The sequence below is a fragment of the Aeromonas sp. LsrichE-8G genome (assembly GCF_022869435.1).
Lineage (GTDB): Bacteria > Pseudomonadota > Gammaproteobacteria > Enterobacterales > Aeromonadaceae > Aeromonas > Aeromonas caviae.
On record NZ_JALIHH010000070.1, the window covers coordinates 1 to 40,874 of the forward strand.

38 protein-coding genes and 1 other RNA gene are annotated in these 40,874 nt (G+C 61.4%); 20 read left to right on the top strand and 19 right to left on the bottom strand.

Annotation, left to right across the window (positions count from 1 at the left end):
• The 8 genes from MUW49_RS12615 to MUW49_RS12650 all read left to right on the top strand — a co-directional run.
• Window positions 1-2,442 (top strand): DUF1983 domain-containing protein (locus MUW49_RS12615; protein ID WP_244812847.1); only part of this gene is annotated, 2,442 nt, incomplete at its 5' end.
• A complete protein-coding gene (locus tag MUW49_RS12620; RefSeq protein ID WP_244812848.1) occupies window positions 2,439-2,798 on the top strand; it encodes a hypothetical protein in 360 nt (119 codons plus the stop codon). The genes MUW49_RS12615 and MUW49_RS12620, both read left to right, overlap by 4 nt.
• 8 nt (window positions 2,799-2,806) lie before the next feature.
• A complete protein-coding gene (locus MUW49_RS12625) occupies window positions 2,807-3,439 on the top strand; it encodes a hypothetical protein (RefSeq protein ID WP_244812849.1) in 633 nt (210 codons plus the stop codon).
• Between the two features lie 10 nt (window positions 3,440-3,449).
• Entirely contained in the window at window positions 3,450-3,830 is a 381-nt protein-coding gene (locus tag MUW49_RS12630; protein ID WP_244812850.1) for a hypothetical protein, read from the top strand.
• A complete protein-coding gene (locus MUW49_RS12635) occupies window positions 3,830-4,087 on the top strand; it encodes a bacteriocin (protein WP_244812851.1) in 258 nt (85 codons plus the stop codon). The genes MUW49_RS12630 and MUW49_RS12635 overlap by 1 nt, the downstream gene beginning before the upstream one ends.
• A 9-nt stretch (window positions 4,088-4,096) precedes the next feature.
• Entirely contained in the window at window positions 4,097-5,497 is a 1,401-nt protein-coding gene (locus MUW49_RS12640; protein WP_244812852.1) for a hypothetical protein, read from the top strand.
• Between the two features lie 52 nt (window positions 5,498-5,549).
• Window positions 5,550-16,778 carry an LPD38 domain-containing protein gene (locus tag MUW49_RS12645; RefSeq protein ID WP_244812853.1) on the top strand — a complete coding sequence of 3,743 codons (11,229 nt, stop codon included), beginning with the start codon at window positions 5,550-5,552 and terminating at the stop codon, window positions 16,776-16,778.
• 73 nt (window positions 16,779-16,851) lie between these two features.
• A complete protein-coding gene (locus MUW49_RS12650) occupies window positions 16,852-17,055 on the top strand; it encodes a hypothetical protein (RefSeq protein WP_111896606.1) in 204 nt (67 codons plus the stop codon).
• Between the two features lie 4 nt (window positions 17,056-17,059).
• On the opposite strand, the gene MUW49_RS12655 is transcribed toward MUW49_RS12650, so the two are convergent.
• Both MUW49_RS12655 and MUW49_RS12660 read right to left on the bottom strand, forming a co-directional pair.
• Entirely contained in the window at window positions 17,060-17,407 is a 348-nt protein-coding gene (locus tag MUW49_RS12655) for a hypothetical protein (protein WP_210557370.1), read from the bottom strand.
• A 75-nt stretch (window positions 17,408-17,482) separates the two neighbouring features.
• Complete coding sequence (locus MUW49_RS12660) at window positions 17,483-17,860, bottom strand: Arc family DNA-binding protein (RefSeq protein ID WP_244812854.1); 378 nt, start codon at window positions 17,858-17,860, stop codon at window positions 17,483-17,485.
• 37 nt (window positions 17,861-17,897) lie between these two features.
• On the opposite strand from MUW49_RS12660, the gene MUW49_RS12665 reads away from it, so the two are divergent.
• The 4 genes from MUW49_RS12665 (at window position 17,898) to MUW49_RS21920 (ending at window position 19,486) form a co-directional block, all read left to right on the top strand.
• Window positions 17,898-18,065 (top strand): Arc family DNA-binding protein, encoded by a 168-nt coding sequence (locus MUW49_RS12665; RefSeq protein WP_244812855.1) that lies wholly within the window; start codon window positions 17,898-17,900, stop codon window positions 18,063-18,065.
• Window positions 18,058-18,207, top strand: a complete 150-nt coding sequence (locus tag MUW49_RS12670) for an Arc family DNA-binding protein (RefSeq protein ID WP_202040069.1) — start codon at window positions 18,058-18,060, stop codon at window positions 18,205-18,207. Before MUW49_RS12665 ends, MUW49_RS12670 begins: the two co-directional genes overlap by 8 nt.
• Window positions 18,188-19,108, top strand: a complete 921-nt coding sequence (locus MUW49_RS12675) for a phage antirepressor N-terminal domain-containing protein (protein WP_244812856.1) — start codon at window positions 18,188-18,190, stop codon at window positions 19,106-19,108. The genes MUW49_RS12670 and MUW49_RS12675 overlap by 20 nt, the downstream gene beginning before the upstream one ends.
• A 255-nt stretch (window positions 19,109-19,363) precedes the next feature.
• On the top strand, window positions 19,364-19,486 hold the full coding sequence (locus tag MUW49_RS21920; protein WP_280520798.1) for a hypothetical protein: 123 nt from the start codon (window positions 19,364-19,366) through the stop codon (window positions 19,484-19,486).
• Between the two features lie 208 nt (window positions 19,487-19,694).
• Here the strand turns inward: MUW49_RS21920 and ssrA are convergent.
• Window positions 19,695-20,054, bottom strand: a transfer-messenger RNA (tmRNA) gene (gene ssrA, locus MUW49_RS12680).
• A 122-nt stretch (window positions 20,055-20,176) separates the two neighbouring features.
• A complete protein-coding gene (smpB, locus tag MUW49_RS12685; RefSeq protein ID WP_010673973.1) occupies window positions 20,177-20,665 on the bottom strand; it encodes an SsrA-binding protein SmpB in 489 nt (162 codons plus the stop codon).
• Between the two features lie 248 nt (window positions 20,666-20,913).
• On the opposite strand from smpB, the gene MUW49_RS12690 reads away from it, so the two are divergent.
• Window positions 20,914-21,348 carry an SRPBCC family protein gene (locus tag MUW49_RS12690; protein ID WP_010673974.1) on the top strand — a complete coding sequence of 145 codons (435 nt, stop codon included), beginning with the start codon at window positions 20,914-20,916 and terminating at the stop codon, window positions 21,346-21,348.
• Window positions 21,341-21,697: an RnfH family protein gene (locus tag MUW49_RS12695; RefSeq protein ID WP_102948158.1), complete on the top strand. Its 357-nt coding sequence runs from the start codon at window positions 21,341-21,343 to the stop codon at window positions 21,695-21,697. Before MUW49_RS12690 ends, MUW49_RS12695 begins: the two co-directional genes overlap by 8 nt.
• A 68-nt stretch (window positions 21,698-21,765) precedes the next feature.
• Here MUW49_RS12695 and MUW49_RS12700 read toward each other — a convergent pair whose 3' ends face one another.
• The 3 genes from MUW49_RS12700 to yiaY form a co-directional block, all read right to left on the bottom strand.
• A complete protein-coding gene (locus MUW49_RS12700) occupies window positions 21,766-22,401 on the bottom strand; it encodes an NAD-dependent epimerase/dehydratase family protein (protein WP_041212681.1) in 636 nt (211 codons plus the stop codon).
• A 100-nt stretch (window positions 22,402-22,501) separates the two neighbouring features.
• On the bottom strand, window positions 22,502-22,840 hold the full coding sequence (locus tag MUW49_RS12705) for an outer membrane protein assembly factor BamE (protein WP_029314185.1): 339 nt from the start codon (window positions 22,838-22,840) through the stop codon (window positions 22,502-22,504).
• 132 nt (window positions 22,841-22,972) lie between these two features.
• Window positions 22,973-24,124 carry an L-threonine dehydrogenase gene (gene yiaY, locus MUW49_RS12710; RefSeq protein ID WP_161469814.1) on the bottom strand — a complete coding sequence of 384 codons (1,152 nt, stop codon included), beginning with the start codon at window positions 24,122-24,124 and terminating at the stop codon, window positions 22,973-22,975.
• A 392-nt stretch (window positions 24,125-24,516) separates the two neighbouring features.
• Between yiaY and udp the strand changes: the two genes are divergently transcribed.
• Window positions 24,517-25,272: a uridine phosphorylase gene (gene udp, locus MUW49_RS12715; protein WP_010674037.1), complete on the top strand. Its 756-nt coding sequence runs from the start codon at window positions 24,517-24,519 to the stop codon at window positions 25,270-25,272.
• Window positions 25,273-25,379: 107 nt separating this feature from the next.
• On the opposite strand, the gene MUW49_RS12720 is transcribed toward udp, so the two are convergent.
• Window positions 25,380-26,144 (bottom strand): RluA family pseudouridine synthase, encoded by a 765-nt coding sequence (locus tag MUW49_RS12720; RefSeq protein WP_244812857.1) that lies wholly within the window; start codon window positions 26,142-26,144, stop codon window positions 25,380-25,382.
• A gap of 161 nt (window positions 26,145-26,305) precedes the next feature.
• Here MUW49_RS12720 and rihA point away from each other — a divergent pair, with 161 nt between their 5' ends.
• Both rihA and MUW49_RS12730 read left to right on the top strand, forming a co-directional pair.
• Window positions 26,306-27,241: a pyrimidine-specific ribonucleoside hydrolase RihA gene (gene rihA, locus MUW49_RS12725; RefSeq protein ID WP_043154549.1), complete on the top strand. Its 936-nt coding sequence runs from the start codon at window positions 26,306-26,308 to the stop codon at window positions 27,239-27,241.
• Between the two features lie 29 nt (window positions 27,242-27,270).
• A complete protein-coding gene (locus MUW49_RS12730; protein ID WP_244812858.1) occupies window positions 27,271-27,747 on the top strand; it encodes a hypothetical protein in 477 nt (158 codons plus the stop codon).
• A 96-nt stretch (window positions 27,748-27,843) separates the two neighbouring features.
• On the opposite strand, the gene MUW49_RS12735 is transcribed toward MUW49_RS12730, so the two are convergent.
• From MUW49_RS12735 to MUW49_RS12745, 3 genes are all read right to left on the bottom strand, one after another.
• Window positions 27,844-28,140, bottom strand: coding sequence for a winged helix-turn-helix domain-containing protein (locus MUW49_RS12735; protein WP_039039881.1), 297 nt, complete (start codon window positions 28,138-28,140; stop codon window positions 27,844-27,846).
• The gene (locus MUW49_RS12740) at window positions 28,137-28,667 is read right to left on the bottom strand and encodes a DUF1523 family protein (RefSeq protein WP_010674042.1); all 531 of its coding nucleotides are present in this window, start codon (window positions 28,665-28,667) and stop codon (window positions 28,137-28,139) included. The genes MUW49_RS12735 and MUW49_RS12740 overlap by 4 nt, the downstream gene beginning before the upstream one ends.
• Before the next feature lie 178 nt (window positions 28,668-28,845).
• Entirely contained in the window at window positions 28,846-30,468 is a 1,623-nt protein-coding gene (locus MUW49_RS12745) for a methyl-accepting chemotaxis protein (RefSeq protein ID WP_041215567.1), read from the bottom strand.
• A gap of 164 nt (window positions 30,469-30,632) precedes the next feature.
• On the opposite strand from MUW49_RS12745, the gene MUW49_RS12750 reads away from it, so the two are divergent.
• Window positions 30,633-31,265 (top strand): LysE family translocator, encoded by a 633-nt coding sequence (locus MUW49_RS12750; protein ID WP_039039878.1) that lies wholly within the window; start codon window positions 30,633-30,635, stop codon window positions 31,263-31,265.
• Between the two features lie 142 nt (window positions 31,266-31,407).
• Here MUW49_RS12750 and MUW49_RS12755 read toward each other — a convergent pair whose 3' ends face one another.
• The 7 genes from MUW49_RS12755 to MUW49_RS12785 all read right to left on the bottom strand — a co-directional run bounded on the left by MUW49_RS12755 (window position 31,408) and on the right by MUW49_RS12785 (window position 37,556).
• Entirely contained in the window at window positions 31,408-32,511 is a 1,104-nt protein-coding gene (locus MUW49_RS12755; RefSeq protein WP_045525256.1) for a beta-N-acetylglucosaminidase domain-containing protein, read from the bottom strand.
• Between the two features lie 45 nt (window positions 32,512-32,556).
• Complete coding sequence (locus tag MUW49_RS12760; RefSeq protein ID WP_010674047.1) at window positions 32,557-34,284, bottom strand: potassium/proton antiporter; 1,728 nt, start codon at window positions 34,282-34,284, stop codon at window positions 32,557-32,559.
• Between the two features lie 268 nt (window positions 34,285-34,552).
• A complete protein-coding gene (locus MUW49_RS12765) occupies window positions 34,553-34,699 on the bottom strand; it encodes a hypothetical protein (protein ID WP_010674048.1) in 147 nt (48 codons plus the stop codon).
• Window positions 34,699-35,385 (bottom strand): M15 family metallopeptidase, encoded by a 687-nt coding sequence (locus MUW49_RS12770; RefSeq protein WP_043154557.1) that lies wholly within the window; start codon window positions 35,383-35,385, stop codon window positions 34,699-34,701. Before MUW49_RS12770 ends, MUW49_RS12765 begins: the two co-directional genes overlap by 1 nt.
• Window positions 35,386-35,414: 29 nt before the next feature.
• Window positions 35,415-36,542 carry a succinyl-diaminopimelate desuccinylase gene (gene dapE / locus MUW49_RS12775; protein ID WP_010674050.1) on the bottom strand — a complete coding sequence of 376 codons (1,128 nt, stop codon included), beginning with the start codon at window positions 36,540-36,542 and terminating at the stop codon, window positions 35,415-35,417.
• Window positions 36,543-36,564: 22 nt separating this feature from the next.
• Window positions 36,565-36,915: an ArsC family reductase gene (locus MUW49_RS12780; protein ID WP_039039874.1), complete on the bottom strand. Its 351-nt coding sequence runs from the start codon at window positions 36,913-36,915 to the stop codon at window positions 36,565-36,567.
• Between the two features lie 326 nt (window positions 36,916-37,241).
• Entirely contained in the window at window positions 37,242-37,556 is a 315-nt protein-coding gene (locus tag MUW49_RS12785) for a hypothetical protein (protein WP_010674057.1), read from the bottom strand.
• A 285-nt stretch (window positions 37,557-37,841) separates the two neighbouring features.
• On the opposite strand from MUW49_RS12785, the gene dcuC reads away from it, so the two are divergent.
• Both dcuC and MUW49_RS12795 read left to right on the top strand, forming a co-directional pair.
• Window positions 37,842-39,218, top strand: a complete 1,377-nt coding sequence (gene dcuC, locus MUW49_RS12790; RefSeq protein WP_049636352.1) for a C4-dicarboxylate transporter DcuC — start codon at window positions 37,842-37,844, stop codon at window positions 39,216-39,218.
• A gap of 140 nt (window positions 39,219-39,358) precedes the next feature.
• Window positions 39,359-40,498: a M20 family metallopeptidase gene (locus MUW49_RS12795; RefSeq protein WP_244812859.1), complete on the top strand. Its 1,140-nt coding sequence runs from the start codon at window positions 39,359-39,361 to the stop codon at window positions 40,496-40,498.
• A 70-nt stretch (window positions 40,499-40,568) separates the two neighbouring features.
• Here MUW49_RS12795 and MUW49_RS12800 read toward each other — a convergent pair whose 3' ends face one another.
• A complete protein-coding gene (locus MUW49_RS12800; protein ID WP_244812860.1) occupies window positions 40,569-40,745 on the bottom strand; it encodes a hypothetical protein in 177 nt (58 codons plus the stop codon).
• Between the last annotated feature and the right edge of the window lie 129 nt (window positions 40,746-40,874).

Genomic DNA, 40,874 nt, shown 5'->3' on the forward strand with positions numbered 1-40,874 from the left:
ACCGCTGATGAGGCTATCTCGAGGCGGGTGTCTGAGGTCGAGGCGCAGTTCGGCAGCGACCTCGAGGATGCGAAAGCGAGGGTTGCGGCCGAGGAGCTGGCTCGGGCAACAAAAGATGAGGCGCTTGCCCAGCAGATCAGCACTGTCGATGCTGCATTCAAGGCCGCCGATACCACTCTGTCTGCGTCACTGTCGGAGTCGAGCATGGCCCTGGCAGATGCCGACAGAGCGCTTGGTGAGCGGATCAGCGCCACTGATGCAAAAGTCGGGGAGAACACTGCCAGCATTACCGAACTGCAGCGCGTGGTGGTCAGCAATGAAGAATCGCTAAGCCAGCGCCAGGACAAACTGGAGTCAGAGGTAGATATCGGCGCCGCCAGTCTGGTCGAAGGCGCCCTGACCGGGGATGAACGTGACCGGGAGAACCGGAAAGCTCGCGGTGTCATTCTCCAACAGCAGAGCACGCTGGCGAATCAGCAGGAGGCGCAGGCCAGGACAGTTGAACAACTGACCGCAGAGTTTGATGCCGAAACGGCAGATCTGAAGGCGCAGATCACCAACGAGCAGTTGGTCAGGGCGACAAAGGATGAGGCTCTATCTCAACAGATCAGCGTTGTTGATGCCGAGTTCAAGGCGGCCAATGCGGATACCAATGCTGCCGTGGCTGCTGAAGTGCGGGCGCGTAGCGATGCTGATAGCGCGCTGGCTGAACAGTTGTCCACGATGGATGCAGAGTTCAAGGGGGCTGAGCAGACCCTGGCTGCCAGCATCGATGAAGTGTCACGGGTAAGCGCCGAGGCAAGCCAGTCCCTTTCTGAGCAGTTGAGTCAGGTGAAAGCCACTGCTGAATCGGCGGGCGCCGCTGCATCCGGCGCTCAGGAAAGCGCGGATCAGGCAAAGCTAGATGCTGCAGAGGCGGCTGGGATTGCCAATGGGAAGGGGAAGGTGATCATTCAGCCGGTTGCCCCAGGCGCCAGCGACCAGCTTGCTCAGAACCTCTGGATTGACACCAGCAACGGCATCAACACCCCGAAGCGATGGGGTGGCTCTGGCTGGATCGCCGTGACCGACAAGGCTGCAATCGACGCAGCGCAGGCCGCCGCCGCAGCGCAGGAGGCTGCGGATCGGGCGAATCAGGGCGTTGCCCAGAACAGTGCGGCCATCAACAACGAAGCGAAGGCGCGGGCTGACGCAGATTCGGCCATGGCCCAGCAGATCCAGCAGGTCACGGCGAACTATCAACAGGGGGATCAGCAACTCGCCGGCCAGATCACGGCGGAGTCGGTCGCCAGGGCAAATGCCGTGCAGTCGCTTGGTAGCCAGATCAACACGGTCTCGGCGGTCGCTGGCAGCAAGAACAAAACCTTTTTCCAAGCCTCTGCTCCCAGCACCGGCATGGGTACCGGTGATCTGTGGTTTGACACAGCCAACAACAACAGGCCGTACCGTTACAGTGGAACTGCTTGGGTTGCCACTGACGACCCGAGGATTGCAGCCAATGCCGCCGCCGTTCAACTCCAGAGCCAAGCTATTGCCGACTTGCAAAATGGGGCCCAGGCCATGTGGACGGCCAAGGCCAGTGCTGGCCAAATCACTGCTGGTATTGGTCTGATAGCCAAATCGGACGGCACCAGCCAGGTCGTGGTGTCTGCCAGTCAGTTTTTTGTGTTCAACCCAAACAGCCCAAACGCCACCGCCCCTGTGTTTGCCATCGACAATGGCCAGACGGTGATCGCCGAAGCCATCATCCGAAAGGCCACCATCCAGATCATCCAGTCAGAGAAGATCACCGCCGATTATGTGAAGGCCGGGGTCAGCATCAGCTCACCGTTGATCAACGGAGGTCAGATCGATATGGGCAATGCCTTTATGGCTGGCGGAGCTGCTGGTTTTGGTAAGGGTGGGCCATACGGGGGGTGGGGGTGGGGTTGGCACACCATCATCTATGCAGATGGCGGGATCTATACCAACCGACTCCATGCCGAGGGCGGCTACGTCAGAAACATGACTATCGGTAACTGCACGATTGATGAGGATTGTGTGGTGCGTGGCACCATCTATGCCAATCGGATTGTCGGTGATATAACCAATATGTTTACCCATAAGGGCGCATTCAGCGTGCCGGCCTACAATCGCGCCAGAAACCTCATACTGGTGCAGGGAGGGATCAGATACCGCAGGCGGATATCAGGGCAAGGTACCATTGGACTGAACATTCATGTGTACCTTAATGGGGCTCTCATTGAGACGCAGACAACAACAGTCAACCTGCCAAACGGTGGTAGCGTTGATATAGCTGTATCAATTCAGCCGTTTATTAAAATTCCGGCCAACACTAGTGCAACGATATCGTTTGCTACAAGCACATCAGGCAACGTTAGTGATCTTGGCCCTGAATACAATGACACCGATCGGGCGGTCTGGCTGATGGCATTGTCATGAGTAAGGCAATTAACAGAATCACAAGCGACACAGGTAATCCCAGGCTACCCGCCGAACTGCAAGACGCCATCCGAAATCGGGTGGCGTTTTTGTTTGTGCGCGGCGCGGATGGCTTTGTGCTGAAACCGGTGGTGGAGCAGGGCATTACCGGGGTCCTGGTGTGGGTTGGATGGGGGGATGGTGGTGCGCCGGAGCGACACCTGCCGGAAGTGAAGCGCCTGGCACGCCTGATTGGGGCACGCTGGCTGCGCTTCCACTCGGCGCGTAAGGGGTGGCTCAAGGTTGCGCCAAGAATGGGATGGGTCCGTCAGCCGGATGATGCTGATGGGCTCTATGTGTTTCAGATCAACTTGTGAGGTGAGCGATGGGCAAGGGTGGCTCTAACGAAATTCAGGAGACGGAAGCCCAGAAGGCCGCGGCCAGTGTGGCCATGGAGCAGTGGCAGCTCTATAAAAACGAGCTGCAGCCGTATGAGGACATCTTCATGGACAAGGTGGATGACCTCAACAACGAGGGGGAGTTCGACAAACTGGCAGGCACGGCAGCGCTTGGCACTGCTCAATCCTTTGGTGAGGCGCGCGCCGGGCTGGCTGACTCCATGGCGGCCAGTGGAGTAGATCCAACCAGCGGCAGGTACCAGGAGACTATGAAAGGTCTTGCAACCGACCAGGCATTGAGCCAGACCGATACCGCCAACCGCGCACAGTCCAGCCAGCAGGACAAGTATGTTGCTGGGCTCAAGGATGTGGTGAGCATTGGCGCAGGGCAGAAGGCTGAATCGCTGGCTGGTTTTGGTGATGTGGCCACAACCAGCTTGAGCAAGGCAACCAGTGATGCACAGAGCTCTTACCAAAGCCAGCAGGCGACGGCTGGTTTGGTTGGTACGTTGGCTGGAGCTGGCACGGCGTATGGGCTGGCCAGCCTGAAAGCGCCGGCTGCAACGGAGATCAAGAAAATCAGCCCGACAGCCAGCGTGCTGCAAGGCAAGGGCTATTAAGGGGTAAACGATGGGATACGCCGCAGATACATATGCACAGATCACTCGCGAGAGCTACCAGGACTGGAAAGACCGCTTCTACCCGAAGCAGAAGGAGCTTATGGAGCTGGCCACCAACGACCAGTTGCTGCAGGAGCAGCTCGGCCGGGTGGATGAGAACAACGCCAACGCCCTGCGTTCTGCCCAGCAGGCTACGGCCAACCGCAATGCGCGGATGGGGGTGAGCACCAGCAGCAATGCCGATGATAACAGCCAGGGGCTGCGCATGGCGCTGATGACGGCAGGCACCGAGAACGGCCTGCGCGAGCAGGAGCAGGCACGCCAGATGGGGGTCTTGACCGGCGCCGATGCCGGCCTGCGTGAGGCAATCAAAACTGGTGGAGGTATGTGATGGGGTACGGCATTTTGGATATTGGCGCCCAGACGCGCCAGCAGGGTATGGCAGGGTTGCGTGATGCGGCCAACAGAGAGTCGGAGATGGAGGCTGCCAACAAGAGTCTCAAGACCGCTCGCAAGGGGCAAACCCTGAGCACCATCGGCACTGGCGCATCGATGGGCGCCATGTTGGGCATGGCGGGTTCACTCGGTGGCCCTCTGGGCGCACTGGCAGGTGCTGGGGTTGGTTTTCTGGCAGACAGCTTGTTTTAAGGAGGCATGATGAGCGTATCGGGATTGGCTGAAGGTTTTCTGGCTGGCTTCAACACCATGGATAACTATCAGCGCGGCCAGAAGGCAGACGAGCGCGCTGAACGTGAAATGAGCCTGCGGGATGCGATGTTCAAGCAGAACACAGCAAATTCAAATCGGGACTTCTCTTTGCGGCAAGCCGAGTTTGACAACCGGGTTGATCAGCAAAAAGTGACGAATGATCAGTGGGGGCAGGAGTTTGATCTCAAACGGAAAGATGCGGATAGCCTGCGGGCTTACCGCAATGCCAACTTGGTGCTCGCTCAGGCTGCGGAGGGGAGGGCCAAACAAGAGAATGACTGGCAGGTAAAGGACAGGGAGAAGCAAGCATACCAACAGGAGAACCTGCCCATCATCCAGTCTGGCTGGCAAGCTGTGGCGGAGGGTAAAGACCCGGGCCAGCAGTTCTGGAACGTGGTGCGGGATCCGCGGGCTGGCTCCTTTAACCCGGAGCGCTACCTGCAGCAGGATTATGCCGAGGCGGGCAAGACCTTTGTCACCCATGCTGGCAATCTGATGCGCCAGGCTCAGGAAGGAAAACTCGACCCGACCACACCCGATGGGCACGCTGCCGTCAATAACCCTGACTTCATCAAGGCGGCCGGCACCCTCTACCAGGATGAAGTCAGTAAAGGGGTCGGCGACATTGACCCTGAGAGCGGCAAGACCATCACCGGCAAGCAGCTGAACAACATCATGATCACCCCGGACGGGCGTGGCGTAGTGTTGGGGGTGGAGGTCACCTATGACGATGGCAGTAAGGCCGTTCGTCCGGTCACCAATAACCGCACCTCGGCGCCTGACGATCAACCCAAGGTGATCCCCATCAACGACTTCCTGAAGCCAGCCTACCAGCGGGCGGCCCTGGCCAAGCACATGATCGGCAATGCCGACCAGCTGCGCGCATCGCTTGGCCTGACGGCAGGCCCGGATCAGGCGGGATACAAGAAGGCTGTTGCTGACCTTGAGAAGCAGCACGGCCAGAACCGTGCCCGGATCTCCTCCAGCAATGCGGAGGATAAAGACCTGCAGCTCGATGCGCTGGATGCCCAGCTTGAAAAGAGCAAGGAGGCGCTGGCTGACACCTACGGCCTGACCACAAAAACGGATGAGCCAAAGCAGGAGGCGCCACTCAAGGCGTGGACCGGGGGCGATCCCGAGCGCCTGCAGTTCGTGAAGGAGGCCAACCAACATGGCAAACTGAGCAGTCTGCTGGATTCCCCGGCCAAGATGAACATGGCCTTTGAGCTTTGGCGCCAGCAGGCGGCCAAACAGCGGCAGACTGAGCAGGCTACCGTCACGGCCAATCGACTCCGTGACACTGAGACCAACGCCTATCAGGCGATGAGCCTGGGCCAGGCTCGCCGATAGTTGCCTTTCACCTACCCCAGCGTTAGCATCTCTCCATCGTCGATCAGTCTGCATGCTGATCGCCCCATCTCAAAAGCCCCAAACGGTTCGCCGCTCGGGGCTTTTCTTTTGCTCGAAATCCGAGGACACCATGGACAAACCTGGACTGCGTGACGCCCTGCCACAACCGCGACAATCTGACACTCGTAATGACCCCTTCTGGAGCTCGCTCGATAGCAGCCTGTCTGCCACAACACCCCAACCATCCGAGCCTGTAGCCAAACGTGATCTTGATGTCGGCCTGGGCGATGTCGCCCGCGGGGTGGGCGCTGGCGCACTTGATCTGGTGGGCGGCATTGGTGAGCTGGCACGGCAGGCAAGCAACTTCGGCAAAGAGAATGCCGGGAAGCAGGTGGGCGACTACCTGGAACAGGCTCGTGCCAATATGGCCAATAAGCTGAGCCCGTTGCTGGATGTGGTCGCAGGTGCAGGCGATCTGGCCGCATCTGGGGCAGAGTCTCTGAATGATGGGATGAGTGCTGACGCCAAGAAGGCACTGGGACGCCGACTGGTCGATGAAACGCCAGAAGGCCGGTTGACCCTGGGGGATGGTGCAGGGGATATCGATGTCTGGGCGATGAAAATGGCGCAGGGCGTTGGCTCTTTGCTACCGACACTCGCCGCTGGCGGGGTGACTGGGGTGGCCGCAAAAGCCTCTATCGGCCGGGCTGTCACTGCATCCATGATCAAGCGTGGCGCGACCCAGGAGGTAGCCGAAGCGGTCGCCGCCAAGGCCGTGTCCAAAATTGCCACCGGCGCCGCCGTCACCACTGGTACGACCGGGTCAGTCGGCAGTGCGGGGGTGAACACTCGTGACACCGTGCTGGGCATGAGCTTTGATGAGCTTTCCCGCAGCGATACCTTCCGCCAGGCATTCACCCGCATCGACCAGGATCAGCAGACGCAACACCTCTCTGATGAGGAAAAGCTGTCGTTGGCCCGGGAGGAGACTGCCAATGTTGCCAGCCGAGCCACCATGAGCGACGCCAAGGTGTGGGGAGCTGCCGCCATGGGCTCCATGATGGGCGACGCCATGCTGTTCAAGATGCTGGCTGGCAAGGCGGCCACCGGTGGAGTGCTGAAAGCGGCAGGCAAGGGGGCGGTAGGTGAGTGGGGTGGTGAAACCCTGGAAGAGGGCGTCCAACAGTACGCCGTCAACGAATCCCTCAACGAGGTGGCCGCCGCTGATATCGACCCGATGAAGGGGGTCATGTCGAGCGCGATCGAGGGCGGCTTGATAGGGATGGGGACAGGTGGTGCGGTAGGTGCTGTCGCTGGGGCGCGAGGCGGTAAGCATGCCAGCCAGGAAGATGGCGTTGGGACCGATCCGGTTGCAGAGCCTTCCGCGCCGGTGACGGAGGGCGCTGCTGGTCCGGCAGTGGATCCGAACTTTGCTTCTGTTCCACTGGAAGAAGGCGAGCAGGCGCCCTCCGCCTCGCAGGCCGAGGGGGAGCTGAATCCGCTCGGCCCCAGCGCCAGCCAGTTTGACGAGCTGCGTGATGTTCCCGCCTATCTGCGTCAAGACGATACCGCCGATCGCTACAAGGGGATGGCGGCTGATAGCGAGGTGCAGCGCGCCTTGGCGGGTGAGTTCGGCCAGACCGTGCAGGAGCTGGTTGCCTCCCAGATGAAGGCTGGCGATCAGGGCAAGAGCCTTTATGAGCGAGCTCAGGCTGGCGAGCTTGGGCTTGACCCGTTCGCAGGCAACAAGAGCGCCCAGCAGGTAGCCATGGAGAACCAGCGCCTAGCCCTGCCGCTCAAGGATGTGATCTTTGCGGGCGATGCCAATGCTAAACCCAAGGGGGAGGCAGTGGCCGCACCTGGGGATCACGATGACCAACAGGCTGGCCCCGGCCCGCAATTCCGAGGTGGTGAGCGTACCCGCTGGCAGAGCGGGCAGGAGGGGGATGTGTTGCCGCCAGAGGCATCTTCCACCAAGCCCGCTGGCGAGCTGCCGGGCGCGGTGATTGAGGGTGAGGCCCGCGAGGTGGGTAACGAGTTGCCGCACCGCAATGTGGTCTATGGCAATGACTTGCGCGCCGAGCAGCAACGGGCCGCCGATCTGGCCCGCCGTGAGCGCGAGCTGAACAACCAGCCCCTGCAGATCGGTCAGTCAGAGACCCTCTTTGCCGGGGGCACACCGGGCGCTGACCCGCGCAATAGCGCCTATACCCCGCCCAGGCTGTCACGGGATCAGGTCGATACCAGCATGGGCGAGCAGTCCACCCGCGATCCGCGCAGCCCGGTGGCGCAGTCCATCGAGCAGGCAGGCAGCGCCACAGATTCGGTGTTTAGCCCGCTCAAGTCGTTGCGCATCACCCGCAAGGGCAAGCCGTTCGCAACCGAGAAAGAGGCTGCCATGGCCAGCCGCAAGACTGAAACGCCTATTGCACTGCCGGCCGGTGGCTTTGGTGTGGTGGATAAGGCAGAACTGGAGCGGGTGCAAGCCAGTCAAGCACCGGCGCAAGCCGAGGCCAGCCAAGTCAAGCACGACAGCAATGAAGCACCAGGCAGTGATGTTGGTAATGGCTTTAAGACTGGCCCATACAAGGGTGAAAAGTATCGAGTTACCACTACAAACACTGCAGGGGCGGAGAACGGGACTCCGATTTTAGAAAAGCGCCTGCCAAGTGGTTCGGCAGCCACCTTCTATGTTGGGAAGGATGGGAACCTCTTGGATGCGGATAACGTGGTCTTTAACGACCAAAGCAGTAAGGAGAGGGTTTGGAGACCTTCCTCTAAAGAACAAACAGCAGAGGCTGCTTCCATTCTAGATGAAATGGGAAAGCTGGAACTCAATGACCCAAAACGCGCAGAGCTTAAAGCAAAACTAAAGGCCCTGGTATTAGGTGAAACCACAAGCACAATTAAACCATCAATGCAGGCCGAGGCCAGCCAACTAGCACCTGCTATCGATACTGGATACCGCGAGGTGATCCCCGTCAACCAACCACAGGCAGAGGTGAGCAATGAGCCAGTTACCCCAGTACCTGCAATCGGCCGTGAACGACAAGGCGATCAGCCTAGCGCAGGCGAAACGGCTGCAGCAGGCGCTGGACCAGCCATTGCCGGACTCGCCGACCGAGCTGGATCCGGATATCCGGCAGACAACACTCCTGCTTCACCTGTACCTAATGGACAGCAGCAAGATGACCAAGCACTGACAGCCCCGGCCCCTGATGCCGGGGCTGCTGTTTCTGGCCGTATTGGCGAGGAAGAGCTGCGAGATCGCGACCTGCTAAAAGAGCATGGCGGGCACTGGAAGTATCGTTCTGCAGTAGGCGCAGGCTGGTTTACTGCCAACACCAAGGAGGCCGCCATTGAGCGTGCCGAGGAGGCATACCGCAAGGCAGTATCCAAAGGCGAGCCAGTGCCCACCAGGGATGAGCGGTTCGCACAGGCAGACGCAGAGCTGTTTAGTGAAATGGATCGCCGCTACGGAAAGATGTCAACTCCCGAGCTTGAAGCAGAGTACCAGCGACTTGGTGGCGAGGTTGGCGATCTGCAAAAATCAGGCTCTGGCGAGTTCAACGGCAATGGCGGCCGCCGCACTGGGGCTGCTGTATCCAATGAAGGTGCTCGCCAGGTTGGTGAGGAACGCTTGCGCCTTGGCGTTTACATGAAGATGCGCCGCGACCGCGATACCGCGGGGTCGGGAGCCAAGTCGCAGCAGATCGAGCCAGCCAACGACTGGCGCGGCGCCAAGAGCGCAACGGATTACCACGCCGCGAAGCGTCGCCTGTTCTCTGGCGAGATGGAGTTTTCTGAATTTCAAGCGATGAGCCGTTCCGCTCTGGATAACGCCCCCTCCCTGCGGGCTGAGCTGGAAAAGAAAACCAAGCAGGATTTGCTTGATCAGATGAGCCGCTTCAATGCTGCCCGCTACAAAAATGACAAAAAGGCCGTCGTGGTCGAGGCCGCATACAACCAGCTGATCGGTGATCTGCGCTGGGCTGCCAATGGTGATGGCAATACCATCAGCGAGACCTATGCCATCGGCGGCGCCAGACAGAGTATCGAAGAGCGAGTAGCCAAGGCGCTGGATGGCCTAACCCCTGAGCGGTATCAGCAGTTCGTCAACAAGCAGCGGGCGGACGTGGCCAAGCGCGATGCCGAGTTGGCCGCCACCAAGGAGGCGCTGCGCGACCCGCAGACCCTTGAGCAGTTCAAGACCTTCCTGAAATACCGCTCGCTGGACAAGCTGACCCCTGAGCAGCGCGCCCGCTATGAGGATTTGATCGCCGCCAGCAATCTGGACAAGCGGGATCAGGCCAACGAGGTGAAGGCTGCCACCGCCGTGACCCCGACCGCCAGCGGCGACATTATCAAAACCAAGCACACCAAGAGCGGGGAAGACCTCTTTGTGGTGCAAATGGGCGACCGGGTTGACCGCGACACCTATAACCAGATCAACGCGCACGCCAAAAAGCTGGGCGGCTGGTATTCCTCTTACAAGGTCGGTGGCGCCGTGCCGGGCTTTCAGTTCAAGGATGAGGCCAAGGCCACCGAGTTTCGTGGTTGGTTGACCGGTCAGGGGGCTGCCAGTGCAGCCCCGTCTGCCGAGGCAGCCCCCACCGAGGTAACCGACCCCGACCAAGACAACAGCAAGAGCAAGCAGGTCGAGACCCTGCGCACCCGTGCCAAGACATTGCGTGACAAGGCCACCGCCGCACTCAATGCCGAGCGCAAGGAGAACACCAACAAGCGCATGACCGAGGCCGCCAACGCCCGCGCCAATGCTGAAAGTGAGTTGCACTTTGCCGGGTTGCTCGATGCCATTGCCGATGGGATTGAGTCTGGCGAGGTGACTTACCTGCGCAACCTGGCTAACGGCACCCAGTTGACCGAGCTAAACCACGCGCTAAGCCGCAGCTTGTGGAATTTGCCGCCAGCTCGCCGCGAGGCGCTGACCAGTCAGGGGATGATTGAGCGCACCGAGGATGGCCGGGAACGTTGGTCTGCCAAGGCCACCCCGGAGATGATGGCAGAAGGGGCGCAAATGCCCGGCATGGATTACTTCGCCCGCAACCTCAAAGATGTGGCAACCAAGATGCAAGGGGCAAGCGGCTTCAAGCAGGCCGGGGCCAAGATCATGGCGCTGGTCAATGCGGCGATCAATCGTGACAGCAAGACGGTTTCCATTACCGATCCTGAGCTTATCGCCAAACTCAAAGCCTACACCAGCGGGGTCAGCGACTACGACGCCAAGGCGGTCAAGGAGCAGATTGGCGGCTACAGCCGCCTGGAGCGAATGGGCATTACCAATCATACCGAGTTGCGCGCCGCCCTGCGTGAGCTGGCCCGCCTGCAAGCCGGGTTGAAAAAGCAGGCCGTGCCGCGCGACCCCTTGGCCGAGAAGATGGTCGCGCTCAAGCGCAAGCTGGTCGGTAACCGTAATGCCTTTATCGACTTCTTCCCGACCCCTGAAAGTCACGCCGCCGATCTGGTGGCGCTGGCCGGGATTGAGCCGGGCATGACGGTGCTGGAGCCGTCCGCCGGACATGGCATGTTGGCCGAGGCGGCGCGCGCTGCCGGGGCCAAGGTCGATGCGGTGGAGCTGGCTGGCGACCTGCGCGAGATATTGCAGGCGAAAGGGTTTGGTCTGGTGGGTAGCGACTTTATGGCCACCACCCCGGCCCAGTCTTATGACGCCGTGGTGATGAACCCGCCATTCTCCAATGACATGGATGTTGACCATGTGCGCCATGCTTATGACCACCTCAAGCCGGGCGGGCGATTGGTGGCCATTGTGTCCGCCACCGCCGGGGATCGCCAAAACAACAAGAACAAAGCCTTCCGTGAGTGGTTTGACGGGCTGGGAGGCAGTGAGCAGGCGATGCCGGAGGGGTCATTCAAGGCGTCGCTCAACCCCACCGATGTACGCACCAAGATATTTGTCATCGACAAGCCCGCCAATGAGGCCAAGCCGCTGCCGTCACCAGAGGGTAAGCGGGTGACGGTCGCCACCCCCAAGGGGCAGAGCGTCGAGGTGCAATACCGGGTGATGGAGGCTGCCGATCTGGTGGCGTCTCACGACTTTGAGGGCAATCTCAACCACGACTACCCGCAGCAATTGCAGCCGCGCGACCGCAGCAAGCAAACCTATCGGGTACAGGTGGGGCAGATCGCCGCCGCGCCGGACGGGGCACGCCTGGCCGCCAGCCCGGAGACCGACCGGGGCGCGCCGATTGTGCGTGACGGCATTGTCGAGAGTGGAAACGGTCGCTCTATCGGGCTGAGGCAGGCTTACCAGCGCGGTGACGCCGACGCTTACCGCCGCTACATCGAGGCCAATGCGGCCGACTTCGGGATCGACCCGGCCGTGATCGGCGCCATGAAGCAGCCCGTACTGGTGCGCGAGCGGATCACCACCATGACCGACGACCAACTGCGTGACTTCGTGGTGGACTCCAACACCGACGCCAAGATGGCGAACAGTGCCGCCGAGGATGCCGGCGCCGACGCGGGCAAGCTGACCGACGACATGCTGGATCTGCTCAACATCCCTGAGGGGGGCGACGTACTGGCGAGCCAGAACAACCGATTCCTCCAGGCGTTCCTGTCTGCCATCGGCGAGAACCAGAGCAACAGCTATGTGAGCCGGGACGGGCAGTGGAATGATGCCTACCGCAAGCGGGTGACGGCGGCCATCTTCGCCTACGGCTACGACAACCAGCGGCTGCTGGATGCGGCCACCGGCGAAGTGGACGCGGACGGCCGTAACATCACTACCGCCCTGATCAACAACGCCGTGGGCATGGCCAAGTTGCGCCAGCACTCGCCGGAGCGGGCCAAGGTTATCTCCAACTACCTCGCCGAGGCAGTGGAGAGCATCGCCCGCGCCAAGCGCAGCGGGCAGTCCCTGCAAGAAATGGCCGCTCAGTCTGATATGCTGGGAGGCGACACCAGCCCAGAGGGCAGCCTGCTGGCCCAGGCCATCGCGGCCAGCGCCCGCAGTGCCAAGGCGATCACCGGCATGGTTGGCGACATCCTGACTATGCTCAACAAGACCACTTCCGCCGACATGTTCGGCGCGGCGGTGGACCCTGCAACCCCGGAGACAGCGATCAATGAAACCCTCAAGGCCATCAGCGCCTACAACCAGCAAAAAGCCAGCCAACCCAAGCCCGGCGGCGATCTTTTTGGCCTCGCCGGAGCACGGAATAACCACGGCGCAGCGCCAAGCGTTCCGCGATCTGGTGACGCAAGCGCAGCAAAAGGCGCAGGAGGAGTAACTGAGGGGCGCCTCGAGCTGGACGGGGTAAGTATCCGTATTCCAACCATCGACGAGGAGCAGCAACGCCTCTACAACCAAGCCACCCACCGGGGCCAGGGCGTGAACTTTGCCAGCGGCATCAGAACCGGCGTGGGGCGGATCCTCAATGACCTGAAGGATGCCGGCCTACTGGACACGGCAGAGCAGAGGGCGGCCGCCGAGGCTGAGGTGCAAGCCTGGGCCAATGAGGAGGCCATCAACGCCCGCAAGCTGATGCGCGACGGCATCAAAAACCCGAGCTGGGCGATCACCGGCCGTTCTGGTCGCAAGGCTCAGAGCAGCGCCGCCCAGGACGCCGAGAACCGCCGCCAAGCCGCCCACCACAAAGACCAGTCAGACCGCATCACGGCCCTGCGCGGAGAGCTGAAGAAGCTGCGCCCGAAGGAGGTGATCGGGAAAGAGTCGTTCAACTACGCATGGGGCAAGGCCAAAGGCATGATCGCCGACTACGCCAGCGCCCAGAGCAACGGGCAGCCCAATCTGCTGGCCAGTCTGCGCAAGAGCATGAATGCCGAGCTGGCCCGCTACCTGCAATCCATGGGCAAGATCGACGCACCCAACTTCATCAAGACCCTGAAGGAGCAGGATCAGCGCCTGAAGGCCGCCGGCCATGACGGCTTGGTGGCCATCGTGGGTGCGCGCTCCAACCCTGGCAAGATTATCAGCGATGCCATTAATGGACGGATCCGTTTCTCCAAACAGGCCATGGCGCAGGGCGAGAAACCAGCCAAGCACCTGACCCGCAAAGAGGCGGAGCTGGTAACAAAGGAGTGGTTCAAGCAGTACCGGGGCGCCAGTGGCATTGATGTGCAGATCCACGCCACCCAGGCAGAGCTGGAGAAGGCGCTGGGGCTGGCGGCACAAGATGGCCTGATCCGCCGCGCCGCCTTTGATGATGACAGCGGCACCCTGCATGTGGCCGCCGACACCATCGCCAACCCCAAGCGAATGCGCGAGATCCTGCGCCATGAAGTGCTGACCCACTATGGCCTGGCAAACGTCCTGGGTGACGGGGAATATACCAAGCTGATGAGCCGCCTCATCGCGTCCCAGAAGGACCCCAGCATGAAGCCGGTGTGGGACTGGGTAAACACCCATTACGCCGACGAGGACATCGGCACCAAAGCCGAGGAAGTGGTGGCTCATCTGGCGGAATTGGAGCAGGGGGCCTGGGGCCGTGGCTGGGATCGGGTCGTGGCCTGGGTCACCCGGGCGCTGCGTGCGGTCGGCTTTGTACCTGATGGCATTACCGCCGCGGAGACGCGTTCCCTGATCGAGGGGCTGGGCAAGAAGTTGCAGCGTAGCGGCCCAGACGACAGCGGGCCGGATGGCGGGAAGAAGTTCAGCCAGGAAGCCGAGCGGCCAGCCCAGAAAGGCGGTATCAAGATGAGCCAGGCCAGTACCGCAGCTGATGCGGCCATGGAGAAGCTCAACCTGGGCCCCAAGCCCGACATCATCGACAAGACCAAGGCCAGCCTGAACAAGCTCCGTCAAGTTGACCGAGGCGTGGTCAGCTCATGGATCGATCGCGTCATCAAGAAAGCCAACACCGAGGTGCTCGACGCGCTGGCCCCCATCAAATACGCCGAGGAGGCTGCCGGCATTACTGATGCCGCAGACTCCGGTTATGTGGCGGCACGGATGGCGACGGGGGCCGCCTCCACCATGCAGGCGACCATGCTCTATGGTCTGCCGGAGTGGAATGACGGGGTGATCCAGCGCAAGGCGGGTACCGGCGAGAAAGACGCGCTGCTGGGCATCTTTGCCGACCTGGGAGCTGATCTGCACAACTGGCTTGGCTGGATGGCTGGTCACCGGGCGGAACTGCTGATGGCGCAGGGCAGAGAGAACCTGCTCGATGCCAATGACATTGCGGCGCTCAAGGGGCAAGGCAAGGGCAAGGAGGCCAAATTCCTTGATGCCAAAGCCCGCTGGAACCGCCTCAATGCCGCAACCCTGGACCTGGCACAAGAAGCTGGGCTCTTCACCAAAGAGGCGCGGGCCGAGTTTGAAAGCGAATGGTACATCCCGTTCTTCCGTGAATCAGATGACGGCGACGTGATCGCCCCCTTCAAGACGAAGGGCATTGCCAACCAGAACTCCGGCATCAAGAAGCTCAAGGGCGGGGAGGCCAACACCAACGACCTGCTCGAGAACATCTTCACCTCCACCTCCAAGCTGATCGACGCGTCCATGAAGAACATGGCGGCCCAGAAGACGGTTTGGAACCTGGCGGATACCGGCATCATCGAGGTCATTCCGAAGCCAAACAAGATGGATTACCAGGCCCTTGCCAATGGCAAAGACAGGATCATGGTCAAGCTGGAGGGGGAGGACTACATGATCCGGGTTGAGGATCCGGACCTCTATCGCGCTATGACCTTCTTCGACCGCAAGCCGTTCGGCGCCATGGTCAATGTGGCGGCCAAGGCCAAGCGCCTGCTTACTGCTGGGGTCACTGCATCTCCCGAATTCATGCTGCGCAACTTCCTGCGCGACTCACTCTCCAGCTGGGCGATCAGCAAAGACGGCTTCAGGCCGGTGATCGACTCCATCAAGGGGGTGAAAAAGACCCTGGCGATGGACGGCAGTACCATTGATGTGATGTTCAGCGGAGCCTCCTTCCTGGGCGGCTACGTGAATGGCAATGACCCAGAGGCGATGGCCGATACCGTGCGTAAGTCGCTGCGACGCAAGGGGATGACGCCCGAGCAAATCGCCCGCTACGAAAAGAGCATTATCCGCAACGCCGCTCAGGCAAAGGGCGTGGTTGCCAATGTGTGGGAGAAGTACAACCGCTATGGCGAGGCTTTCGAGAATGCCAACCGCGAGGCGGTCTATGCCGCAGCCATCAAGGCTGGCAAGAGCCACGCCCAGGCGGCGTTCGAGTCGAAGGACCTGATGGATTTCTCCATGCTGGGTGCCTCACGCACCATGCAGGTCATGACCCAACTGCTGCCGTTCTTCAATGCCCGGGTGCAAGGTCTAGGCAAGCTGACCCGCGAACTGCGAGACAACCCGCGCGCCATCGCCAAACGTGCAGGCATGATCACGGCTGCGAGCCTGGCTCTGCTGGCCGCCAACTGGGACGATGAGCGATACGAAGAGCTGCCGGATTGGGACAAGGATGCCAACTGGCACTTCTTTGTCGGCGATCAGCACTTCCGGATCCCCAAGCCGTTCGAGATTGGGGTGTTGTTCGGCACCATCCCGGAGCGCATGGTGCGCGCCATGGGCGGGAAGGACACTGGCGCGCAACTCGGCAAGGCGATAGCCAGGGCGGTCGGTGAAACGTTCGCGCTCAACCCCACGCCGCAGATCGTCAAGCCGTTGGTGGAATCCTACTTCAACTACGATGCCTTCCGTGGCATCCCCATCGAGAACGCGCAGGACCTCGCAGTGCAGGCGGAGGCTCGCTACAACGAGCAGACCAGTCTGATGATGCGTGAGCTTGGCGAAACCCTGGGTATGTCACCCAAAAAGCTGGAGCACCTGCTGATCGGCTACACGGGCACCATGGGCAGCTATGTGATGGCTGCCGCTGACGGGCTTATCCGGGCTTCGCGCCCTGGTGAGTCAGCAAGCTGGCGCGCCGACGAGATCCCGCTTGTGAAAGCGGTGTATCGCGGCACTGGCCCTGCAAAGTCCACCCAGCACATGGAGGAGTTCTACCGGATGCTGAACGAGGTGAATCAGCTCAAACGCACCGTTGACCAGTACCGCAGCGAAGGGCTGACCGACAAGGCAAACGAGCTACTGGAAGAGCAGGGCGGGATCCTGAAGTCGCGCCGCAGCCTGAGCCGCACTCAGCAGCAGGTCCGGGTGGTGCGCAACAAGATCGAGCTGATCCAGCGCGACCGCAAAATGACAGCAGAAGAGAAGCGCCGGCGCATCGATGAGATGCTGGCCCGCCGTAATGACCTAGTGTATCAGGCGGTAAACAAGAACAAGGCGAACTGGGAGTAAGGGGGAATGGCGGCCCTGGCTGAGCCTCCGTGATAGGGGTAATCTGGGGCCTTTATCGCAGAGGGCCCTGACCATGTGGATACTGTTTGCTCTGATAATGATGGTGGTGGCGCTGAAAGCGTTCAGTTTCAGCTTCACCCTGGCACTTATTCCTTTTGCAGCAGGATGCTGGTGTTTCAGCAAATCCAGCCGGAGCGATCTGGATGACTTTATGGCATTCAGCTTTTTTATTGCTCTGGTTGGATTTGCATTGAATGTGTTGATATCAGTTTGGTGAATGGCTAGTAGCAGCCATATTCGTTACAGGTCTGACTGAAAGCATTCCCATCACTGTCGATGCCATTCGTGATAGTTGAATTGCCGATCCTCGTTGAGGTGCTGTTCCAGGAATTACCATCTGCATCACGACCGTTGGTGAACGTACTACTGCCAATACGCTGACTTTCTTGGCTCCAGCGTGAACCGGTTCTGGAGTTGTGACCGTTAACATATGTGGTATCCCCCAAACGCTGCACATCGTAGGTGTTTCCTTGGTCGTCATAGCAGGTTTTCAGACTGCCAGAACCAATACATTCAGCGTTGGCTACGGTGGAAACCACCAACAAGGCCGCGAAAATTGCATTGCGCATCAAGACTCTCCTTTTCCTATCAGCAAAATTCAATTCTGAATCGTTTGAGCCTACACGTCAGCGACCAAGATCACATCAGCTCTTCTTGTTTTTCATTTCCTGCCTGATGTAGTCCAGCACTTCCTGTATTTCCTCGCGCCGAACGTAAGGGGTATAGCGAGGATCATCCTTGTCAATCTCGTGAGGTGTGAGGACAGTTCCGGGTGGCAGTGTACCAGCGATAACGTTGTTAATGTCACCCCCGCCTGTTACTGACAGGTAACCGGCAGCCGTCATTGCGGCCCGCAGGTGGTGTGCTATTTCGCTATTCACCGAACGGTTGTGTTGTTCTGAAGACAGCTTGATTGCCGCGTGTAGGTCATCGTCAATCCTCAGCTTGAACTGGGGCATAATTTGGGCCTCAAAAAACTTTTCAAAAACTTTTTGACATACAACCACAATGGTCCATATCATTCAATGGAACCAAAACGGTTCTATTGGAGAGTGCCCAGTGAAAGTGACCAGAGAAACCAAGCAGACCAAGTTCCGCATCCCGGAAGAGGTGCTCACTTACCTGAAAGAGCAGGCGGAGAAAAATTTCCGCTCGGTGAATGCCGAGCTGATGGCGCGACTGGTTCGCACCATGGAGCAGGACAGCGCAGGGGGTAACAATGCGTGATTGGGACAAGTTTATGGTGCGGCTGCCGCCCGGCTTTCGCGATCAGATCAAGGTGCTAGCAAAAGAGAATGGCCGCTCGATGAATGCCGAGATTGTGCAGCGCTTGAAGGAGGTGCTGAAAAATGAAGGGAAGCTGGCCTGATGCCAGAAAGAATTCGGCCAAAGCGGCTGCAACCGCCAAGGCCGAGGATGTAAACCAAAACCACTACGTTAAGGACTACGGTATGACTATACAACAACAGTATCAGCAAACCAAAGTTATTGGCAGGGCCGCGAATCAGTCCATGGTCGTGCCGTTCCATGGCGACAACCTCTATCTGGTCGAGCACGATGGCGACCCCTATGTACCGATGAAGCCAGTGGTTGAGGGGATGGGGCTGGACTGGAAAACCCAGCACCGCAAAATGACAGCAAAGTTCAAAGGTATGGTCGAAATGACCATACCTTCAGCCGGTGGCAATCAGACAATGACTTGCCTTCCACTCCGCAAGCTTCCTGCCTGGCTCTACTCGGTTCAGCCTGGCAAGGTCTCCCCCGAGATCCGCGAGAAGGTGGTGGCCTATCAGGAAGAGTGCGACGAAGTGCTGTGGCAATACTGGACCACCGGTAAGGCCGATCGCCAATCCGTCAGGAAGGCTGCCAAGTCCTACTTGCCGGAATACCGTCAGGCACGGGCGATCAAGATGACCGCAGATGCCATTACGGTGGCGCTCTCGGTCATGCCAAACCTGAGCCAGGAGGCAAGGCAAACTGCGATGGCGACGGCCGTCAACACGGTGGTTGGTGACAACATCCTTCCTCTTCCGGTGCTGACTGAGCGTTACTACACCGCCGGAGAAGTGGGTGAGCGGTTTGGTATCAGCGCCAACAAGGTGGGGCGCATCGCCAACGAGCACAACCTGAAAACCGAGCAATACGGCAAGGTGTTTCTCGACAAATCGCCCAACTCGCCCAAGCAGGTGGAGTCATTCCGCTACAACGATGCAGGCATGAAGGCCATTGGCGAGATCATCACTGCGCTGGAAGTTGGGGGTGCTGCATGAGCGCCGCCCAACTGCAAGTTGAGTTGAATGCACTGTTGGGGGAGTTGGAGGTTATCGACCTCTGCCCTGAGGAGCGCAGGGCGCTTGTTGACAGGATCCAGCGCATGATGCCTGACAGGGCTGAATGAAACTGATGGGGCTGCGGCCCCATTTTCAATACCCAAATCAGTCCGAAAATGATAAATTCAAGAAGTGTACTGTATGGGTATACAGTGTTTCACAGTCGAGAGACTGGGAGAGCAAGGGGGAAATCGGATGGAATCACTACTAAGCGAACTGGAAGAGTTTGTTGAGACGCTGGACCTGGCGCCTGAGGAGGAGAGAAAGATCGCGAGCATTCTGGAAAAACTACGCGATGAAGCCACCGCGTCAGCGTGACGCGGAAGGATTCGGATTGGCCCGCCACTGTGCGGGCTTTTCTATGCCTGGATAGCAGAAAAGAAAAAAGCCTGCATTTCTGCAGGCTTTCTTGCTCTTGGATCACCAGTGGATCATTTCGATTCCAGTTTTGGTCCAGTCACTGTCGCTATGTTTTTGCTAAGTGGCTGTTTTTTCTGGGTTTGTCCTGTCGGTGTCCTAGTTAAATTGGTGGAGCTGGGGGGATTTGAACCCCCGTCCAAAATTACTACATCCTCGGTACTACATGCTTAGTCACTCTTTACATTCGCCAACACGCTGCGGAGAGACACGCCACGCATTGACTAGCTCGATTGGTTTTAATGCTTCCGCCCCGAGCAGGACTTCCACACGATCCTGTGAAGGATGACCTTCCATTTCCCTAGGACACAGGCAAGCTAGGGGAGAAGGGCTCAGCGCAGGTTATTAAGCTGCGAGTGCGTAGTTTTCGTCGTTTGCGACTATTTTTTTGCGGTTTATTAACGAGGCCTACCGCACCTCGGCATGCACCTTGGGTTTCGTGAATCTTGTCGAATCCAGAATCAGCCCCAAGTTGTCAAAAGGGATTGTACGCAAAAATCCTGTCATGGCAAGGCGTTGATGGCAATCGACCGGCCTTGGCCGGTCGATTGCTGGTTTATTGGTCGCCGCATGGGGGCCGGCGGCGCACAATCAACCGCGGTGCTTGTTCTTCATGATGCGGGCCTTCTCACGGTCCCATTCCCGGGCCTTGGTGTCTTCCCGCTTGTCGTGCTCCTTCTTGCCTTTCACCAGGCCGATCTCGACCTTGACCCAGCACGCTTTCCAGTAGAGGGCCAGCGGCACTATGGTGTAGCCCTGACGAGCGGTCAGGCTCTCGAGCTTGTCGAGTTCACGGCGACTGAGCAGCAATTTGCGGGTACGGGTCGGATCGCACACCACGTGGCTGGAGGCGGCGTTCAGCGGCAGGAAGCTGGAGCCGAACAGGAAGGCTTCTCCCTGCATGAAGATGACATAGGCTTCGCTGATGTTGGCCTTGCCCGCCCGCAGGGACTTCACTTCCCACCCTTGCAGGGACAGGCCGGCTTCCACGCGCTCTTCGATGAAGTACTCGTGACGGGCGGTTCTGTTGAGTGCAATGGTGCTGGACCCGGCTTTGTTTTTACTGTTCTTTTTGCTCATGACGGGGGCCTTAGGCAATGTTTAGGAAGGCGCATTATACGTGGGTGGCGGCGGCTGTAAAACGCACAGCGCTCCGAGTGGCGGCTTTGTGAGCAGTTCGATGACGATTTTGAGGGAAGGGCGGGGCGAGAGCAGGCCACACTGGCCGGAAAGTGTGCAATTGCCCTGCTTGGTGACCCGCGAACAGTTTCGGCGGTGATTTTGGCTGACAAGGTGATAAAATCGGGCCGATTGGATGAGGAAAACCCATGCCCCGTATTACTCGCAGTGCCCTGGTGATGTTCAGCGCGGAACAGATGTTCCGGCTGGTCAATGATGTTGATGCCTATCCTGAGTTCCTGCCCGGCTGTGTCGGCAGCCGTGTTCATGAGTCAGGTGAAGACTACATGATGGCCTCGGTCGATGTGGCCAAGGCAGGTATCGCCAAGACCTTTACCACGCGCAACCAGCTTGATGCCAATCGCACCATCAAGATGGAGCTGGTGGAGGGGCCTTTCAGCAAGCTGGCGGGTTGGTGGACCTTCACGCCCCTGGACGTGGATGCTTGCAAGGTGGAGTTCGATCTCGACTTCGAGTTCACCTCCAAGCTCATTGAGCTGGCCTTTGGCCAGATCTTCCGCGAGCTGGTGAGCTCCATGGTGCTTGCCTTCTCCAATCGTGCCAAGGTGGTTTACGGTGTCTGAGCTCCTCAATATCGAAGTGGCCTATGCCCTGCCCGAGCGGCAGACGGTGCTGTGCATCCGGGTCGCGCCCGAGACCAGCGTGCTGGCGGCCATCGAACAATCCGGCATCCTGCAAAAGCACCCGGAGATCGACCTGTCGGTCAACAAGTTCGGTATCTACAGCCGTCCGGTTAAGGGCGCAGAGCCGGTGCAGGAGGGGGATCGCATCGAGATCTACCGCCCTCTCATCGCCGACCCCAAGGAGATGCGCAAGAAGCGTGCGGAAAAAGCCAAGGAAGAGGGGCGTGCCGATGTGGTCACCGGCGGGCGGCCCGATGTGCACCGCAAGCGAGACGATGCCGGCACCTGACGGGTGATGGGTTGTGACAAAGGGGCGCCGTGGCGCCCCTTTGTGATCGTCTCGCCCGACACGGGGCATCACAGGGTGAGCAGGCGCTCGTTTTCCACCGTCTCTATCCCGCTCTCCTGGATGGCAAGGCGCGCCATGGCGTGCGCCACCTGACTGGCCTCGATGGCACGCCAGCGGCGCAGCGACCCGCGCAGCAGGGGCTTTACCAGCGGATAGATGGCCTGGATGATCTGTTCCGAACGGCGCGCAGGTTCGCGATGGCCGAGCAGCATGGCCGGGCGCAGGATGACAAGCCGCTGCCACTCCTGGGCCAGCAGGGCCTGCTCCATCTCGCCCTTGGTGCGGGGATAGAGGGCAGGGGAACCCGGGTTGGCGCCCAGACTGGAGACCACCAGCAGGCGGCGGCAGCCGTGGCGACGGGCGAGTGCGGCAAAGGCCAGCACATAGTCGAGATCGACCCGGCGAAATGCCTCGGCCGAGCCGGCATCCTTGCGGGTTGTGCCAAGGCAGCAGAAGGCAATATCCACAGGGGAGGGCAACGTCAATCTGTCCAGCGCGTCGAACGAGGTGGGCAGCCAGGTGCGTCCCGGAGCGGGGTCGCCCGGTTTGCGGCAGAGCAGGAGGAGGTCGTGCTCCGTCCCCAGCTCGCGCAGCAAGGCTTTGCCAATCAGACCGGTGGCGCCGGCAATCAAGAATCGACTCATGATGATCTCCTCGGGGCAATGAGGCATCCAGAGTGTGGCCCGGAGACATCACCGGGGCCAGAGAGAACAAAACCGGCAGAAGCCGGTTTTGTGGTGTCATCTAGAGCGGTGTGGTGAAGGCGGCAGGGAGAGGGAAATCACCGGTCACGGTGGCCAGTCTGTCACCCACGAAGTTGAGGGTCAGCTCCTTGCGCTCCTTGTCGCCCCGACCGGGCTGGAACTCATAGAGGTAGTACCAGGTGTTGGGGTCAAAGCTGTCGCGCAACATGGGAGAACCCAGCACGAACTCGACCTGTTCGCGGGTCATGCCTTGGCGCAGCTTGTCGACCTGCTTTTGTTCCACATAGTTGCCCTGGGGAATATCGATGCGATAGACCAGGCTGCAACCGGACAGGGTGAGGGCGGTCAGGGCCGCGGCAATCAGGTGTTTCATCCGCATATCGGGTTCAGATCATCCATACAGTCTTTTTAGCTCGGCAAATCATACCCACTCCCCGTGCGGAAGTAAAAAGCCATTGATCCATCAGCCAATAAAAAGGGCCGCGTGGCGGCCCTGGCAGATCTTGCCCCCTTACATGGCGGCGCGGAAGATGGCGACGATCTCCGCGTGAGTCGCCTGCCTGGGGTTGGTGAGACCACAGGCATCCTTGAGCGCATTGTTGGCCAGCACGTCGAGGTCGTCGGCCCTGACCCCGAGCTGCTCCAGACCGGCGGGGATCTTGACGTCGCGAGCCAGTTGCCGGATGGCGTCAATGGCTGCCGCCGCACCCTGCTCATCGCTCATGGCGCTCACATCCACCCCCATATGACGGGCCACATCCTTGAGCCGGCCGGCGCACACCCGGGCGTTGTAGGCCTGGACATGGGGCAGCAGCACCGCATTGCACACCCCGTGGGGCAGGTCGTAGAAGCCCCCGAGCTGGTGAGCCATGGCGTGCACATAGCCCAGGCTTGCGTTGTTGAAGGCCATGCCGGCCAGGAACTGGGCATAGGCCATCTGCTCACGGGCATGGAGATCCTCCCCCTGATGCACGGCGGTGCGAAGGTGTTCGGCAATCAGTGCGATGGCCATCACGGCGCTGGCATCGGTGACCGGGGTGGCGGCGGTGGAGACATAGGCCTCGATGGCGTGGGTCAGGGCATCCATGCCGGTGGCGGCGGTGAGGCCGGCGGGCTTGGCCAGCATCAGTTCCGGATCGTTGACCGACATCAGCGGCGTGACGTGCTTGTCGATGATGGCCATTTTCACCTGACGGGATTCGTCGGTAATGATGCAAAAACGGGTCATCTCGGAGGCGGTGCCGGCGGTGGTATTGATGGCGATGAGCGGCAACTGCGGCTTGTCGGAGCGATCCACCCCCTCGTAATCCTTGATGCTGCCCCCATTGGCGGCCACCAGGGCGATGCCCTTGGCGCAGTCGTGGGGTGAGCCGCCGCCGAGCGAAATGACGCAGTCACAGCCGTGGGCCCGGATCATCGCAAGACCCGCCTCGACATTGGCCACGGTGGGATTGGGTCTGGTCTCATCGAACACCACTGCGTCGATGCCGTGCTCGGCCAAGAGGGCGGCAAGCCGGCCCACCACGCCAATCTGGCCCAGGATCTTGTCGGTGACGATGAGCGCCTTGCGATAGCCATGTCCCTGGATATCCGCTGCCGCCTCCTGCAGGCAGCCCGCCCCCATCAGGTTGATTGCGGGAATGTAGAACTTGAATGTCGCCATGATGGACTCCGTATGATTAGCCATTAAGTGGTATGCGGGCGCCAACATAACAGCGTCGGAGGGGATGAGAAGGGGTCAATGGTATCTCGTTTGCAACTTTGTGGACTCGATCGCGCTCTTTAAATGGACGGTCGCTCAAGGCTTGACAAGGGATGGTAGTGCAAAAGGAACGTAAAAACGTTTTTCAAGAAATTCATCATCTTAGCAAACGTTTCGCGCCATTTTTGTCAGCTTTGAAGCGCAGAAGTGTGAGGCGTATCAAGGAATTGGAAAGCGCTTTCGACCATAGTTGGCGCTTCCCCGGATGAGGGGATACCGGCTTGAAAGTACCGTAAAGAATCACCTTAACTGCACTCGGCTGCCATGCGGCGGGGCGCAACCAGGAGTCCACTATGTCTGATGTATTTCACTTGGGTTTGAAAAAAGCGGATCTGCAAGGCGCCACCCTGGCGATCGTCCCCGGTGACCCCGAGCGCGTGAAGCGCATCGCAGAACTGTTGGACAACCCGGTGCACCTGGCCAGCCATCGTGAATTCACCACCTGGCGCGGCGAGATGGACGGCAAGGCCGTGATCATCTGCTCCACCGGTATTGGTGGCCCGTCCACCTCCATCGCGGTGGAAGAGCTGGCCCAGCTGGGTATCCGTACCTTCCTGCGCATCGGCACCACCGGCGCCATCCAGCCGCACCTGAACGTGGGCGACGTGATCGTCACCACCGGCTCCGTGCGCCTCGACGGTGCCAGCCTGCACTTCGCGCCGATGGAGTTCCCGGCAGTGGCCGACTTCGACTGCACCACCGCCCTGGTGAACACCGCCAAGGAGCTGGGCTCCAAGCTGCATGTGGGCGTCACTGCTTCTTCTGACACCTTCTACCCGGGTCAGGAGCGTTACGACACCGTATCCGGCCGCGTGGTACAACGTTTCCAGGGTTCCATGAAAGAGTGGCAAGCCATGGGAGTGCTGAACTACGAGATGGAGTCCGCGACCCTGCTGACCATGTGTACCAGCCAGGGCCTGCGTGCGGGCATGGTGGCCGGTGTCATCGTGAACCGTACCCAGCAGGAAATCCCGAACGCCGAAACCATGGCGAAAACCGAATCTGATGCCATCAAGATCGTGCTGGGCGCCGCCCGCAAGCTGATCTGATAGCACCACACCGAGTGGGGGGTGGGGGCCGTTGCGAAAGCGCGGCCCCTATCTTTATCCGCCGTTTGCCCCTTTTGCCTTCCTGACCCTGCTTTCCCCCTTCTTCGTTACCCCTGTTGCACCGTCATGGCCGCCAGTGCCTGCGCAAAGGGCGCTTCACAGCGGATCTGTACCGCTTCGCCGCTCACCGGGTGCACAAAACCGAGTTCACTGGCGTGCAGCATCAGTCTGGGGGCTCGTTCGCAGCCGGGCGGGAGCAGGCCGCCATACAGATCGCATCCCAGGATGGGATGGCCCAGCCACTGGCTGTGGATGCGCAGCTGGTGGGTGCGCCCGGTTTCCGGTACCAGCCTGACCCGGGTCAATGGCACCGGCTGGCCTGCCCCCTCCAGGGTGAATCGCTCCATTACCCGATAGCGTGAGCGGGCGGGTTTGCCGCTGGCGGCGCAGATGCTCATCAGCGGGAACAGCGCCGGATCCTTGGCGATGGATGCGTCGATGACGCCCTCATCCACCGCCAGATGGCCGCAGAGCAGTGCCTCGTAAGCCTTGCTCACGGTGCGCTGGCTGAACTGGTGGCAGAGCAGGGCGTTGATGCTCTTGTTTTTGGCCACCACCATGACGCCCGAGGTGCCAAAGTCGAGGCGGTGCACCAGGGTGCAGCCGGGGTAATCCTGTACCAGCCGGTAATGGACCGAATCGAGGTTCTGCGGGTTCTTGCCCGAGAGGCTCAGCAGGCCGCTCGGCTTGTTGATGAGCAGCAGATGCGCATCCTCAAACAGGATCTCGATGGTGGCGGCGCAGAGCGGAGCAACAAAGGTGTCGATGATGGCGGACATGGGGCAACCGGACGATGAAGGGAGAGGGATCATACCCGAACGATGGTGGCGCGGCGAATCTGGATGTCCGCTCCCGAAGCATATCGCCAAGTACTTGATCTCGTTGGTTGAGGCGTTTTGTGACTCCCTCCTGAGTTCATCTGGCCATCTCTTGCTAAGGTATGGCTCCCTGTCATGTTGTAAGGAGTCTGTCCATGGCGTTGCCCGTTATTCTCGATTGCGATCCTGGCCACGATGATGCCATCGCCCTCATTCTGGCGCTGGCGAGCCCCGAGCTGAAGGTGCTGGCGGTCACCACCAGCGCGGGCAACCAGACCCCGGACAAGACCCTCAACAATGCCCTGCGCATCCTGACTCTGCTCGGCCGCGACGACATCCCGGTGGCGGCGGGGGCAGCCAAGCCCCTGGCCCGTGAGCTCATCATCGCCGACAACGTCCACGGCGAATCGGGGCTGGACGGCCCAGAGCTGCCGGATCCCGCCTTTGCTCCCTGGGCGATGAGCGCCCTTGAACTGATGGCAAGATGTCTGCGCGAGAGCCCGGAGCCGGTCACCCTGGTGCCGACCGGGCCGCTCACCAACATTGCCCTCTTGCTGGCGGCCCACCCCGAGCTCAAGCAGAAGATCGCCCGCATTGTGCTGATGGGGGGCGCCGCCGGTGCAGGCAACTGGACCCCCGCGGCGGAATTCAATATTTATGTGGATCCCGAAGCGGCCGATATGGTCTTCAAGTCGGGGCTGCCCATCACCATGTGCGGGCTGGACGTGACCCACGAGGCCCAGGTGATGGACGAGGATATCGAGCGGGTACGCGCCATTCCCAACCCGGTGGCGCAGTGCGTGGCACAGCTGCTCGACTTTTTCATGATCTATCATCGGGATCCCAAGTGGGGATTTGCTGGCGCGCCGCTCCATGACCCCTGTACCATCGCCTGGCTGCTGGCGCCCTCCCTGTTTCACGGGGTGGAGTGCCGGGTCGATATCGAAACCGGCGGAACCCATACCCTGGGCATGACGGTGGTGGATCGCTACGACCTGACCGGCAAACCGGCCAATGCCCTGGTGCTGCTGGGGCTCGACAGGGTCGGTTTCATCGAGTTGCTGGTGCAGCGACTGCGCTCATTTGGTTGACATCCTGGACATCGGATAAGGGGTTGGGAATGTGGAAAGGGACGTTGGCGCTGCTGACATGCATGCAACTGACGGGTTGTGCGACCCCGTTCGAGAAGATGTGGCAGGGGCTGGCGACCTGCGAGCTGGACACCCTTCATCTCGACATCGAGACCGGGCGCCCGGCCAATCCGCAGCTCGCCATGTATACCCCTGACAAGGTGAGCGAGGGCTTTGCCTGGTACAAGGTCCATCAGGAGTTGCACGGCCTGCCCATCGTCGGTTTCCTGGTGCCGGCCTCCACCTTCGAGGTACATGCCCTCTTCGTGGATACCCCCATCGCCAATGCCCGCAGGCTGACCCATAACGCCTATGGCAGCGAATTTGCCGACGAGAGGCTGCATGACGAGGGGATGGCCCCCCTGTTGCTGCGCGACCCCAACAATCCCAAGCGCTCCATCATCGACTGCACCAGGGGTGAGTCGGCGGAGCCGCTGCCGGAAGCGTCTTTCGGCGAAGGGGAGTGAGTCCGGGGGAGGGCAACGGGATATCAGGCCAGACAAGAAAGGGGCCAGCCGCAAGGCTGGCCCCTTCTCTATGGGAGCAGACCCGGGTCCGGGGTGTCAGGGATACCCCAGGGTCTGCCTGATGACGGGAAGCTGCGCGGCAATCCAGGCCGGATTGATGGGCCCCCAGTCGCTGATGCGGTAGTGCCCCTGCAGATGGCGAGCCCCCTCGGTCTGCTCGAAGGCGCACTGGATATCGAGCTCCGCCAGGGCGCTGAGGGTGTCCTGGGCGGTGCGGCGCGGCATGCCGGTCGCCTCCATGATGGCGGGCACGGTGTCCGTGCCCTGACTGATGAGGTGAGCCACGTAGAGCCGGCGATAGAAGCTGGTGCGGGTCTTGCTCGGCTCGCTCATATCTCGTCCTCGAGGCGATCGAAGTAGCGCCAGGTGGCGATGGCCGCCTTGCCCATCACCAGGGCCCAGACACCGAACCAGAACCAGCGGAAGAAGCTCCAGGTGGAGGCATCGGGCTCGGTGCTCGCGATCTTGGTGACGTTGGGGAACATGGAGAACATGTTCACGCGCCAGCCGTAGGAGGTGATGATGGCCAGGCGTTTTTCGAACTCCATGGACTTGGCCTTGGCCTGGACGTCGGCGGCGTTGAACTTGAAGTAGAAGGGCCAGCCCCATTCGGTGTCTTCATTGCGAAACACCCGGATCTTCTCGCCGGGGCGCTCGGTGTAGATGTAATAGACGTCGGTGGTGGGGCCGTCAGCCGGGTTCTTCTGGCTGATGGGGCCATCCTTGTCGGTGCGCTTCACCTCCACCCCGGTGATGGTGGCGATGGTGTGTTCCGGCAGATAGAAATCGAGCCAGAGTGCGGAGAGCAGGGCGATGAGGCCGAGCATGATAAAAGCGGGTTTCTTGAACTTCAGGCTCATGATGATCTCTCGATGAGGGGGAGTGACGTGCCTCTACCATACCCACATTTGTGAATGCAGCCCAGTCCCCAATGACACCTTGATGGCAAAAACCCGTTTTAAACAGGAGGCGTGAAGGGGGAGGGGCAAGTGCGGGGCCTGCGCCGGGCCCCGCGGTATCGAAGAGACCCTCTCGGGATCAGAGCTGGAACTGGGCGAGCTGCCTGCGCTGCTGCTCGGCGAGCTGTGACAGTTCGTGACTGGCGGCGGCACTCTGGCTGATGCCGGCAGCGTTCTGGTTCACGATCTCGTGGATGTTGGTGAGGTTGCGGCTGATGTCGGCGGTGACGCAGGATTGTTGTTCTGCCGCGGTCGCCACCTGGGCGTTGGCACCGTTGATCTGGTTGACCGCGTCCGTGATGCCCCCCAGCAAGGCCTGTACCTCGGCGGAGAGCTGCCGGTTGTGGCCGAGGATCTCCAGGGTCTGCTGCACGCCGCTGTTGGCGGAGAGGGACTGGCTCTGCAACTGCTCGATGATGGCCTGGATCTCCTTGGTGGAGTCCTGAGTACGGGCGGCCAGCAGGCGCACTTCGTCGGCCACCACCGCAAAGCCGCGGCCGCTTTCACCGGCGCGGGCCGCCTCGATGGCGGCGTTGAGGGCCAACAGGTTGGTCTGCTCCGAAATGCTCTGAATGACTTCGATCACCTTGCCGATCTGCTCGGACTGGGACTTGAGCCTGGCCACCACAGTCGCGGCGTTCTCCAGACTGCCCGCCATGCGGCCGTTGGCCTCGATGCTTTCGGCAAACAGGGCCAGCCCCTGCTCGACCCGACTGTTGGCATCCCGGGCCAGCTCGTCGGCCAGGGCGGCGTTGTGGTTGACGTTGTCGGCGGTGCTGGCCAGCTCGGTGACGGCGGAGGCCACCTGTTCGGTCTCACCGCGCTGCTGCTGGGCGTTGACCTCTGCCTGGGTCATCACAGCGGCAAGCTCGGTGGCGGCGGAGGCCACATTGCCACTGATGCCGGTCAGGGTCTGGATGGTGTTGGCAAGCTGGCTCAGGGTCCGGTTGATATCCCTGGCGAGCTGGCCCAGCTCGTTGTTGCCTTCGGCATTGGCACGCACGTTGAAGCGGCCGAGGGCGACGGCGTGCATCACCTCCTGCAACTGGCCGATGGGCTGCACGATGCGCCCGGAGATCCACCAGCCACCCAGCAGGGCCGCGATCAGGGTGCCCCCCATCAGCAGCAGGGTGCGCAGCAGGGTCGCGCGGTAGTGGGCCTGCTCCTCGGCAATCTCAGTCTGGGTCAGCTGATTGATGTGGACGGACATGGCATCGATCTGCTTGATGAGCGCCTCCCCCAGATCGCGAAAGTGCAGGCGGGCCTGCTCATAGGCGGCGGGATCGCCACTGCCTTGGTACTTGGCGGTCAGCAGGGGCAGCATGCTGCTGCGGGTATGGCCGAGGTAGGCCTGCAGGGCGGCCGCGACCTGACGGTTGTCCTGCTCGGCACCGGTGACAACCAATCTGGTCAGGATGGCGCCAATCTCCTGTTCGGCGGCGGAGAGCTGGGCCGGCAACTGGGCGAAGAGGGCCTCATCGTACAGGCCGTAGATGGCGTTGGTGCGCAGCCGGTAGGTGGCGTGGATCAGGGCCGCGATGTCGTCCTTGTGGCGGGTAACGCTGGCGGTGGTTTCATTCATGTCCTGAATGGCACCGTCGATTTCCTGTTTGCTGATCACGGCCATCAGCAGCATCAACAGGCTGGCGAGCAGGAGAGGGATAAGCACTTGAAGACGAATGGACAGATTATTCAATGACATGAAAGATCCTAACCCGAAAGAGGAGTGAGGCGGCATCTTACACAGGCGCGACAATCCTTGTCACAGGGTTTTTAATGCTGAATTCTTGCTGAATGAAAAGGTTTTTCTTGTGTTAAAAGAGTGTGATAGGCAAGATCGTCTGCTTGTTACCCTGGAGGTGTAGTGTGTCCGACTGGATTGATCCCGCCATCTTGGCGCTCTTTATTCCCACGTTCTTTTTTGTCTCAGTAACCCCCGGTATGTGCATGACCCTGGCGATGACCCTGGGCATGAGTCTGGGGGTGCGCCGTACCCTGCACATGATGTGGGGGGAGCTTGTCGGCGTCGGCCTGGTCTCCGTGTTGTCGGTGGTCGGGGTCGCGGCAGTCATGCTCAACTACCCGGCCCTGTTCTCTGCATTCAAATATGTAGGTGGCGCCTACCTGGTCTGGCTTGGCATCCAGATGTGGCAGGCCAAGGGCAAGATGGCCATCCCGGCGGATCTCTCGGCGGGTCAGCAGACCAGCCCCATGGGACTGGCCGTGCAGGGTTTCGTGACCGCCATCGCCAACCCCAAGGGGTGGGCCTTCATGGTCTCCCTGCTGCCCCCCTTCATCAATGCGGCCAAGCCGATGGCACCCCAGATAGGGGCCCTGGTCGCGCTCATCCTGGTCATCGAGTTCTCCTGCCTGATGCTCTATGCCAGCGGTGGCCGCACCTTGCGCCATTTCCTCGCCAAGAGCGGCAATGTCACTCTGATGAACCGGATCGCGGGCTCTCTCATGCTGTTTGTCGGGGTCTGGCTGGCCTTCGGTTAAACACCCGCTCAATCTGCCGCCCTATGTGACGCCATGGGGCACCTGAAGAGAGATGATGCAAAAAGGCCACCTCCCTGCCCGGGAGGTGGCCTTTTACATGGGCCCGTTTTTTTATGAACCCACTTTTCATGGACTCATGGGGTCAGTCGGTCAGGCAGTCCGGATCGAACACGTATTCCCCGGCCAGCCAGCGCAGGATCTCGTTCACGCAGGCCTGATCCTGGAACGGCAGGTAGCGGCTCTTGAGGTGGATGACCTGCTCGGGGGTGAGCTGGGCCAGACCGATATCCTGGAAGAGCGGCAGGTCGGCCTGGATCATGGCGGAGATCTGCGGCCCGCAGGTGGCGTTGAGGGAGGCGTGCAGCGCCTTGTCAGGATCGTACTGCTTGCCGAGCTTGTAGCTCATGGGCAGGGTGGCGAGCGGCAGGGCCGAGAGGGCCGCCTGCTTCATGGGGTTGACCGCATGGCCGCTCACGAGATCCGCCAGCTCTGCCGGACGGTTTTCGAAGGCGCGCAGGTGCAGGAAGCTGCTCGCCTTGCTGCCGTCATTGACCGGATAGTTGTCCCACAGGAAGGGCTTGCGATGGAGCCAGTCGGCGGCCTGTTTGAGGTGGGCAGCCGGATACTCGGTGGAGCAGACTTTGGGGCCGGTCCAGAAGACATCGATGCGCCTGTCGAGCCCCTGACCCAGATCCTGCAGATAGTGGGGGGGCATGGCACCGAACACCTTCTCCAGCACCGGATCCGTGCTGTAGTAGCTGGGGCAGAACAGCAGGCGGCCTGCGTCGGTGTGGGCCGCGATGTCGTGGGCGATGGTGAGCTGCCAGTGGGCGAGATCCGGGGTGTCCCCCTTCATGTCGTCAAACAGGATCGCCAGGATATCGGGCTTGAGCGCCTCCTCGATGAGCCTCACCTTCTCCAGCAGGGCGGGTCGCTGGCGGGCATAGTCGTGATGGGCCCCCATGGGGCTCAGGCCCACCCCGAAGGCCAGACCGTTCTCCCGGCACTGGCGGGCGAGCTGGCACAGGGCTTCAAGCTGGTCGGCGGGCCAGGGGGTGGCCCAGTGCTTGCGCAGGTAGCCGTCTTCCTTGGGGGCGTAGAGGTAGAAGCCATAGCCGTGGCGGGGCAGCCACTGGGCGTAGCGGGCACGGGCTTCCCAGCTCCAGCCCTTGCCAAAGAAACCCTCGATGAGGCCCAGCTTGGGCGAGGGAGGATACAGACCGGACAACAGGGTTTGATAAGGCATGGTTCACTCCCTTCTCACACAAATGCGGGCTACGATGGCCGGCGCCTAGACGGGGTCTTCTTCCAGGAAGCGCACCCCTATCTTGCGGGGTTCACCCTCTTCCATTTCCGCCACCGTCCAGAGCAGTCCCTGCCAGGCGACATGGTCACCGACCACCAGATTATCGCCCAACTGATGGGCAATAAAATCGCCGAGGCTCTGATCCGCCACCTCGCTCACATCCAGCCCGTAGAGCGGGGCGAGATCCACCAGCCTGGCGTTGGCCTCCAGCAGGAAGTCACCGAAGAAGCGCGGGCCCAGATCCTGCTCCGGCGCCTGGCTGAAGAGCTGACCGAGGGCGGGCAGGTCGTGCTCGTGGCCGATGACGCAGAGGATGTCATCGGATTGCAGGCAGGTACTGCCCGAGGGGTGGAGCAGCTCCTGGCCGCGGAACAGGGCGCAGATGCGGGTGCCCTGAGGCATGCGCAGCTCCCGCAAGGGGGAGCCGATGCACCACTTCTCGGCGCTCAGGCGATAGACGAAGGTCTCCCACTGGCTGTCGAGATCGATTTCCAGCCCAGAGCGGTTGATGGGAGAGGGCGGTGCGGGCACCTCCACTCGCGCCAGCTTTGATGCCAACGGCAGCGAGCTGCCCTGCAGGATGAGCGAAACCAGCACCACGAAGAAGGCGACATTGAAGTAGAGCTGGGCATTGGGCAGCCCCGCCATCATGGGGAAGACCGCCAGGATGATGGGCACGGCGCCGCGCAGCCCCACCCAGGAGATGAACCAGCGCTCGCGCGGCGCGAAGTTCTTGAACGGCAGCAGTCCAATCCAGACCGACACCGGACGGGCAAACAGGATCATCCACATGGCCAGGGCCAGCGCCGGCAGGGCGATGGGCAGCAGCTTGTGGGGCGAGGCGAGCAGCCCCAGCACCAGGAACATGCCGATCTGGCTGAGCCAGGTCAGGCCGTCCAGCACGGAGAGGGTGGTGCTGCGGCTGCGCAGGGAGAGGTTGCCGAGCAGCAGGCCGGTGAGGTAGATGGCGAGGATGCCGCTGCCCCCCACCGCCGTGGTGAGGGCGAAGATGAGCAGGCCGCCGCTCACCGTGAGCAGGGGATAGAGACCGGGGGCGAGCTTGGCACTGTTGATGAGCTTCCACAGCAGCCAGCCCCCCGCAAGGCCGATGCCAGCGCCCAGCCCGAACTGCTTGACGAGTTGCAGTAGCAGGAAGCCGGCATCCAGCCCCTGCTGGGCGGTGGCCAGCACCTCGATCAGGGTGACGGTGAGAAAGACCGCCATGGGATCGTTGCTGCCCGATTCTATCTCCAGGGTGGCGCTGACCCGCTCGTTGAGGCTGCGCCCGCCGAGCAGGGAGAAGACCGCCGCCGCATCGGTGGAGCCGACGATGGCACCGATGAGCATCCCCTGCATCAGGTTGAGGTCGAACAGCCAGGCGGCGGCGAGGCCCGTGAGGCCGGTGGTGATGGCCACCCCGACCGTGGCCAGCGAGAGCGCGGGCCAGAGCGCGACCCGAAAGGAGGAGACCCGGGTGCGCATGCCGCCGTCCAGCAGAATGATGGCCAGTGCCAGGTTGCCCACCAGGTAGGCGACCGAGTAGTCGGCGAAGTGGATGCCGCCGGGACCATCCTCACCCGCCAGCATGCCGACGGCGAGGAAGATGACCAGGATGGGGATGCCGACTCTGGAGGAGAGTGCGCTCAACAGGACACTGGCACCCACCAACAGGGCACCGATGAAGAAGAAACTGTTGACGGTGGTGGCATCCAATGGCGAACTCCTTATGGCGGGCTGCAAAACAGGCACATTATATGCAGATTGACCCCCTTTGTGTGGCTTAATTGTGCATTGTTTTGCAGTTTTTTACGTTTGTTGCGCAGTTTTCAAGCAGGGCGAGGGTGGCGTGCCCGCGCGGGAAAGCGCAGGGAAAGGGGGCAATGGATGGGGCTTTCAGTGCAGGCAGAGGGGGGCGGCAGAGGGCGAAAAAATGCCGTGGACGGGAAGGGTGCAGGAGCGCCGACGGGCTCCTGCGAGGGGGTCAGTCGTCCTCGTCGTCCTTGACCTCCCGGATCTTGTCCTTGTACTTGGGCAGCTGTTTCTCGAGCTGCTTCATGTCCTTGATGGCGTTGAGAAACAGGCCGAGCAGAAACAGCAGCGGCAAGCCTATCCATAACCACAAGCTCATCAGAATCTCCTTTCGTGGTGTGCCGGGGTGACATAGCGGGCCAGGATCTCGTCGAGATGAGCCAGGATGCACTCCTTGCCTTCAATATCCGCCCGTTCCAGACAAAGCGCCAGCGCCACCGGATCCAGGGCCAGCCCGTCGGATTCGGGCGCGAAGCTCAGGTGCCAGGGCTCGTAGGCCACCCCCTGATCCGGTTGCTCCCCTTTTGCATAGGGCAGGAAGAAGCCGAAGTCGTTCATGTGATCGTCCAGCCACTCGCGCAAATCGGCAAACCAGCCGCCCGCCTCGTACTCCCAGGGTTCCAGCGCGAGCCGGGTGCCGGCGGGCAGGCAGTCCGGATCGTAGATGTCGAGATCCGTGCCCCAGTGATGGCGGCTGGTGCCGGGCAGGGCGCTCCAGTGCAGGATGGCGTGCAGTCGCTCGGTCTCGCCCAGTTGCAGGGCATCGAGGGGCTGGTTGTGCGCATCCAGCAGAGGGCGCTCCCCGCGCCACTTGCCGTTCCAGATGGCGAGCTGGCGCTCGAAGCCGCGCCAGCTGGAGGCCGCCTGCAGGTTGAAACCGGCATGGGCGGCAGCCACCTGCATGTCGTTGAAGGCCGCCGCGGTGGCGGCGGTCAGACGATGGGGGCCGCGCCCCACCAGGATGAGGTGGCTCTCATCCAGCCCAAGCAGTTGATCCTGATTCATGGTCTGGTCTCTCTTGTCCGGAGCGCTGCTCATGCCAGCAGTCGTGCCAGCACCCCTTGGTACATGTCCGCCAGCAGATCCAGATCGTCCGCCTTCACGCACTCGTTCACCTTGTGGATGGTGGCGTTGACCGGGCCGAGCTCGATGACTTCCGCCCCGGTGGGAGCGATGAAGCGCCCATCGGATGTGCCCCCCGTGGTGAGCAGGGCCGGCTGCTGGCCGTTCACTGCCGCCACGGCGGCGACGGTGGCGTCCAGCAGGGCGCCGGTGTCCGTCAGGAAGGGCTGGCCGGAGAGGGTCCACTTCAGCTCGAAGTCCAGGCCGTGACGGGTCAGCAGCGCCTCGACCCGCTCGCGGATAGCCGCATCGGTGAGCTCGGTGCTGAAGCGGAAGTTGAACTGGACCTGCAACTCCCCCGGGATGACGTTGGAGGCGCCGGTGCCGCCCTGGATGTTGGCGATCTGGAAGCTGGTGGGGGGGAAGTAGGCGTTGCCCTTGTCCCACTCGATGGCGGCGAGCTCCGCCAGCGCCGGGGCCGCCTTGTGGATGGGGTTGTCCGCCAGATGGGGGTAGGCGACGTGGCCCTGCACCCCGCGCACCAGCAGATCGCCGGTGATGGAGCCGCGACGGCCGTTCTTCACCACGTCCCCGACCTGGGCGGTGGAGGAGGGTTCGCCGACGATGCACCAGCGGATCTTCTCGTTGCGTGCCTCCAGGGTGTCGATGACGCGTACCGTGCCGTTGATGAAGGGCCCCTCTTCATCCGAGGTGATGAGAAACGCGATGGAGCCCTTGTGGTCCGGGTGCTCGGCCACGAAGCGCTCGGTCGCCACCACCATGGCGGCCAGGGACCCCTTCATGTCGGCGGCGCCCCGGCCATGGAGCATGCCGTCCTTGATGGTCGGCTCGAATGGCGGGGTGTCCCACTTCTCCAGGGGGCCGGCGGGTACCACGTCGGTGTGGCCGGCGAAGCAGAAGAGGGGACCCTCGCTGCCACGGCGTGCCCAGAGGTTGGTGGTGTCCTCAAAGACCATGGGTTCGATGACGAACCCCAGGCGCGCGAGGCGCTCCGCCATCAGGGTCTGGCACCCTTCATCCAGGGGGGTCACGGAGGGGCGGCTGATCAAATCCTTGGCCAGTGTGATGACGTCCGACATCGGTGTTCCTTAACAGAAAAAGTTAACGGGAGAAGAGGGATTGATAGAGGTCTGCCTTGAAGCCCAGGGTCAGGGTACCGTCCTGGTCCAGCAGCGGGCGCTTGATCATGGCCGGGTGGGCCAGCAGCAGGTCACGGGCCTTGGCGGTGTCGAGCCCCTGTTTTTCTGCTTCCGGCAGGGCGCGGAAGGTGGTGCCACGGGTGTTGAGCAGGGCTTCCCAGCCCAGCTTGGCGAGCCAGAGATCGAGCTGCTCCGGGCTCAGACCGTCGGCGCGGTGATCATGAAAGCGGTAATCGATACCCGCCTCCTCCAGCCACTTGCGGGCCTTCTTGATGGTGTCGCAGTTCTTGATGCCATAGAGGGTGGTGGCCATGGGGGATCCTTTGTCTGCGGGCCGGCGGCCCTGAAATCGTGCAAGGGCCCGATTCTGGCATTGTGGTCTCCCCATGGCAACGCTCATGGCCGGATGGGCTGGTTTTACCAGTCAGGCCGAGTGGAGAAGGGAGGGGGCCGCGCGCCAGCACACGCTGGTCTGGGACGGGATGCGCTGCGGTATCAAAGGGGGAGACCGTGGGCGGGAGGCCCTTATGCTGCACACCTGGCCGGATGGGGCCGCTGGGGTCGGGGAAGGGACGGCGGGGGCCAAAAACCAGAACGCGCCTGCTGGTATGGGCGCGTTCCGGATTCAGGGGGCGGCACTCAGTGCAGGGTGGTCCACTCGTGATCGAAGACCCGTGCCCGCTCCCAGGGGGCATCCGGCAGGCTGGAGGAGAGGCCGGCGTATTTGCCCACGTCATCCATCACGATGGCGGAGAGAATGGGCAGGTGATTTTCGGTGCAATACATGCGGATGCGTTGCAGCAGGGTACGCAGTTCATCCTGGCACTGCTCCAGCCCGGCCTGCCTGGCCAGTTTGGAGTAACGAATGGTGGTGCGTTCCTTTGCAGACTCGACGAGGATGTCCCACAGCTTGCAGTCGCAGGTCGGGGTGCCTGCGGTGGCTTGGTTTGTCATAACTCTCTCCGGTGCGAAATGGTCGCTCTGTGTCGACGGGCATCTTGGCCAGTTCACCCCGGCGGGATGTTGATCCAACGCAAACAAAGTGGCGGTTGTCGGTCAGGGATACCCTGGGGAGCATTCTAGATCCAGTTTTGTGATGTTAAATGTCGTTTTTAGTTTTATTTTTGGAATAAAAATCTACAATCGTTTGCTTTTTCCATCTTTATTGATGGTGATCAAGAGGAAAGGGGAGATCCACCACTAGATTGCGCTTCTCGATAATCTTGTCAGGAGTGCACCTTGGAACTCGTCTTCGTCTTGCTCGTGCTGATCGCCGTGGTCTACGGCATCATCAAGGATTACAACCCGCAGGCGGTGCTGGCGCTGGCGGGCATGGCCCTCTTCACCGTCGCCTACTGGCTGGGACTGCACCCCATTCTGCCCGCCGACAAGAGCACCGGCTTCGCCCTGTTCGACCTGTTCGAGGTGTTCAAAGGGATCTTCTCCTACCGGGCGGCGGGGCTCGGCCTCACCATCATGGCGGTGGCGGGCTTTGCCACCTACATGTCCCATATCGGCGCCTCCCAGGCCCTGGTGCGGGTGGCGGTCAAACCGGTGGCGGGCATCCAGTCCAGCTACCTGATGCTGGCCATCTGCTACCTGGTGGCGGTCTTCGTCTCCCTGTTCGTCACCTCCGCCACCGGCCTTGGCCTGCTGCTGATGGTCACCATGTACCCGGTGATGCGCAACCTCGGCATCAGCCCGGCTTCCGCCTGCGGCGTCATCGCCACCTCCCAGGCGTTCGAAATCGGCCCGACCCAGACCAACGCCATCTTCTCCGCCGGTCAATCCGGCATGGATCCCACCAGCTACTTCGTCGACTACCAGATCTGGCTGGTGGTCCCCATGCTGCTGGTGACCATGGTGCTGCACTTCTTCTGGCAGCGGCACTGTGACCGCCAGGAGGGCTGGGATCCGGCCCTGCATCGCGGCGAGCACGCCGAGCTTGACGAAAAAGGGGCGGACGAGGTGGCCGCGCCGACCTGGTACGGCCTGCTGCCCATCATCCCCTTCGTACTGATGATGACCTTCTCCAAGCTCCTGGTGACCAGCATCAGCGTCAGCGTGGAGGTGGCCATGCTGCTGTCGGTCTTTATCGGCATGCTGTGCGAGCTGCTGCGCACCCGCTCGGTGCGCACCGCCTTCGCGGGGCTCTCCAGCTTCCTCGACGGCATGGGCAAGGTGTTCGGCCCCGTGGTGGCGCTCATCGTCTGTGCCGAGCTCTTCGCCGAATCCCTCAAGGCCATCGGCGCCATCGACACCCTGCTCCATTCGGCCAGCAATGCCGGCATCGGCAGCGGCCTGATGACCCTGGTGATGGTGGGGCTCATCATGGTGGCGGCGGTCATCATGGGCTCGGGCAACGCAGCCTTCCTCAGTTTCTCCTCCCTGGCCCCCGCGGTGGCAGCCAAGTTTGGCGTGCCGGCGGTGACCATGCTGCTGCCGATGCAGCTCGCCTCGAGCATCGGCCGCACCGTCTCCCCCATCGCGGCGGTGCTCATCGCCTGTGCGGGCATCGCCAAGGTCTCTCCCTTCGTGGTGGTCAAGCGCACCAGCGTGCCCATGGCGGGGGCCCTGGTGACGGCGCTGCTCCTCAACTATCTGCTGTTCATGTAAAGGCTCTGGTGTAGTAGAGGCGGCGGCCAGTTGATCCACGCTGGCCGACCGCCGTTGACGAGGCGGCGTCGAGTGCCCGCCCACTCTTATCGTTGCAAAAACAGTCTGTGTTTTACGCAGATTGTTCCATGGAGAAGACAATGAACGACCTCACGCGCCCGTTCTCCCTCGATACCTATCTGGCGGATCTCGCCCCGCTCATCAACCTCGACTGCGGCACCCGCACCCCGGCCGGGGTGGCCCGGGTCGCCGATATCATGACCGAGAAATATGAGGCCATCGGCTGGCAGGTGACCCGCCACCAGTTCGCCGCCGAGTGCGGCCCCTGCCTCGAGGCAACCAATGCCCCGGGGGCGGATCACTACGACGTCATGCTGGTGGGCCACATGGACACCGTCTTCCCCGAGGGGACGGCGGCCAAGCGACCGCTGAAAATCGAAGGCAATCAGGCCTTTGGCCCCGGCGTCTCGGACATGAAGAGCGGCCTGCTCTCTACCTGGTATGCCTTGAAAGAGCTGGACCCGGCCGTGCTGGCCAGGCTCAAGGTGCTGGTTTGCTGCAACTGCGACGAGGAGATTGGTTCCCCCTGGTCCAAAGAATGGCTGGTGAAAAAAGCCAAACAGAGCGGCTGCGTGCTGGTGGCCGAGGCGGCCCGCCCGAGCGGGGATCTCATCAGCGCCCGCAAGGGCAATGCCAAGTACCGCATCACCTTCCACGGCAAAGCCTCCCATACAGGCTCGGCCCTGGCACAAGGGGTCTCCGCCATCACGGAGCTGGCCCACTGGGTGCTCGCCATCAACCAGCAGGTCAACATGGAGACCGGCACCACCATGAACGTGGGGGTGGTGCAGGGCGGTACCGGCGTCAACGTGGTGCCCGACTTTGCCGAGGCGATCGTGGATTTGCGCTTCTGGTGCAACGAAGAGGCGCAGGCGGTGCACGACCGGCTCACCTTCATGGCCAACAACCCCTTCCTCGCCGGTTGCCGGGTCGAGGTGGCGCGCCAGAGCTTCAAGCCGGCGATGCGCCCGAGCGGCGACACCGAGGCCCTGATGGCACTGGTGGAGGCGGCAGGCAGGGAGGAGGGCGTCCCCTTCACTTGGCTGGAGGCGGGGGGCGGCTCGGATGCCAACTTCACCGCCGCCGCAGGCGTGCCGTCCCTCGATGGCTTCGGCCCCATGGGGGGCGGCTTCCACTCGGAGGCGGAATTCCTGCTGCTGGAGAGCATCGAGCCGCGCATCCGCCTGCTTAAGCGGGTGCTGGGCAAGCTGGCCAGATAGGCCGGCGTCATAGACAAGCAAAACGGGAGGCCAGTGCCTCCCGTTTTTTATGTGTCGCCATCGTGAGAGGTCATTCCTCGTCCTCCTGCAGATAGGCGAGGTGCTCCTGGCGCGCCACCTGCCAGTGGCCGAGCGTCAGCGGCGCCGCAAACCCGGGGCCGTCGGTCACCATGGTGTGGTACTCCCCCTGCTCGCCGCAGGCATCTAAGCCCCGGGTTGCCGCCAGTTGCTGCGTATTCCCACGCATGGCGATCGCTCAATAACATTCATGCCGATCACTCAATAACATCCATGCCGATCGCCCAATAACATCCCAGGCCGATCACTTTTTTCCTCTATGGGAAACCATGATCGGCATGAATGTTATTGATGACTT

What these genes read in the sequence shown, in the direction of transcription:
- MUW49_RS12730 (WP_244812858.1), top strand. Translation starts at nt 27,271, where the DNA reads ATGTGGAAAGGGACGTTGGCGCTGCTGACATGCATGCAACTGACGGGT.
- yiaY (WP_161469814.1), bottom strand. Translation starts at nt 24,124, where the DNA reads ATGGCGACATTCAAGTTCTACATTCCCGCAATCAACCTGATGGGGGCG.
- MUW49_RS12650 (WP_111896606.1), top strand. Translation starts at nt 16,852, where the DNA reads ATGTGGATACTGTTTGCTCTGATAATGATGGTGGTGGCGCTGAAAGCG.
- MUW49_RS12780 (WP_039039874.1), bottom strand. Translation starts at nt 36,915, where the DNA reads ATGGCCACCACCCTCTATGGCATCAAGAACTGCGACACCATCAAGAAG.
- MUW49_RS12740 (WP_010674042.1), bottom strand. Translation starts at nt 28,667, where the DNA reads ATGAGCCTGAAGTTCAAGAAACCCGCTTTTATCATGCTCGGCCTCATC.
- MUW49_RS12800 (WP_244812860.1), bottom strand. Translation starts at nt 40,745, where the DNA reads ATGCGTGGGAATACGCAGCAACTGGCGGCAACCCGGGGCTTAGATGCC.
- MUW49_RS12745 (WP_041215567.1), bottom strand. Translation starts at nt 30,468, where the DNA reads ATGTCATTGAATAATCTGTCCATTCGTCTTCAAGTGCTTATCCCTCTC.
- MUW49_RS12755 (WP_045525256.1), bottom strand. Translation starts at nt 32,511, where the DNA reads ATGCCTTATCAAACCCTGTTGTCCGGTCTGTATCCTCCCTCGCCCAAG.
- MUW49_RS12675 (WP_244812856.1), top strand. Translation starts at nt 18,188, where the DNA reads ATGAAGGGAAGCTGGCCTGATGCCAGAAAGAATTCGGCCAAAGCGGCT.
- MUW49_RS21920 (WP_280520798.1), top strand. Translation starts at nt 19,364, where the DNA reads ATGGAATCACTACTAAGCGAACTGGAAGAGTTTGTTGAGACGCTGGAC.
- MUW49_RS12655 (WP_210557370.1), bottom strand. Translation starts at nt 17,407, where the DNA reads ATGCGCAATGCAATTTTCGCGGCCTTGTTGGTGGTTTCCACCGTAGCC.
- MUW49_RS12765 (WP_010674048.1), bottom strand. Translation starts at nt 34,699, where the DNA reads ATGAGCTTGTGGTTATGGATAGGCTTGCCGCTGCTGTTTCTGCTCGGC.
- MUW49_RS12620 (WP_244812848.1), top strand. Translation starts at nt 2,439, where the DNA reads ATGAGTAAGGCAATTAACAGAATCACAAGCGACACAGGTAATCCCAGG.
- MUW49_RS12645 (WP_244812853.1), top strand. Translation starts at nt 5,550, where the DNA reads ATGCTGATCGCCCCATCTCAAAAGCCCCAAACGGTTCGCCGCTCGGGG.
- smpB (WP_010673973.1), bottom strand. Translation starts at nt 20,665, where the DNA reads ATGAGCAAAAAGAACAGTAAAAACAAAGCCGGGTCCAGCACCATTGCA.
- MUW49_RS12670 (WP_202040069.1), top strand. Translation starts at nt 18,058, where the DNA reads ATGCGTGATTGGGACAAGTTTATGGTGCGGCTGCCGCCCGGCTTTCGC.
- MUW49_RS12635 (WP_244812851.1), top strand. Translation starts at nt 3,830, where the DNA reads ATGGGGTACGGCATTTTGGATATTGGCGCCCAGACGCGCCAGCAGGGT.
- rihA (WP_043154549.1), top strand. Translation starts at nt 26,306, where the DNA reads ATGGCGTTGCCCGTTATTCTCGATTGCGATCCTGGCCACGATGATGCC.
- MUW49_RS12795 (WP_244812859.1), top strand. Translation starts at nt 39,359, where the DNA reads ATGAACGACCTCACGCGCCCGTTCTCCCTCGATACCTATCTGGCGGAT.
- MUW49_RS12640 (WP_244812852.1), top strand. Translation starts at nt 4,097, where the DNA reads ATGAGCGTATCGGGATTGGCTGAAGGTTTTCTGGCTGGCTTCAACACC.
- udp (WP_010674037.1), top strand. Translation starts at nt 24,517, where the DNA reads ATGTCTGATGTATTTCACTTGGGTTTGAAAAAAGCGGATCTGCAAGGC.
- MUW49_RS12720 (WP_244812857.1), bottom strand. Translation starts at nt 26,144, where the DNA reads ATGATCCCTCTCCCTTCATCGTCCGGTTGCCCCATGTCCGCCATCATC.
- MUW49_RS12630 (WP_244812850.1), top strand. Translation starts at nt 3,450, where the DNA reads ATGGGATACGCCGCAGATACATATGCACAGATCACTCGCGAGAGCTAC.
- MUW49_RS12770 (WP_043154557.1), bottom strand. Translation starts at nt 35,385, where the DNA reads ATGAATCAGGATCAACTGCTTGGGCTGGATGAGAGCCACCTCATCCTG.
- MUW49_RS12785 (WP_010674057.1), bottom strand. Translation starts at nt 37,556, where the DNA reads ATGACAAACCAAGCCACCGCAGGCACCCCGACCTGCGACTGCAAGCTG.
- MUW49_RS12660 (WP_244812854.1), bottom strand. Translation starts at nt 17,860, where the DNA reads ATGATATGGACCATTGTGGTTGTATGTCAAAAAGTTTTTGAAAAGTTT.
- MUW49_RS12705 (WP_029314185.1), bottom strand. Translation starts at nt 22,840, where the DNA reads ATGCGGATGAAACACCTGATTGCCGCGGCCCTGACCGCCCTCACCCTG.
- MUW49_RS12625 (WP_244812849.1), top strand. Translation starts at nt 2,807, where the DNA reads ATGGGCAAGGGTGGCTCTAACGAAATTCAGGAGACGGAAGCCCAGAAG.
- MUW49_RS12700 (WP_041212681.1), bottom strand. Translation starts at nt 22,401, where the DNA reads ATGAGTCGATTCTTGATTGCCGGCGCCACCGGTCTGATTGGCAAAGCC.
- MUW49_RS12690 (WP_010673974.1), top strand. Translation starts at nt 20,914, where the DNA reads ATGCCCCGTATTACTCGCAGTGCCCTGGTGATGTTCAGCGCGGAACAG.
- dapE (WP_010674050.1), bottom strand. Translation starts at nt 36,542, where the DNA reads ATGTCGGACGTCATCACACTGGCCAAGGATTTGATCAGCCGCCCCTCC.
- MUW49_RS12735 (WP_039039881.1), bottom strand. Translation starts at nt 28,140, where the DNA reads ATGAGCGAGCCGAGCAAGACCCGCACCAGCTTCTATCGCCGGCTCTAC.